The sequence below is a fragment of the Rhodococcus sp. 05-339-2 genome (genome assembly GCF_002258965.1).
GTDB lineage: Bacteria > Actinomycetota > Actinomycetes > Mycobacteriales > Mycobacteriaceae > Rhodococcoides.
This window is the reverse complement of the sequence record NZ_NOYW01000016.1, coordinates 1-54866: the sequence shown is the minus strand read 5'-3', so window position 1 is coordinate 54866 and position 54866 is coordinate 1. Positions and strand designations below refer to the sequence as shown.

The 54866-nt window shown below is 64.2% G+C and carries 65 protein-coding genes and 1 tRNA gene; 37 read left to right on the top strand and 29 right to left on the bottom strand.

Annotated features, from left to right (window positions below; all coding sequences use genetic code 11):
- Window positions 1–79: 79 nt before the first annotated feature.
- Window positions 80–562: a hypothetical protein gene (locus CH273_RS13845; RefSeq protein ID WP_032395398.1), complete on the bottom strand. Its 483-nt coding sequence runs from the start codon at window positions 560–562 to the stop codon at window positions 80–82.
- 261 nt (window positions 563–823) lie between these two features.
- Between CH273_RS13845 and CH273_RS13835 the strand changes: the two genes are divergently transcribed.
- Window positions 824–2077, top strand: coding sequence for an EAL domain-containing protein (locus CH273_RS13835; RefSeq protein WP_032395397.1), 1254 nt, complete (start codon window positions 824–826; stop codon window positions 2075–2077).
- A gap of 367 nt (window positions 2078–2444) precedes the next feature.
- The gene (locus tag CH273_RS13830; RefSeq protein ID WP_230596770.1) at window positions 2445–3248 is read left to right on the top strand and encodes a hypothetical protein; all 804 of its coding nucleotides are present in this window, start codon (window positions 2445–2447) and stop codon (window positions 3246–3248) included.
- Between the two features lie 12 nt (window positions 3249–3260).
- On the opposite strand, the gene CH273_RS13825 is transcribed toward CH273_RS13830, so the two are convergent.
- Complete coding sequence (locus CH273_RS13825; RefSeq protein ID WP_032395396.1) at window positions 3261–4430, bottom strand: GGDEF domain-containing protein; 1170 nt, start codon at window positions 4428–4430, stop codon at window positions 3261–3263.
- A gap of 78 nt (window positions 4431–4508) precedes the next feature.
- The gene (locus CH273_RS13820; RefSeq protein WP_082322469.1) at window positions 4509–5537 is read right to left on the bottom strand and encodes an Rv1355c family protein; all 1029 of its coding nucleotides are present in this window, start codon (window positions 5535–5537) and stop codon (window positions 4509–4511) included.
- A gap of 269 nt (window positions 5538–5806) precedes the next feature.
- On the opposite strand from CH273_RS13820, the gene CH273_RS13815 reads away from it, so the two are divergent.
- Complete coding sequence (locus CH273_RS13815; protein ID WP_052049507.1) at window positions 5807–7072, top strand: EAL domain-containing protein; 1266 nt, start codon at window positions 5807–5809, stop codon at window positions 7070–7072.
- 21 nt (window positions 7073–7093) lie between these two features.
- On the opposite strand, the gene lpdA is transcribed toward CH273_RS13815, so the two are convergent.
- The 4 genes from lpdA to CH273_RS13795 are packed head-to-tail and all read right to left on the bottom strand — an operon-like array spanning window position 7094 to window position 11851.
- Entirely contained in the window at window positions 7094–8461 is a 1368-nt protein-coding gene (gene lpdA / locus CH273_RS13810; RefSeq protein ID WP_032395395.1) for a dihydrolipoyl dehydrogenase, read from the bottom strand.
- On the bottom strand, window positions 8458–9738 hold the full coding sequence (locus CH273_RS13805; protein WP_032395394.1) for a dihydrolipoamide acetyltransferase family protein: 1281 nt from the start codon (window positions 9736–9738) through the stop codon (window positions 8458–8460). The genes lpdA and CH273_RS13805 overlap by 4 nt, the downstream gene beginning before the upstream one ends.
- Window positions 9735–10739: an alpha-ketoacid dehydrogenase subunit beta gene (locus CH273_RS13800; RefSeq protein ID WP_032395393.1), complete on the bottom strand. Its 1005-nt coding sequence runs from the start codon at window positions 10737–10739 to the stop codon at window positions 9735–9737. The genes CH273_RS13805 and CH273_RS13800 overlap by 4 nt, the downstream gene beginning before the upstream one ends.
- A complete protein-coding gene (locus CH273_RS13795) occupies window positions 10736–11851 on the bottom strand; it encodes a thiamine pyrophosphate-dependent dehydrogenase E1 component subunit alpha (protein WP_032395392.1) in 1116 nt (371 codons plus the stop codon). Before CH273_RS13795 ends, CH273_RS13800 begins: the two co-directional genes overlap by 4 nt.
- A gap of 158 nt (window positions 11852–12009) precedes the next feature.
- On the opposite strand from CH273_RS13795, the gene CH273_RS13790 reads away from it, so the two are divergent.
- Complete coding sequence (locus CH273_RS13790; RefSeq protein ID WP_045198207.1) at window positions 12010–12495, top strand: Lrp/AsnC family transcriptional regulator; 486 nt, start codon at window positions 12010–12012, stop codon at window positions 12493–12495.
- 28 nt (window positions 12496–12523) lie between these two features.
- Here the strand turns inward: CH273_RS13790 and hppD are convergent, their stop codons facing one another.
- The gene (gene hppD, locus CH273_RS13785) at window positions 12524–13729 is read right to left on the bottom strand and encodes a 4-hydroxyphenylpyruvate dioxygenase (RefSeq protein WP_032395391.1); all 1206 of its coding nucleotides are present in this window, start codon (window positions 13727–13729) and stop codon (window positions 12524–12526) included.
- A gap of 180 nt (window positions 13730–13909) precedes the next feature.
- On the opposite strand from hppD, the gene CH273_RS13780 reads away from it, so the two are divergent.
- Window positions 13910–14422: an Lrp/AsnC family transcriptional regulator gene (locus CH273_RS13780; RefSeq protein WP_032395390.1), complete on the top strand. Its 513-nt coding sequence runs from the start codon at window positions 13910–13912 to the stop codon at window positions 14420–14422.
- A gap of 33 nt (window positions 14423–14455) precedes the next feature.
- Here the strand turns inward: CH273_RS13780 and CH273_RS13775 are convergent, their stop codons facing one another.
- The 3 genes from CH273_RS13775 to CH273_RS13765 all read right to left on the bottom strand — a co-directional run bounded on the left by CH273_RS13775 (window position 14456) and on the right by CH273_RS13765 (window position 18015).
- Entirely contained in the window at window positions 14456–15835 is a 1380-nt protein-coding gene (locus CH273_RS13775) for an SLC13 family permease (protein ID WP_032395389.1), read from the bottom strand.
- Window positions 15836–15908: 73 nt separating this feature from the next.
- Window positions 15909–16790, bottom strand: a complete 882-nt coding sequence (locus tag CH273_RS13770; protein WP_032395388.1) for a hydroxymethylglutaryl-CoA lyase — start codon at window positions 16788–16790, stop codon at window positions 15909–15911.
- A 1-nt stretch (window position 16791) separates the two neighbouring features.
- On the bottom strand, window positions 16792–18015 hold the full coding sequence (locus CH273_RS13765) for a CaiB/BaiF CoA transferase family protein (protein WP_032395387.1): 1224 nt from the start codon (window positions 18013–18015) through the stop codon (window positions 16792–16794).
- A 174-nt stretch (window positions 18016–18189) separates the two neighbouring features.
- Between CH273_RS13765 and CH273_RS13760 the strand changes: the two genes are divergently transcribed.
- Window positions 18190–18729 (top strand): gamma carbonic anhydrase family protein, encoded by a 540-nt coding sequence (locus tag CH273_RS13760; protein WP_052049504.1) that lies wholly within the window; start codon window positions 18190–18192, stop codon window positions 18727–18729.
- A 94-nt stretch (window positions 18730–18823) separates the two neighbouring features.
- Window positions 18824–19483, top strand: coding sequence for an IclR family transcriptional regulator (locus CH273_RS13755; RefSeq protein ID WP_032395386.1), 660 nt, complete (start codon window positions 18824–18826; stop codon window positions 19481–19483).
- A gap of 8 nt (window positions 19484–19491) precedes the next feature.
- On the opposite strand, the gene fahA is transcribed toward CH273_RS13755, so the two are convergent.
- From fahA to CH273_RS13735, 4 genes are all read right to left on the bottom strand, one after another.
- Window positions 19492–20658 carry a fumarylacetoacetase gene (fahA, locus tag CH273_RS13750; RefSeq protein WP_032395385.1) on the bottom strand — a complete coding sequence of 389 codons (1167 nt, stop codon included), beginning with the start codon at window positions 20656–20658 and terminating at the stop codon, window positions 19492–19494.
- Between the two features lie 31 nt (window positions 20659–20689).
- Entirely contained in the window at window positions 20690–21478 is a 789-nt protein-coding gene (locus CH273_RS13745; RefSeq protein WP_179275479.1) for a hypothetical protein, read from the bottom strand.
- Window positions 21475–22668: a homogentisate 1,2-dioxygenase gene (locus CH273_RS13740; RefSeq protein WP_032395384.1), complete on the bottom strand. Its 1194-nt coding sequence runs from the start codon at window positions 22666–22668 to the stop codon at window positions 21475–21477. Before CH273_RS13740 ends, CH273_RS13745 begins: the two co-directional genes overlap by 4 nt.
- 72 nt (window positions 22669–22740) lie before the next feature.
- Window positions 22741–23313, bottom strand: a complete 573-nt coding sequence (locus tag CH273_RS13735; RefSeq protein ID WP_082322465.1) for a MarR family winged helix-turn-helix transcriptional regulator — start codon at window positions 23311–23313, stop codon at window positions 22741–22743.
- Window positions 23314–23362: 49 nt separating this feature from the next.
- Between CH273_RS13735 and CH273_RS13730 the strand changes: the two genes are divergently transcribed.
- Window positions 23363–23572, top strand: coding sequence for a hypothetical protein (locus CH273_RS13730; RefSeq protein WP_032395383.1), 210 nt, complete (start codon window positions 23363–23365; stop codon window positions 23570–23572).
- On the opposite strand, the gene CH273_RS13725 is transcribed toward CH273_RS13730, so the two are convergent.
- Window positions 23544–23945, bottom strand: a complete 402-nt coding sequence (locus CH273_RS13725) for a hypothetical protein (protein ID WP_032395382.1) — start codon at window positions 23943–23945, stop codon at window positions 23544–23546. The two genes, CH273_RS13730 and CH273_RS13725, sit on opposite strands and share 29 nt — an antisense overlap.
- An 83-nt stretch (window positions 23946–24028) precedes the next feature.
- Between CH273_RS13725 and CH273_RS13720 the strand changes: the two genes are divergently transcribed.
- The 4 genes from CH273_RS13720 (at window position 24029) to CH273_RS13705 (ending at window position 28381) form a co-directional block, all read left to right on the top strand.
- A complete protein-coding gene (locus tag CH273_RS13720; protein WP_032395381.1) occupies window positions 24029–24910 on the top strand; it encodes a dioxygenase family protein in 882 nt (293 codons plus the stop codon).
- A 212-nt stretch (window positions 24911–25122) separates the two neighbouring features.
- Window positions 25123–26544 (top strand): lipase family protein, encoded by a 1422-nt coding sequence (locus CH273_RS13715; RefSeq protein WP_371828368.1) that lies wholly within the window; start codon window positions 25123–25125, stop codon window positions 26542–26544.
- A gap of 54 nt (window positions 26545–26598) precedes the next feature.
- Window positions 26599–27240: a TetR/AcrR family transcriptional regulator gene (locus CH273_RS13710; RefSeq protein ID WP_032395380.1), complete on the top strand. Its 642-nt coding sequence runs from the start codon at window positions 26599–26601 to the stop codon at window positions 27238–27240.
- A gap of 31 nt (window positions 27241–27271) precedes the next feature.
- On the top strand, window positions 27272–28381 hold the full coding sequence (locus CH273_RS13705; protein ID WP_032395379.1) for a CaiB/BaiF CoA transferase family protein: 1110 nt from the start codon (window positions 27272–27274) through the stop codon (window positions 28379–28381).
- Here CH273_RS13705 and CH273_RS13700 read toward each other — a convergent pair.
- Entirely contained in the window at window positions 28378–29109 is a 732-nt protein-coding gene (locus CH273_RS13700) for an SIMPL domain-containing protein (protein ID WP_230596768.1), read from the bottom strand. The two genes, CH273_RS13705 and CH273_RS13700, sit on opposite strands and share 4 nt — an antisense overlap.
- Window positions 29110–29147: 38 nt before the next feature.
- Window positions 29148–29699 carry a YceI family protein gene (locus CH273_RS13695; RefSeq protein ID WP_032395377.1) on the bottom strand — a complete coding sequence of 184 codons (552 nt, stop codon included), beginning with the start codon at window positions 29697–29699 and terminating at the stop codon, window positions 29148–29150.
- A gap of 66 nt (window positions 29700–29765) precedes the next feature.
- Here CH273_RS13695 and dhaL point away from each other — a divergent pair, with 66 nt between their 5' ends.
- Complete coding sequence (gene dhaL, locus CH273_RS13690; protein ID WP_032395376.1) at window positions 29766–31418, top strand: dihydroxyacetone kinase subunit DhaL; 1653 nt, start codon at window positions 29766–29768, stop codon at window positions 31416–31418.
- Here dhaL and CH273_RS13685 read toward each other — a convergent pair.
- From CH273_RS13685 to CH273_RS13660, 6 genes are all read right to left on the bottom strand, one after another.
- The gene (locus CH273_RS13685; RefSeq protein WP_032395375.1) at window positions 31402–31887 is read right to left on the bottom strand and encodes a GAF domain-containing protein; all 486 of its coding nucleotides are present in this window, start codon (window positions 31885–31887) and stop codon (window positions 31402–31404) included. The two genes, dhaL and CH273_RS13685, sit on opposite strands and share 17 nt — an antisense overlap.
- Window positions 31863–32552, bottom strand: a complete 690-nt coding sequence (locus CH273_RS13680) for a DUF998 domain-containing protein (RefSeq protein ID WP_230596767.1) — start codon at window positions 32550–32552, stop codon at window positions 31863–31865. The genes CH273_RS13685 and CH273_RS13680 overlap by 25 nt, the downstream gene beginning before the upstream one ends.
- 9 nt (window positions 32553–32561) lie before the next feature.
- The gene (locus tag CH273_RS13675; RefSeq protein ID WP_032395373.1) at window positions 32562–33128 is read right to left on the bottom strand and encodes a hypothetical protein; all 567 of its coding nucleotides are present in this window, start codon (window positions 33126–33128) and stop codon (window positions 32562–32564) included.
- Window positions 33097–33600: a hypothetical protein gene (locus CH273_RS13670; protein WP_143546229.1), complete on the bottom strand. Its 504-nt coding sequence runs from the start codon at window positions 33598–33600 to the stop codon at window positions 33097–33099. Before CH273_RS13670 ends, CH273_RS13675 begins: the two co-directional genes overlap by 32 nt.
- Window positions 33601–33684: 84 nt before the next feature.
- A complete protein-coding gene (locus tag CH273_RS13665; RefSeq protein WP_032395371.1) occupies window positions 33685–34101 on the bottom strand; it encodes a very short patch repair endonuclease in 417 nt (138 codons plus the stop codon).
- Entirely contained in the window at window positions 34098–35246 is a 1149-nt protein-coding gene (locus tag CH273_RS13660; protein WP_052049554.1) for a DNA cytosine methyltransferase, read from the bottom strand. Before CH273_RS13660 ends, CH273_RS13665 begins: the two co-directional genes overlap by 4 nt.
- Before the next feature lie 178 nt (window positions 35247–35424).
- Between CH273_RS13660 and CH273_RS13655 the strand changes: the two genes are divergently transcribed.
- From CH273_RS13655 to CH273_RS13645, 3 genes are read left to right on the top strand one after another with little or no spacing between them, the layout of a single operon-like run.
- Complete coding sequence (locus CH273_RS13655) at window positions 35425–37218, top strand: ABC transporter ATP-binding protein (RefSeq protein WP_032395369.1); 1794 nt, start codon at window positions 35425–35427, stop codon at window positions 37216–37218.
- Entirely contained in the window at window positions 37211–39034 is a 1824-nt protein-coding gene (locus tag CH273_RS13650; RefSeq protein WP_032395368.1) for an ABC transporter ATP-binding protein, read from the top strand. The genes CH273_RS13655 and CH273_RS13650 overlap by 8 nt, the downstream gene beginning before the upstream one ends.
- A 40-nt stretch (window positions 39035–39074) precedes the next feature.
- Window positions 39075–39452: a hypothetical protein gene (locus CH273_RS13645; protein WP_230596766.1), complete on the top strand. Its 378-nt coding sequence runs from the start codon at window positions 39075–39077 to the stop codon at window positions 39450–39452.
- A gap of 22 nt (window positions 39453–39474) precedes the next feature.
- Here the strand turns inward: CH273_RS13645 and CH273_RS13640 are convergent, their stop codons facing one another.
- Window positions 39475–39816: a hypothetical protein gene (locus CH273_RS13640; RefSeq protein WP_032395595.1), complete on the bottom strand. Its 342-nt coding sequence runs from the start codon at window positions 39814–39816 to the stop codon at window positions 39475–39477.
- A 188-nt stretch (window positions 39817–40004) separates the two neighbouring features.
- On the opposite strand from CH273_RS13640, the gene CH273_RS13635 reads away from it, so the two are divergent.
- Window positions 40005–40520, top strand: a complete 516-nt coding sequence (locus CH273_RS13635; protein WP_032395594.1) for a putative glycolipid-binding domain-containing protein — start codon at window positions 40005–40007, stop codon at window positions 40518–40520.
- On the opposite strand, the gene CH273_RS13630 is transcribed toward CH273_RS13635, so the two are convergent.
- Window positions 40493–41464 (bottom strand): prephenate dehydrogenase, encoded by a 972-nt coding sequence (locus CH273_RS13630; protein ID WP_032395593.1) that lies wholly within the window; start codon window positions 41462–41464, stop codon window positions 40493–40495. The two genes, CH273_RS13635 and CH273_RS13630, sit on opposite strands and share 28 nt — an antisense overlap.
- A 63-nt stretch (window positions 41465–41527) precedes the next feature.
- Between CH273_RS13630 and CH273_RS13625 the strand changes: the two genes are divergently transcribed.
- The 4 genes from CH273_RS13625 (at window position 41528) to CH273_RS13610 (ending at window position 43013) form a co-directional block, all read left to right on the top strand.
- Entirely contained in the window at window positions 41528–42067 is a 540-nt protein-coding gene (locus CH273_RS13625; protein ID WP_032395592.1) for a tRNA adenosine deaminase-associated protein, read from the top strand.
- Window positions 42068–42070: 3 nt separating this feature from the next.
- On the top strand, window positions 42071–42526 hold the full coding sequence (locus CH273_RS13620; protein WP_032395367.1) for a nucleoside deaminase: 456 nt from the start codon (window positions 42071–42073) through the stop codon (window positions 42524–42526).
- Between the two features lie 107 nt (window positions 42527–42633).
- Window positions 42634–42831 (top strand): CsbD family protein, encoded by a 198-nt coding sequence (locus CH273_RS13615; RefSeq protein WP_032395366.1) that lies wholly within the window; start codon window positions 42634–42636, stop codon window positions 42829–42831.
- Between the two features lie 91 nt (window positions 42832–42922).
- Window positions 42923–43013: transfer RNA gene (locus CH273_RS13610), tRNA-Ser, on the top strand.
- A 16-nt stretch (window positions 43014–43029) separates the two neighbouring features.
- Here the strand turns inward: CH273_RS13610 and CH273_RS13605 are convergent.
- Together CH273_RS13605 and CH273_RS13600 are read right to left on the bottom strand one after the other, a co-directional pair.
- The gene (locus CH273_RS13605) at window positions 43030–44181 is read right to left on the bottom strand and encodes a site-specific integrase (protein WP_032395365.1); all 1152 of its coding nucleotides are present in this window, start codon (window positions 44179–44181) and stop codon (window positions 43030–43032) included.
- A complete protein-coding gene (locus tag CH273_RS13600; protein WP_032395364.1) occupies window positions 44168–44833 on the bottom strand; it encodes a helix-turn-helix domain-containing protein in 666 nt (221 codons plus the stop codon). Before CH273_RS13600 ends, CH273_RS13605 begins: the two co-directional genes overlap by 14 nt.
- A 184-nt stretch (window positions 44834–45017) precedes the next feature.
- Between CH273_RS13600 and CH273_RS27710 the strand changes: the two genes are divergently transcribed.
- From CH273_RS27710 to CH273_RS13535, 12 genes are all read left to right on the top strand, one after another.
- On the top strand, window positions 45018–45170 hold the full coding sequence (locus CH273_RS27710; protein WP_179275477.1) for a hypothetical protein: 153 nt from the start codon (window positions 45018–45020) through the stop codon (window positions 45168–45170).
- Window positions 45171–45288: 118 nt separating this feature from the next.
- Window positions 45289–45984, top strand: coding sequence for a hypothetical protein (locus CH273_RS13590; RefSeq protein ID WP_032395362.1), 696 nt, complete (start codon window positions 45289–45291; stop codon window positions 45982–45984).
- Window positions 45984–46226: a hypothetical protein gene (locus CH273_RS13585; protein ID WP_032395361.1), complete on the top strand. Its 243-nt coding sequence runs from the start codon at window positions 45984–45986 to the stop codon at window positions 46224–46226. Before CH273_RS13590 ends, CH273_RS13585 begins: the two co-directional genes overlap by 1 nt.
- Window positions 46223–46558 carry a hypothetical protein gene (locus CH273_RS13580; RefSeq protein ID WP_143546228.1) on the top strand — a complete coding sequence of 112 codons (336 nt, stop codon included), beginning with the start codon at window positions 46223–46225 and terminating at the stop codon, window positions 46556–46558. The genes CH273_RS13585 and CH273_RS13580 overlap by 4 nt, the downstream gene beginning before the upstream one ends.
- Entirely contained in the window at window positions 46555–46746 is a 192-nt protein-coding gene (locus tag CH273_RS27705) for a DUF6011 domain-containing protein (protein WP_032395360.1), read from the top strand. Before CH273_RS13580 ends, CH273_RS27705 begins: the two co-directional genes overlap by 4 nt.
- Window positions 46743–47129: a DUF2742 domain-containing protein gene (locus CH273_RS13575; protein WP_032395359.1), complete on the top strand. Its 387-nt coding sequence runs from the start codon at window positions 46743–46745 to the stop codon at window positions 47127–47129. Before CH273_RS27705 ends, CH273_RS13575 begins: the two co-directional genes overlap by 4 nt.
- Window positions 47126–48418 carry a DUF3631 domain-containing protein gene (locus CH273_RS13570; RefSeq protein WP_052049499.1) on the top strand — a complete coding sequence of 431 codons (1293 nt, stop codon included), beginning with the start codon at window positions 47126–47128 and terminating at the stop codon, window positions 48416–48418. Before CH273_RS13575 ends, CH273_RS13570 begins: the two co-directional genes overlap by 4 nt.
- The gene (locus CH273_RS13565; RefSeq protein ID WP_230596765.1) at window positions 48415–48729 is read left to right on the top strand and encodes a WhiB family transcriptional regulator; all 315 of its coding nucleotides are present in this window, start codon (window positions 48415–48417) and stop codon (window positions 48727–48729) included. Before CH273_RS13570 ends, CH273_RS13565 begins: the two co-directional genes overlap by 4 nt.
- A gap of 396 nt (window positions 48730–49125) precedes the next feature.
- Entirely contained in the window at window positions 49126–49326 is a 201-nt protein-coding gene (locus tag CH273_RS13555; protein ID WP_032395357.1) for a hypothetical protein, read from the top strand.
- A gap of 177 nt (window positions 49327–49503) precedes the next feature.
- Window positions 49504–50340, top strand: coding sequence for a hypothetical protein (locus tag CH273_RS13545; protein ID WP_032395355.1), 837 nt, complete (start codon window positions 49504–49506; stop codon window positions 50338–50340).
- A complete protein-coding gene (locus CH273_RS13540; RefSeq protein ID WP_032395354.1) occupies window positions 50340–50720 on the top strand; it encodes a capsid cement protein in 381 nt (126 codons plus the stop codon). The genes CH273_RS13545 and CH273_RS13540 overlap by 1 nt, the downstream gene beginning before the upstream one ends.
- 563 nt (window positions 50721–51283) lie before the next feature.
- Window positions 51284–51715 (top strand): bifunctional DNA primase/polymerase, encoded by a 432-nt coding sequence (locus CH273_RS13535; RefSeq protein WP_052049496.1) that lies wholly within the window; start codon window positions 51284–51286, stop codon window positions 51713–51715.
- A 175-nt stretch (window positions 51716–51890) separates the two neighbouring features.
- Here the strand turns inward: CH273_RS13535 and CH273_RS13530 are convergent, their stop codons facing one another.
- Window positions 51891–52367 carry a hypothetical protein gene (locus CH273_RS13530; RefSeq protein WP_143546226.1) on the bottom strand — a complete coding sequence of 159 codons (477 nt, stop codon included), beginning with the start codon at window positions 52365–52367 and terminating at the stop codon, window positions 51891–51893.
- A gap of 677 nt (window positions 52368–53044) precedes the next feature.
- On the opposite strand from CH273_RS13530, the gene CH273_RS27385 reads away from it, so the two are divergent.
- The 4 genes from CH273_RS27385 (at window position 53045) to CH273_RS13515 (ending at window position 54649) form a co-directional block, all read left to right on the top strand.
- Window positions 53045–53239 carry a hypothetical protein gene (locus tag CH273_RS27385; RefSeq protein WP_143546225.1) on the top strand — a complete coding sequence of 65 codons (195 nt, stop codon included), beginning with the start codon at window positions 53045–53047 and terminating at the stop codon, window positions 53237–53239.
- A gap of 192 nt (window positions 53240–53431) precedes the next feature.
- Window positions 53432–53626: a helix-turn-helix domain-containing protein gene (locus tag CH273_RS28460; protein ID WP_371828367.1), complete on the top strand. Its 195-nt coding sequence runs from the start codon at window positions 53432–53434 to the stop codon at window positions 53624–53626.
- 136 nt (window positions 53627–53762) lie between these two features.
- Window positions 53763–54281, top strand: a complete 519-nt coding sequence (locus CH273_RS13520; protein ID WP_052049492.1) for an ImmA/IrrE family metallo-endopeptidase — start codon at window positions 53763–53765, stop codon at window positions 54279–54281.
- The gene (locus tag CH273_RS13515; protein WP_032395350.1) at window positions 54278–54649 is read left to right on the top strand and encodes a hypothetical protein; all 372 of its coding nucleotides are present in this window, start codon (window positions 54278–54280) and stop codon (window positions 54647–54649) included. The genes CH273_RS13520 and CH273_RS13515 overlap by 4 nt, the downstream gene beginning before the upstream one ends.
- Window positions 54650–54866 lie beyond the last annotated feature (217 nt).

Sequence of the window (54866 nt, the reverse complement as noted above, 5' to 3'; positions counted from 1 at the left end):
GACGCGGTCGCGCGAATGCATGCTCGACCCGAACTGTGAACGGGCCGCTCGAATACTCGACACGCGTGGAGCATGCGTTTCAATCGGCTCGCTCGACGCCACTGCGTGTGAGGACCAGTCCGGTCCCCACGACGCCGATGATGGTGATCGCCAGCGCAATCGATGACCAGCCCTCGCTGTGCCAGTACACATCTTCGAGCGTGATGAGCAATGCTGCTTTGTCGACGATCAGCGCCAGGGCCACCCCGAGTACCGCTCCCATCCACGACCGTGTCCGTGGCGAACGGTCCACGAGACCGAAGACGGCGACGGCTGCCAGCAACAGAATCCCCCACAGGTAATGGTGCAGGTGCACTCCGCCGGCGCTGATGTCGCCGACATCGCTGGTGTCGATATGTATAAGCCAGGTGACCAGCCGGGCGCCGCCGAAGGTGACGGTGAATGCCAACCACGCCAGCACGATTCCGTGGCGCGCCGGGTCGATCTGTCTCCAGCGGTAGGGAAATCCGAAGCGGGCGTGCTGGGTTGTCTCGGAGTCGTCGTCAACAGGTTCGTTCGGCATCACGCTCATTGTTCCGCATCGGCGCTACCGGTCCGGTACGCGCGTTCGTGCGTCCACAGACGGTCCGCACTCAGAGTTCCACAGCGACCGGTTGAGCCGGAGGCGACCGCTCGAAGACATGTCGTGGCAGCACGATCGCCTCGCGCGGTATCGTCGGTTCGGTGTCGAGTCGCCGGCACTCGTATCGACCTATCCGTCTGACTTCGGATCGGTTTTTCGACGAAGGCCAGGGCGACCTCGCGTGGCCGGGGAGGATTCTGCATGGCAGCACATCGCGACACCGAGACCGCGCATTCACCGTCCACCTCGTTCTCGGAATCGATAGGACTGGTCGTCACCATGCAGTTCGCACCCATCCGACGACTCGACGACAACGCCCTTGCCGGAGCCGAACTCCAACTACGAGGCCCTGCCGGTTCTGCACTGGACTCCGCTGACGCGCTGCGCCGCGCCGCACACCTGATGCAACAGCGACCCCAGTTCGATCTGCACAAGACCACACTTGCCAACACCGCACCTGCACGTACCCTCGCCGAACACCTGCCCCTGATCCTCACCCTCGACGCGCAATCACGCCGCGCCCTCGACGACAGCGACCGCGAACGCACATCGACGATGCTCGAACGCGTCGTCGTCACCGTCGACGCCTCAGCCGTCCTCGCCGACCCCCACCAGGCCATGGCCGCGATAGCATCCGCGCGGACCGGCGGAAAGCTGATCGCACTCGACGGCGTCGGAGACCACCCCCACGCGACGACCCTTCTGCCGTTGATCGAGCCCGACATCGTCATCACCGCAGCGGACCTGCTCACCGAAACCGGACACGACGTCGGAACCACCACTCATGCCCTCGCCGCCTACGCCGAGCGCTCCCACGCAGTGATCGTCGCCGAAGGCGTCGACACCGAAGCCACCCGCCTGGCCGCGATCACCATCGGAGCCACATACGGAACGGGGCAGCTGTTCCCGGCAGTCGGAGACCCCGCCGAGCTCCTCGACGAGCCGGTCGTTCCTATGCCCGCCGACCCGGTCTGGACCACACCCACCACCGACTCGAGCACCCCCTACGCCATTGCCTCGGCACACGCCACCGCCCGGCGGGGAACGAAAAAGCTGTTGATTCAGATGAGCAAATCCCTCGAAGCGCACGCCGCAGCGTCCGGATCATCGATGATCGCACTCGGCACTTTTCAACGCGCACAACACTTCACACCCACCACCTCCGCTCGATGGCATCATCTCGCAGAAACCATCGGCTTCGCCGGGGTCTACGGCGTGGGCTTACCCGCCCTCGTCGACGGCAACGTTCGACATGCCCCACTCGACCCCGGCGACCCACTCGTCCAGGAATGGACCGTCATCACCCTCGGTCCACACCACGCGGCACTTCTGTCCGCACGTGACCGCCACGACAACGGCCCTGACCTCGACCGCACTTTCGACTTCGTGCAGACTTTCGACCGCGCCACCGTCACCCAAGCCGCCCGAGCGATTCTGCGGCGCTACCCGCACTGAACGACACGCATTCGCCGGCACGCGGGGCCCCATGCACGCCCGGCGGACAGAATCCTCGGTTCCAGCGAACAATGCGCACCTATGCAGATTTCAGGAACGCAGCTGCGGAGAGCGTGCAGCTGACCACCGCGGGCATCATGACCTGGAGTATGTGACTATCCACAGTGACGACAAACCTTCTGTCGGATTCGACCAGTGATATGTCACAGAGTGACGATAAAGAACAGGTCTGCAGTACGTTTTAGGCTCTTTCGCTGGTCCGTAGGGTTGTTTTCTGGACACAATAGGTTTGACGATTGTTCAGGAATCAACCATGCCCTCGATATTGCCCCAGAAGGGCGTCGAGGGATCAGCCAGGAGTGCGCCCATGACTACCCCCCTCCTCCCCGACGTGCCCTCGGCACGCACCATCGAATACGTAGACCGTCCCCGCTCGGTTTGCAGTGTGCCGACAGACAGGACGAGCCTCGTCCGGGGGCGAGGGCTGGACTCCGTCCACCGGTCGACGCCCTGCGCGGACGGAGCCCTGACATTGACAGCCGCGACGCCGTCGGGCTCCCCGGAACTGTGGTCCCGCTACGTCGAAGGAGCGTGGGAGTCGTATTCACGCCACGGTGTCACCGCGGCTCTCGACATGGAAGAAGTGGCTTCCGGCGCAACGACAGCACTGTTCTACGTGGTGTGCGATGAGGCAGGAGAGATGCTCGGCGGCGTTCGAGCCCAGGGGCCGTACGCGATGGTCGAGCAATCCCATGTCCTCACCGAGTGGAAGGACTCGCCCGGACTGGCACCGGTTACCGACCTGCTTCGGTCTCGACTTCCCCACGGAATCGTGGAAATGAAAAGCGCGTGGGTCGATGCGGGGGCCGCAGGGCGGACGGTGTCGAATGTCCTGGCTCGAACAGCGTTGCCGACGCTCGAATTGACCGGCAGCCGGTACCTGTTCGCCAGCGCGGCCGATCACGTCCTGCGATTGTGGGAGAGTTCCGGTGGGCGGATCGACCACGGCATCCCCGCTGCCGCGTATCCGAGCGAGCAGTACCGGACCGTCATGATGTGGTGGGACCGAACTACTCTCGCACAGGCCGCGCAGCCCGAGGTGTGGCGCTCGATGGTCGACGAGGTCCGCGCACTGTGTGGGGACGATCGGCACGTCCTGTTCGTGGCATAGCGGCTCGCTACATCACTGGCGTCGACCATTTTCGTGTTGCCGACCCTGTACGGTGCCCTGCCAGCTGATCGTCAAGGTCCCCGCGTGGCAGGCGCGGTCTCGGCCGTCGGTCTTGGCTCGGTAGAGCGCGGCATCAGCGGCGCGGACGACTGCATCGAGTACTTGATCGAGACCGCCCGATTCGGTCGAAGCGAAGCTCGTCGCGGGTGACGCACCGTCATCGGACGCGGCCGGTCGCACGTCTACAGTCACCGTTCCGATACTCACGGTCACCGTGCAGTCGGACCGGACTCGGTCGAGTATCCGCCGCGTGAGCTCGTGATCCTCTCGGTGTGTGGCGAGGATCAGGAACTCTTCGCCGCCGGTCCGGGCAACCACCGCATCCGATGCGCCGACCACCGCGTGCACCGCATTCGCCAGGGTAGCGGCAACCGCGGCGAGCGTTCGGTCGCCGGCTGTGTGACCGGCCGTGTCGTTGACGGCCTTGAAGTAGTCGACGTCGACTACGAGCGCAGACAACGGTTTCCCTCGCTCGCAGGCCTCGTGCACCAGGATCCCGGCGTTCGACAGCAGTCCGCGTCGATTGACCAGACCGGTCAGCGGATCCGTGTCGGCCAGTTGTTGCAGTTTCCGGTTGACCACCGACAGTGTTCGGCGCAGGCCACCGATGAGCGCGACCGGCACCAGCACCGTGGTCACGGCGGCACCGATAGCGACCGCAGTCACTGCCCACCCGGAAGACCCCACACTGATCACCGACAGTGCCGTGGCCATCACCACCGAGACCGCGGACAGGCCGGCAGTCACACGTGGTGGTGAGCTCGATGCGGCGATGGCCGGAACGATGGCCAACATCGAGGTGACCGCACGCGTTCCTGCCGGATCCGCGATCAGGTAGGCACTGATCGCGACTCCGGTCATACCCCCGAAACCCAGGACCGCGAATTGGCGTTCGCTCAACCGCCCCACCTTGGCGGCGAAAAGCACGGTGACTGCGGTGAACGTCAGCACGGCGATGAGAACCGGAAGTGCGTTCGGCCGTAGGAATGTCGGTGACAGCAGCGCAATGGCCAACAGCGGCACCGCACCGGTGGCGCTCGCGATGACTGCGGCCGTGCGGGTGTCGAGCCGTGATCGCCAGAAGTTCGTGCGCCGACGAGGCGACTGGTCGATCACGTTCATCGGATGATTCCTCGGATCAGGGTTGGGCGAACCCCACAAACAGTATCTGTCGGAGCTCCTCGCCGGTGGTGCGCCCGCTCACACGTTTGCAGGACCGGCGGCAGGGTCGAGGCCGGTGCGTACCAACCCATCCAGATCGATCCGCCGCCGACCTGAAGGGAGTGGTTCGCCGCGGCCGAATGCCCTCACGGCAGCGGTTACAGCGGCACCCCCGAGTGCGACGTCTCCGCCGAGCTGGGGCCACGTCGAGAGCGTGCGCCCGATCTCCGGCACCGACGCAATCATTCGAGGGGTCAGCTTGCTCGGTTCGAGCAACGTCGCTGCAATTGTGCTCTTCTGCTCGATGGTCATGTCGGCCAGATCCGCGGTGTCCATTTCGCCGAGCAGTCCGTGAAACACCGGTCGGTCGGGTTCGAGATCGAAGCGTTCGATATCGAGGACGCCTCCGTCGCTGGTCTCCATCACCACAGGAAGACCTCGGGCGCGGGCGTGGTGGCGGACCAGCAATTTGGTGTCGATCGAGTCGCATTCCTCGACGACGAGATCGAGTCCGTCGAGAAAGCCACCGAGCGTCTCGGCCGTCACACCGTTCGCGAAGACCTGCACATTCAGATAGGGGTCGAGCTCGGAAATTCGTCGGGCTGCCACGACCGCTTTGTTCACGCCCAGATCGAGCACCGAAGTCGGGACGCGGTTGAGATTCGACAGATCGAGCTCGTCGAAGTCGGCCAGACGCAACTCCCCGCACAATCCCTCCAGTGCGAGGGTATGCGCGACGGCATGACCGACGCTCAGCCCGACGATTCCCACCCGCAGACCTCTGAACCGAGCTTGCTCTTCGGTGGTGATCTTGTTTCTGTTGCGGTCCAGTCGCAGCCGATCGAAGCCGCGTGGACCGAGGACCCGCACCAGTGAGCGCCGCCATGGGTAGTACACCCACCGTGGCTCTTCCGCGAGGTCGCCGGCGATCGCGGGAAGCAGCCCACGAAGCGAGGCCAACTGGTCGGGTGTCGTGTCGACGACGCCGATGGCGGGATCGTCGATCAGACCACGGACGATCGAGTCGTGTTCGTGCTCGGACGGATCGAACACTCTGTGCTCTGACATTGCTGAGTCTCCGCATCTTTCGGATGATTGTCGCCGACGGGCGGCACTGATCACGTCCCACAGCCGGACGCGACACCAGGCTGGTTCACGTTACTGAACAACGGGCGGCAATCATTGCCAGGCTGCGGATCGCTTGATAAGAACTAAGCAGACGCCGTCCATCCGCTGTGGTGAAGCCCGCGTACGGACAACGCGCCCGCGTGCCGCGGCACAGGGAACGAAAGTCTCTGTGTACGTGCAGCGGTGGGACCGAGAACGTGGGGTGAGAATTGGGCGTCGACAGGGGCTTCGACGAGCGTTTCAGCTCACTGACCTCGATCTTTCAGCCGATCGTCGACTCGAGGACCGGGTTGGTCGTCGCGCACGAGGCACTCACCCGGTGGCCGGCGTTCCCGGACACCTCGCCCGAACAGATCTTCGACATCGCTCGGACCATGGGGATGGTCGACGAGCTGGACCGCAGATGCATTGAGTCGGCAGTCACCACAGCGGCACAGTCCACCCCTGCAGACCACGCGCCGCGTACGTTGTTCGTCAACATCGAAGCCGAAGCGATGTCCTCCGAGAACTCGTCGGCCTCGGTCCGCCGCCTCAGCCAGTTGCTCCGCGCAGGCGGCTCCCAGGTTCGGCCGGTTGCGGAATTCCCCGAACGCTCCCTGCTCACCGACCCTGCACGCCTGCTCAGATCGGCGGATCGACTCCGACGTGACGGAGTCACAATCGCTCTCGACGACGTCGGTGCCGACCCCGACTCTCTGGTACTGCTGCCCCTTCTGGCACCGGAAGTGATCAAACTCGACAGATCGTTGCTCGACGACGACCTCCCCGGCGACAAGCTCGCCACCTTGCTCGCCGTGCTCGCATACTCGAGCCGGTTCGAGGTGACACTCATCGCCGAAGGAATCGAAACCGAGAGACAGAAGGACAAAGCCTTGGCGTGGGGTGCCGACTACGGGCAAGGGTTTCATCTCGGCCGTCCCGGCCCCCTCGATACATCCCCGACCTCCTCCTTTCCTGTGCAGCCACGCCCTCCAGTGACGAGACCGTTGACGGACATTCTCGACGACCGCGCCACCGACACGACGTCGATCTCGCTCCTCACGTCCATCTCCGACCATTTGCTCGACTTCGCGATGACAACCACCGAGACTCTGACGATCGTCGTCGCGTTCCGCGAACCGGAATTGTGCAGCGCAGACATGGCGCGCAAACTGCAGCGTCTGGCGCGCCGACACCCGTACGTCAAAGCGCTCGACGCACCGCGCGCACTGTTCACTGCCACCGATGGGGTGCGCCACGCCGACCTGGTTCAACCCTCGGAAAGAATCGGTGCCATCGCCGTCATCGGCCAACGGTTCTACTGCGCCCTGGTCGCCGCCCCGCTCGACCCCGATGCTCCAGCGTCGCCGTCGAACGAGTGGAGGTATTTCTTCAGCACCGATCCGGCCCAGGTCTGCGACTCTGCGCGCACACTGATCGTGCACAGTTCGAGCCCCACCCGACCCGGGCCCGACCTGACATCGGGTCGACCATGACGAAACCTGTTCCGGCAGCGGTCAACTGTGCGCGTGCAGCGGACGTCCCGACAGTGTCATCATCGCCTCACCGAGTGCCTCGTTCTGCGTGGGGTGAGCATGCACGAAACTCCCGACTTCTGATGGCAGTGCTTCCCATGCCACGGCGAGTTGTGCCTCGCCGATCAGCTCGCCCACGCGGTCGCCGACGAGGTGAACACCGACAACCGGGCCGTCGTCACCGGCTCGAATCACTTTGACTCCGCCGGCGGTGGACAGGATGCGGCTCTTGCCGTTGCCGCCGAGGTCGTAAACAACGGAGGTCACTGTGCCGTATTTCTGCTCCGCGGCCTTTTCGGTGAGTCCCACCGACGCGACCTCCGGGTGCGAATAGGTCACGCGCGGAATGAGATCACCGTCGATGCGTGCCGGTGCGAGCCCGGCGATGTGTTCGGCGACGAACATGCCGTGCTGAAATCCGCGGTGTGCCAACTGATAGCCCGCCACGATGTCGCCGACGGCATAGACGCCGTCCACGGTGGTGAGCAGATTGTCGTCGACGGTGACGAAGCCTCGTTCGGTGGCGATGCCCTGTTCGGTCAGGCCGAGGCCGTCGGTGCGGGGTCCGCGTCCGACGGACACCAGGACGAGGTCGGCCGAGAGGGTGTCCCCGGACGACAGTGACACAGAGACTGCGTCGGGAAGGTCGGTGACGGACTCGACCTTGGTTCCGGTACGAATGTCGATGCCGCGCTTACGTAATGCCTTGGTCAACTGCTTCGAGGACCATTCGTCTTCGCCCGGCACGATGCGATCGAGCGCCTCGACGACGGTGACCTTCGCACCGAACGATGCCCAGATACTGGCGAACTCGATACCGATCACACCGCCGCCCAGTACGACGACCGACTCCGGAACCCGATCCAGCGACAACGCCCCGTCACTCGTGAGCACGCGCGGCCCCAGTTCGATACCGGGGATGGTGCGTGAATACGAGCCGGTGGCGAGAACCAGCGAGCCCCCGGTAATGCGTCGACCCTCCACCTCGAGGGTGCGAGGACCGACCACCTGTCCACGACCGGACACGATTTCGATACCCGGACGCTTCAGCAATCCCTGCAGACCTGCGTACAGGCCGGCGACGACGCTGCGCTGGTAGTCCAGTGCCGCAGGCATGTCCACCCCGGTCAGCGATGCGGTGACGCCGACATGCGCCGAGCCGCGCACCGCGTCGGCAACCTCGGCGGTGTGCAACAGGGCCTTGGTGGGGATGCACCCGCGATGCAGACAGGTGCCACCAAGCTTGTCTTCCTCGACCAGCGCGACCGTCAGGCCGAGTTGCTCGGCCCGTAGGGCGCACGAATAGCCGCCCGACCCTCCACCAAGAATGAGAACGTCCACGTCGCTCATCGGACGGATCCCAATGCCACGACGGGGTTCTCGACAAAATCGGCAACGGTGCGCAGGAACCCGCCTGCCACTCCGCCGTCGCACACGCGGTGATCGAACGCCAACGACAGCTGCGCTACCTTGCGCACGGCCAATTGGCCGTCGACCACCCACGGACGGTCGATGATGCGGCCGATGCCCAGGATCGCGGCCTCGGGGTGGTTGATGATCGCGGCCGAGCCGTCGACCCCGAACACTCCGTAGTTGTTGAGCGTGAACGTTCCGCCGCTCAGCCGGGCCGCGGGCAGTGAGCCGGTTCGTGCGAGTTCGGTCAGCTCGGCCAGCCGTTCGGACAGTTCCTTCAGATCGGCCTTGTCGGCCTGGGGCACAACGGGAACCATCAGTCCACGGTCGGTCTGCGCGGCGATGCCGAGTCCGACATTCTCGTAACGCAGGATCTCGCCTGCAGCGGTATCGACCGTGCTGTTGAGCTCCGGGAACTTGGCCAGCGCGATCATCGTGAGCTTCGCGAGGACCGCCAGCAGCGTCACCTTGACGCCGTCGATGGAGGCATCGAGGTCGCGCCGGGCCTGCATCAGAGCCGTCGCGTCGACGTCGACCCACACCGTGGCCTCGGGAATCTCCGCACGACTGCGAGAGAGCTTGTCTGCGATGGTCTTACGAATGCCGGTGATCGGGATTCGAGTGACTCCCTCGGCACTCGGAGTGCTCGAGGTCAGTGCCCGTTCCACATCCGCGCGGGTGATGACTCCATGACTGCCGGCGACATCGATAGACGCCAGATCCAGCCCACCCTGCAACGCCATGCTGCGAACGATTGGGGAGAGCACCTTCGGCGCATGTGAGTGGAAATTCGTAGCCTGGGTCGAGTTTCCGCTCACCTGCGGCGCAGCCGCTCTCTGCTGCGGCGGAGCCGCACTCCGCTTCCGACGACCGGTCGGGCCGTGTCCTGTGCCGTAGCCGATGAGCACATTGCCCGAGCCTGCGCGTTCTTCCTCGCGGTACCGCTCATGGGCGGCGGGCGTATCGACGATGGCGCCGCCGGTGATGCTGATCAGGGGAGCGCCGACGGCAAGTGAAGTGCCCTCGGCGGCATGCAGTTCGCCGACCACACCCTCGAAGGGGCACGGCACCTCGACGGACGCTTTTGCAGTTTCGACCTCGACGACGACCTGATCGATGGTGACGATGTCGCCCGGCTTGACCTTCCACTCGACGATCTCGGCCTCGGTCAGTCCCTCACCGAGATCGGGGAGCAGGAACACCTGCATGCTCATACCGTGACCGCCTTGCTGAGATCGGGAGCATCGTTCCACTGCAGCCGGTCCATCGCGTCGAGTACGCGGTCTGCGGACGGCAGGTGGAAGTGCTCGAGTTTCGGTGCAGGGTAGGGGATATCGAGTCCGGCAACGCGGAGTACCGGAGCGTGCAGGTGATGGAAGCAACGCTCGGATACCCGTGAGGCGATTTCCGCGGCCACACCGGCGAAGCCCTGCGCCTCCTGAATCACGATGCAGCGTCCGGTCTTACGAACCGAGGCCGCGACGGTCTCGTCGTCGAACGGATTGAGCGACCGCAGGTCGATCACCTCGACGCTCCGGCCATCCTCGGCCGCGAACTCTGCGGCTTGCATGGCCACCGACACGGTGGGTCCGTAGGCGAGAAGCGTGACGTCGGTACCGCCTCTGCGTACGACCGCCGTGCCGATCGGCTCGGTCTTTCCCAATTCGATGTCGTCCTTGGAGAAGTACAGCCGCTTCGGTTCGAGAAAGATCACCGGATCGGGATCCGCGATGGCGTCACGCATCAGTGAGTACGCGTCGGCGACGGTCGACGGGGAGACGACCTTCAGCCCCGGGGTGTGGGCGTAGTAGGCCTCGGACGAGTCGCAGTGGTGCTCGACGCCGCCGATGCCGCCCGCGAACGGGATGCGAATGACCATCGGGGCGGTGAGCGAGCCACGAGTTCTGTTGCGCAGCTTCGCGACATGGGAGACGATCTGCTCGAATGCCGGGTAGGCGAAGGCGTCGAACTGCATCTCGACGACGGGCTTGTATCCCGACATCGCCATTCCGATCGCGAATCCCACGATGCCCGACTCCGCAAGCGGGGTGTCGAAGCAGCGGTCGTCGCCGAAGTCGCGGGTCAATCCGTCGGTGACGCGAAAGACGCCGCCGAGCGTGCCGACGTCCTCGCCGAAGACGACGACCTTCTCGTCCTCGGTCAACGCATCGCGCAGGGCGGCGTTGAGGGCTCCGGCCATGGTGATCGTGGTCATGACAGTTCTCCTGCAGCGATTTCGGCGGCGACCTGATTGCGCTGGTCGGTCAATCCGGGGGTGGGGGAGGAGTAGACGAACCGGAACAGATCCTCGGGGTCGACGTCCTGCTCGACGTTCATGCCGGCACGAAGTGCTGCGGCGTCGGCGTCGGCGGATACCGTCATCTGCTCGCGGAGCTCCTCGGTGAGGATTCCTCGGCCTTCGAGGTAGGAATCCAAGCGCGAGAGCGGATCTCGAGCCAACCATCCTTCGACCTCGTCGGCCTTGCGGTAGCGAGTGGCGTCGTCGGCATTGGTGTGGGCGTCCATGCGGTAGGTGTGCGCCTCGACGACCACCGGTCCTTTGCCCGCGCGGACGTACTTCACTGCCTCGTCCATGACGGCCATCATCGCGACGGGGTCGTTGCCGTCGACCTGTTCGCTACCGATGCCGTAGCCGACTCCTTTGTGCGACAACGACGGAGCCGCGCTCTGACGCGCGAGCGGAACGCTGATCGCAAAACCATTGTTCTGGACCAGGAAGATGACCGGGGCCCGGAAGACGGCGGCGAAGTTCAGGGCCTCGTGGAAGTCGCCCTCGCTGGTTGCGCCGTCTCCGCAGAACGCCAGCGCGATGGTGTCTCGTCCCTGCTTGGCCTCGGCGTACGCGAAACCGGTCGCGTGCAGCAATTGTGTTGCCAGCGGCGTGCATTGGGGAGCGACCTTGTAGGCGGCCGGGTCGTAACCACAGTGCCAGTAACCGGCGAGCATACCGAGCAACTCCACCTGGTCGACGCCTCGCGCCGCGAGAGCCATCGAGTCCCGGTATGTCGGGAACATCCAGTCCTGCTCACCCAGACAGAGGGCTGCGGCGATCTGGCAGGCTTCCTGTCCACGCGAGGAGGGATAGACCGCGAGCCGGCCCTGCTTGGTCAATGTCGTTGCCTGCTGGTCGAATCGGCGGCCGTGCACCATCGAGCGATACATCTCCAGCAGCCGTTCGTCGGACGGGCGCGCATACCGTGCGGCGCTGTCGACGCCTGTCCCGTCGGGTGCGAGATACTGCACGGGACGGTCGGCGGGCATGAACTGTTGATAGGACGTTGCCGGAACCTTCTCGACGGTCGTCATGGCGCACTCTCCTGAAATCGGCTTGTACGGCGATTCTGGCCGATTCGGTGAGGAAGAAGTCCTATGGTCGTAGAATTGCAGACATATGGCTACCGATCCTCGCGTACACCAGCGATATGTCCGATCAGTGCATAGAACGACCAGGTAGGAGCGGACGAATGGACGACGTCTCGAGGCGTGTGGAGCTGGACGACACCGATCGGCGCATCCTCACCGAGTTGACCGCCGACGGTCGGGTCTCGATGCGGGTACTGGCCGATCGATTGAATCTCTCTCGTGCACATACGTATACGCGTGTCGATCGGTTGAAGGACTCGGGGGTCATCGAGCGGTTCACCGTGCAGGTCGACCATGCGGCGTCCGGGCTGGGGACCTCTGCGTTCATTGCGCTGTCCATCCGTCAGGATTCGTGGCGGACCGTGTCCGAGGGTTTGCGTGCAATGGAATTCGTCGACCATTTCAGTTTGCTCGGTGGCGATTTCGACGTCTTGGTGCTCATCAGGACTCCCGACAACGAGAGTTTGCGGCAGGTGGTGCTGGAGGGTTTGCAATCACTCGACGGAGTCCGCGCGACTCGCACGTGGCTGATCTTCGACGAGGACCGAGGCGGTCTGGGACGCACGACGCCGCCCACCGAACGCTGACGGTGGGCGGCGTCGAACAGATCACGAGTCAGAAGTTGCCGCGAGCGTCCTGCTCACGCTCGATGGCCTCGAACAAGGCCTTGAAATTGCCGATACCGAAGCCGAGCGAGCCATGGCGTTCGATCAGCTCGAAGAACACCGTGGGGCGATCGACCAGAGGCTTGGTGAAGATCTGCAGCAGATACCCGTCCTCGTCTCGGTCCACGAGAATTCCACGCTTCTGCAGTTCTTCGATCGGTACCCGGACGTTGCCGATGCGGGCCCGCAGTTCCGGGTCCTCGTAATACGAATCGGGGGTGGCGAGAAATTCGACGCCCGCTGCGCGCAGGGCATCGACCGAAGACAGGATGTCGTTGGTCGCGAGCGCCAGATGCTGTGCGCCCGGGCCTCGATAGAAGTCGAGGTACTCGTCGATCTGCGATCGCTTCTTGGCGACGGCCGGCTCGTTCAGCGGAAACTTCACCCGATGGTTGCCGTTGGAGACGACCTTGCTCATCAACGCCGAGTAGTCGGTTGCGATGTCGGCTCCGACGAACTCGGCCATGTTCGTGAATCCCATGACGCGGTGATAGAAGTCCACCCACTCGTCCATCTTGCCCAACTCCACGTTGCCCACCACGTGATCGAGGGCCTGAAAGATCCGCTTGGGAGCGCCTACCGGTCGCTGCAGTGTCGACGTCCGCGGCACGTAGCCGGGGAGGTATGCGCCGGTGTACCGGGATCGGTCGACCAACGTGTGCCGGGTGTCGCCGTAGGTGGCAATGGTCGCAGTCCGCACCGTGCCGTGCTCGTCGGAGATATCGGTTGGTTCCTGCAGTACTCGCGCGCCCTGCGCCCGCGCATGCTCGATGCACCGATCCACATCCGGGACGGCCAGCGAGATGTCGATGACGCCGTCGCCGTGGCGGGTGTGGTGTGCCACCAGGTCGCTGTCAGGATCGACGGCTCCCGTGATGACGAATCGCACTGCGCCCGACTTGAGTACGTACGCGTGGTGGTCACGTTGGCCTGTCGTCGGGCCGGAGTACGCCACCAACTCCATGCCGAAGGCGGACTGGAAGAAGTGCGTGGTCTGCGTCGCGTTGCCGACCACCCACACGATGGCGTCCCAGCCGCTGACCGGAAAGGGGTCGCGTTTGTCGTCGTACTCGACCAGACCGACGAGCTGACGCAATTGTTCGGCGTCGAGATCGGCCAACCGTTCGTCGTCGTTGAGGATGTTGTCGAGGCTCATTGAATCTCCCTGTTGCCGAGCTGGCGTCGTGTCGACCAGTTGTTCCGTCGAGCAAAACATCTGGCGGATAGGTCGTCAATCGACCTCGTTTCTACTGTCTCAGCTGTACGGATAGCGCAGACGATCTCTCGTTTTGCTATACGATATGTCTAGAAAATACGATGACCACCGAGGTGCACGATGGAACCGACGCTCGACAAGCTGGACCGCGCAATACTCGCTGCGCTGCAGGACAATTCGAGAATCGGGGTGCTCGAGCTGTCACGGAACCTCGGGGTGGCACGGGCGACGGTGACAGCGAGGCTGCAACGGCTGGAGGACAGCGGTGTCATCACCGGATACCGGCCGCGAATCGGCTTGGCTGCAGCAGGTTACGGGGTCCAGGCGTTCGTCACATTGGAGATCGCGCAAGGTGCGCTCGGCGACGTCGTCGCTGTGCTCGAGCAGATCCCCGGCGTCCTGGAAGCCTTTGCCACCACGGGTGCCGGTGATGTGCTGTGCCGAGTCGCGGCTGCCTCGCACGACGATCTGCAACGAACTCTGATCGTACTCAACCAGTCTCGTACGATCGCCCGGTCGACGAGTGTTGTGGTGCTTTCGGAACTGGTCGAGTTCCGAACAATGCCGCTGCTGAACACCGCGGAGACCGATCGAACGCCGAAAGCCCCTGCCTACCGACCCTCGCGTGAATGAGGGCGGTGAGCAGGGGCGTGTCGGTTCGCCGAGTCAGGTGACCGATGGTGCAACCACTGTCAGAAGCCAGACCGTCGGCGGGGCGAGCAGAACGACGAGTCCGCAGTACCCCAGCATCTTTCGCTGGAATCGGGCCTTGTCGTCCACTCGTGCTTCGGCCAGGACCATGACACCGTTGGTGGAGAACGGGCTGACGTCGACCACCGTCGCCGAGAAAGCAATGGCAGCAACGAATCCGATGGCACCCAGCTCACCGGCGGCGAGCATCGGTGCAGCGAGGGGTAGGGCGATACCGATGGTGCCGATCGACGAGCCGAATGCCGAGATGATGGCCACCGCGTAGCAGAGGATCAGTGCCGTCAGCAGTGGTGAGCCGAGGGCCGACGCGGCGTCGCCGAGGAATCCCAGTGTGCCGTTCTGGGTCATGACCGTCATGTAGGTCTGGACGCCGCAGACCAGGACCACGGCGGGCCAGGCGATGTTGTCGACCACCTTGGGGTGGGTCTTGGGTGCCAACAGCAGCAGCACCACCGACACGCAGATCGCGCTGACGCCGATGTCGACACCCAAGGTCACCGACAGCAGGACCAGGGCGGCGATGCCGAGGAGCGTGAGGATACGCACTCGATTCAGCGGAACGGGCTGATCGGGAACCGTTGTGACCGAAGCAGCTTCGATGGGATCGGCCTCGACTTGCACTGTGGTGCCGCCACCGCTGCCCTCGGGCAACCCGGTGTGGCCCGGACGCGGTCCGGACGGCGTCGGCAGCCCGCCCTCCTGGTCGCGCAGGTCCTGAACGTCGAACGCACGCGTTCGATCTGCGATCAGGTCGCGGCCGAGAACGAGGAAGAGCACGAGAGCTATGAAGGTGTTGAGCACGAACGGGATGAGGAACAGGGCCAGCGGATGTGAGCCGACTCCGGTGGAATCCATCAGGCCGTTGACGAAAGCGCCGTACAGGTTGATCGGGGAGAAGCAGCACGCAAGAGCGCCGTGGCTCACGACCATGCCCATCAGGAAGGGATTGATGTTGTTGCGCTTGGCCAGTGGCATCGCGATCGGTGCCAGCATGCCGACGGCGAGAACGGAGCCGAGGGCCATCAGCAGCCCGGACAGCAGGAACATCATCCACAGAATGGCCCAGCGTCGCCCGCCCACCAGTCGGAGGGAACGATCGATGACGACGTCGATGGTTCCGTTGGCTTTGGCGATGGCGAACAGCAAGGTGATGCCGCCGACGATGATGAACGTACTACCGGGGAATGCGTCGATGATGTCGTCGATGGGGATGCCGGATATCGCGCCACCGATGAGGAACGCGCCGGCGAAGGCGAGTAGACCCATGTTGATGGGAGTGATCGTCGCGACCGTGAAGATGGCGATGAGGGCGACGATCGAGATTGCGTAGACCATGGCTGGCCTTTCGGACGGAGGATGAGGTTGTGCCGCGGAGGAAGCGGCGATGCGCGGGCCGGAGCCCGCCTGATCACAGTGCGGAGGCGGGGGTGGGGAGAGGTAGGGCGCGATCGACCACTGCACGAGCGAGATCGGCAGCGGCGGTGAGAGCGTCAGTGTCGATACCGGTGTCGATTCCGGCGCGATGGAACGTATCCACGAGCTGTTCGGTGGCCAGGTTTCCGTGCGCGCCCGGGGCGAAGGGACAACCGCCGTACCCGGCGAGTGCGCTGTCGAAGTATTCGATCTCGAGGTCGAGTACTGCACGTACCGCTGTGTCGAGGGCCTGATCGTGAGCGTTGTGCAGATGCAGGCTGATTGTCAACTCGGGCAACGCTGTTCGTACGGCGTCGACACCGGTCAGTACCTGGTCGGTGGTGGCGATCCCCAGCGTGTCGGCCAGACCGAGGCTCGATAGACCGATGTCGGCCATGCGTTCACACACTTCGACGAGCCGCTCGGGCGTGATGACGCCGTCGAACGGGCACACGAATGCGGTACTGACCCCGCCGATGAATGTGCGGTCCGGATGCAGTGCGACAGCGGAACTCAGATCGCGCAAGGCGTCGTCGGGCGAGCGTCCGGCGTTGGCGCGGCTGTGGCTCTCGCTGGCGGACGTGACGATCTGGATCACGTCGATGTCCGTCTCGGCTGCCCGGTGGACACCGCGACTGTTCAAAGTCAGTGCACTGTAACGACTTCCGTCTCGGCGGCGTGCGCGTTTCACGACTTCCTCGGCGTCGGCCATCTGCGGCACCCGGGTGGCAGAGACGAACGACGCGATCTCGAGCGAGGTGATGCCCGACGCAAGGGTTGCATCGAGCACCGCCAGCTTGTCCGCGGTGGGGACGATGCACTTCTCGTCCTGCAGACCATCGCGGAGATAGACGTCGGTGATGTTGACGCGCGGCATTTCAGATCACCTTCCTGGCGCGGAGATCGTCGAGCTGCTCCTCGGTGAGACCGAGTGTGCGGCCGAGAACATCGTCGGTGTGCTCGCCCAGATCCGGGCCCGCCCACTTGACGGCGGTGGCGGTGTCGCCGAAGCGCGGAACCACTCCGGGAAAGCGCACTTCCTCGGTGCTGCCCTGTTCCACCGAGACTTTCAGAGGCTGCACCATGCCGCGGGCGACGAAGTGCTCGTCCTCGGCGATCTGGCCTGCGTCGAATACCTCTCCGACGGGAACGCCTGCAGCACCGAGCTCGTCGACGACGACGGAGGTGGGGCGCGCCGATGTCCACGACGAGATCGCCTCGTCGAGCTCGGCCTCGCGCTGAAATCGTCTGTCGCCGTCGGCCAAGTCGGGGTCCGCGGCCAGGTCTGCTCGGCCGACCGCGGTCATGAGCCGGCCGAACACGCTGCTCGAGTTACCGGCGATCATGACGCTGCCGTCCTGGGATGGATAGATCCCGCTGGGGACCACGCCGGGAAGATTGCCCGCTGTGCGCTGGCGGACGGTGCCGTATGCGTCGAAGTCCGGGACCAGTGATTCCATGGCCATGAACACTGCTTCGTAGAGTGCGACGTCGGCGACCTTGGGACGAGAATGATCTCCGCTGCGTTCTCGAGCGAGCAGCATCACCAGAGCGCCGACAGCTCCGTGGAGTCCGGCCAGGACGTCTCCGATGGGTGCGGCCGGGCGCACCGGGTCGCGATCTGCGTGCCCGGTGACGTGGCGAAGTCCGCCGAAAGCCTCTGCGACACCTCCGAATCCCGCGCGATCGCGATGGGGGCCGGTTTGACCGTAGCCCGAGATCCGCACCAGGACGACGTCGGGATTGACTGCCTGCAGACGATCGGGCCCGAGACCCCACCGCTCGAGTGTGCCGGGTCGAAAGTTCTCGACGACGACATCGGCGGTTTCGACCAGGCGCAGCGCCAGATCGCGGCCGTCGTCGGTTCGAAGGTCGAGGGTCACAGAATGCTTGTTGCGGGCAATGGTCCGAAACATCATGGAGGTGTCTCCGCGGCTTCGACGCCAGCCGCGGAGTTCGTCTCCGACGCCGGGGCGTTCGATCTTGATGACTTCGGCACCGAAGTCGGCGAAAAGACGACTGGCGAACGGTGCGGCGATGAAGTTGCCCAGCTCGATCACACGGATTCCGTGCAATGGGCCGTTCTCGGTAGTGGCGGACACCGGTGGTCACTCCCTGCAGTTGGGTAGTAGGTCCGAGTGAAGATGATAATTATCAATATTTGATAAACACATTATCTTCTAGTAGGAATGACCATAGTGCGCTGGGTCACTGATGACAAGCACTGTGACGTGGATTCCAGAAATAGCTGTACCGATGGAAGGAAACAGGAACTCATGACCGATACGAGCTCAGGGTCGATGCTGCTCGCGCTCGAATGCGGGTCTCCGAACGTCGACGCGTCCGCGTGGGTCGCCCCCACTGCGACGCTCGTCGGACGAGTGAATCTGGGGCCGGACAGCAGTGTCTGGTATCGGGCCGTTCTCCGCGCCGACTCCGAGGAGATCACGGTCGGCAGTGGGTCCAATATTCAGGATGGCGTTGTCGCACATGTGGATCCGGGCTATCCGCTCACGATCGGTGCGAACGTGAGTGTGGGACACAATGCCGTCCTGCATGGTTGCACCGTCGGCGACGGAACACTGGTCGGCATGGCTGCCGTCATCATGAACGGCGCAGTGGTGGGAGAGAACTGCCTCGTTGCGGCGGGCGCGCTGGTGACCGAAGGCGCTCGTATTCCGCCCAGATCGTTGGTGGCGGGTGTCCCCGCCAAGGTTCGGCGGGAATTGACCGACGAGGATGTCGAGCACTGCACGGCCAACGCGCTCACCTACCGCACCTTGGCTGGAGTCCACCGTGCTGCTCGCCGCTGCTGACGGCGTCGCGGATCGGTCCGACACCTATGCTGCGTAGTCAGTGTCGGCCAGGTCGCCGGTGCAGTGCCGGAATCGGAAACGGAGGTCGACAGCAGTGACGGACGGTAGCGCCGACACCACCACCGGGGTTCTGGCTCGGGCCGCAGCGATTCTCAACGCCGTCGAGGCGTGTCCGCGGACCACCGGCGACCTCGCCAAGATGCTGGGTCTGTCTGCATCGACGGTCTATCGGCTGGTCGGCGAGATGGTGCGGTACTCGATGCTGCGCCGGGACAACGACGGTCTTGTTCATCCCGGTGATCGCTTCGGTACGTCCACTCTCGGCGGACTCGCGGTGCCGATTCTCAGGCGTCTGCGGCAGGAGACCGGCGAATCCGCGCAGCTGTGGGTACTGCGGGGATCGCATCGGTTGTGTCTGGTGTCGGAGGATTCGGAGCACGAACTCCGGGCGTCCTTGCCCGCGGGGGCGCTACTTCCGCTCGGAGCGGGGTCGGCCGGTCATGTGTTGGCAGGCGACCTCGACGCCGACGCCGAGCGTCGGGCCCGCGGGTGGTGGGAATCGGCGTCGGAGCGAACCCCGGGCCTGACCTCGGTGAGTGCACCGGTCCGCCGAGACGAGCGCATCGTCGCCGCCGTCTGTGTCGCGGGTCCGATCGAGAGGGTGGCGACGTCGGCCGGCCTGCTGTGGGGGCAGGCCGTGCGCGACGCAGCGCTGGAGATCGAGAAATCTCTGGTCGTGCGATCCGAGTGGTAGCCAGTCCTTCAGGCCGGCGTGATCCGGCCCCGGACGTCACCGAAGCCGATGCGCGAGCCGTTCGGCCCCGAGGCGCTGGCGGCAATGACGACCTCGTCGCCGTCCTCGAGGAAGGTGCGGGTCTCCGCGCCGAGTGACACCGGTTCCTTACCACCCCAGGTGAGTTCGATGAAAGCACCGCGCTGATCCTTCTCGGGTCCGGAGATGGTGCCCGAGGCGAACAGGTCACCGGTTCGGCTGGTTGCGCCGTTGACGGTCTCGTGCGCCAGCATCTGCGCCGGTGACCAGTACATCGCACTGTAGGGCGGGTGGGACACGGCATGGCCGTTCCACGAGACCGTCAGATCGATGTCCAAAGCCCACGAACGAGATTCGCGGAGGTACTCGAGCGGCTCCGGATCCTGAACCGGCGTCGAGGTTCGCGCGTGTTCGAGCGCGAGCAGGGGAACCACCCACGGTGAGATGGACGTCGCGAAACTCTTGCCGAGATTCGGCCCCAGCGGCACGTACTCCCAGGCCTGGATGTCGCGAGCCGACCAGTCATTGACGACGACGGCACCGAACACGTGCTCGGAGAACCGATCCGGCGGTATGGGTCCGTCGGACGGAACACCGACGACGAAGCCCATCTCGGCCTCGATATCCAGTCGCCGACTCGGACCGAACGTGGGCGACGCCTCGTCGGGTGCCTTGCGCTGACCGCACGGCCTCCTGACGTCGGTACCGGAGACGAACACCGTGCCGGCCCGGCCGTGATACGCAACGGGCAGGTGCTTCCAATTCGGTAGCAGCGGTTCGGCATCGGGGCGAAAGAGTCGACCGAGGTTGGACGCGTGGTGCTCGGAGGCGTAGAAGTCCACGTAGTCGGCCACCTCGAACGGCAGGTGCATCGTGACATCGGAAACGGACACGATTGCGTCCGTGGGGGTGGTGCCATTGATGAGCATGTCGGTGACGGACGTGCGCACCTCCACCCAGCGGGTGCGTCCACGGGACATGAACGCATTGAGGCTGGGCGAGGCGAAATCACGATCGTCCACAGCGACGGATAGATCGATCACGTTGTCGCCGTAGCGAACTCCCACACGTGCGTCGGTACCGGGAGTGCTGAAGATGCCATAGGGGAGGTTGTCGATTCCGAACTCGGAATCGGCGGGGATGTCGATGTGCGTCATGGACGGCGCTCCTGATGTACGGGGGTGGGGCTCACAGGGGTGGCACGAGGCCGAGGGCGACGAGATCGTCGAGGGGTTCGCGGACGCTGCAGGTACCGAAGGAGGCGAAGGCGCGTTGGCCCTCGATCCCGGCGACGAGCCCGGCGAGGGCGTCTGCATCGCGGATCGCCAGTATCTTCTCGAGCTCGCCGACTCGCGCGCCGCTGTGGGCGGCCTGCGCCGCGAGGATCACGTTGAGGAAGCCGTGTTGCTCGAACCCGTTGTCGGGATCGGTGTTACGAGCCGCATGGTGCAAGCCCGCGGTGGCTTTGAAGTGGACCTCACGCTGCGCGGCCTCGTAGATGGACGCGGCGAGCTCCTGCTCGTCCGGGTACAGGTCGGCCGTGACGCCGCCGGTTCTGAATTTGGCGCGATACCCGAACTCGTCGACGGCGTCGAAGATGGCGTCTCGTCGGGCATCTCGGGGAATCTCGACGTAGATGTCGATGTCCTGAGTGATGGTGCGCAGGGCATCGATGTCGGTGCCGTCGGGGACTGCCACTTCGATGGCCACGACGGTCACCCCGGCCGTGCGGTCGGCGGCGCGTAGGCCGGCCTCGACACTGCCTGGTCCGGCAGGTGCGGTCAACGCCACCTCCATCCGGGTACCCAGGTCGAGTTCTGTCACCCGGTCCACGGGAACGACCAGCGGTCCCACCAGGTCGGCGAAGGCGCTGGCCCGGTACTCGAGGTGTTGTGCCACAGCAACATCGAGCGGCGCATTGCCGGGAGGGAAGACAGCGGCGTCGTCGCACAGACGATGGAAGAACTTCGGGATCATCGGTTCGGTCCCCGGCCGGCCCACGTCCAGGCATAGCCGGTGTCCTCGCACGCGAGTGCACCTTCGCCGAATTCGAGCGGGCGGAACGTATCGACCATGACGGCCAGTTCGTCGAAGAACTCGGCACCGATGCTGCGTTCGTACGCACCGGGTTGCGGTCCGTGAGCGTGACCGCCCGGATGCACCGAGATCGATCCCTGCCCGATCCCCGAGCCCTTACGGGCTTCGTAGTCGCCGCCGACGTAGAACATGATCTCGTCCGAGTCGACGTTGGAGTGGTAGTACGGCACCGGAATCGCCAGCGGGTGGTAATCGACCTTGCGCGGAACGAAATTGCAGATCACGAAGTTGGCCCCCTCGAACGCCTGGTGCGCCGGTGGTGGTTGATGCACCCGTCCGGTGATCGGCTCGTAGTCGGAGATGTTGAACGTATACGGGTACAGGCACCCGTCCCACCCCACCACGTCGAACGGATGCTGCGGGTACACGTAGCGCGTTCCGACGATGCCCGTCGAACCGCGATGTTTGACAAGCACTTCCACGTCCGTTCCCTCCGCGAGCAGGGGCTCGGATGGACCGTGCAGATCGCGCTCGCAGTAGGGCGCGTTCTCGAGCAGCTGGCCGAACTTCGACAGGAAGCGCTTCGGTGGCGCGATGTGGCTGTTGGCCTCGATGGCGTACGCGCGCAGGGTGCCGTCGGGAATCCAACGGTGCGTCGTCGAGCGCGGAATGAGTACGTAGTCACCCTGCTGTGCCTGGAGGGTTCCGAATACTGTTTCCACTGCAGCAGAACCGGATTCGATGTACATCATCTCGTCACCGATCGAATTGCGATACAGCGGTGAGGTTTTCGACGCGACGACATAGGACAGTCTGACGTCGGCGTTACCGAGGACGAGTCGCCGGCCGGTGACGACGTCGGTGTCGGCGACGACGGAGTCCGTGAACAGTTCGTGCAACGTCAGGTGTCGCGGCTTCAGCGGATGGTTCGGCGTCGTCGATTGATCGGGAAGCTCCCAGACCGTGGCATCGACGATGGCCGAGGGAATGTGGCGGTGATAGAGGAGAGACGAGTCCGAGGAGAAGCCCTCTTCGCCCATCAGTTCCTCGAAGTAGAGGTTGCCCTCTGGAGTTCGATGCTGGGTGTGCCGCTTCGGCGGCACCGATCCGAGCTGCCGGTAATAGGCCACGTCGTCGCTCCTGGGTCGAGTTCACCGGATGTAGTAAATACATTAACTATTTTGACGTGATCTACGCAACCCTCAGTTCCGTCCGCGGACGTCGAACTGGCTTCGATTGGTGATCAGCTTGGTCAACAACATCACCAGAATCCGCTGCTCGGGCTCGGTGAGCGCGCTGGCCCACGCGTTCTCCCGCTCGTTCTGCTCGGCGAACGTCTCGACCATCTCTGCGTGACCACGCTCGGTGAGGGCGAGGCGAACCGAACGCCCGTCCGACTCGTCGGGGGTGCTGACGAGCAAACCGCCCGCGATCAGGGATTTGGACAGGTTCGATACGGTCGCGCGACTCATGCCAGTCAATTCGGCGGCCCGCTTCGGCTCGATCGGACCCGCCAGCCACGTCACGAACATCAGCCGGAACGACGACCACGACCAGCCTCGCGGGCGATGAACCGTCGACTCCAGGTCGTACGTGACGATGTTCGACGCCCGGTTGAGCGTCAGTAGAACCTCTGTGGCCAGCTGATGCTCGAATCCGTACTTCCGGGCCAACGTGCTGTTGGCGGTCTCGATGAACGACCAGAAATCGGGCTCGGGTGAGTCGGTCACGGATTCACTGTAACCACGAAACCATCTGATCAACACCTTTATCATTTCGCTGGGCGCGATACGTGCCTCGTCCCGCAGGAGTCATGATGGACGCATGAGCTCGAAGAACCTGTTCGGCGGCCCCCGGACTCTGCTGATCGTGGCCGCGGTGGTCGTCGTGATCGCACTCGTCGCTGCCGCTGCAACGCTGATCGTCCGTGCCGTGCTCGGGCCGCCCGAGGGCGAGAACAAGTTCGAGATTCAGGGCTACGCCGTCGTGCAGGTCGATCCCCAGGTCAGCGACCTCGCGCTCGCCACACGTTAGCCGACTCCGCGGCGACCTCAGGGTCGTGCGTCTGCTGAAAGTTCCGCCCGCCGCGGGCGAAGGTGTGCAGCGTCGCCGCCGGTACCCGATGTTCGGGAACGGGCTCGTCGGTCCATTCGCAGTCACGTACGAAGACCATGTTCGACGCCACCGCATCGGCGCTGTGGTCCTGGCGAAGCGGACCGGATATTCGGCCGAGGAAGTACTCGCCGCGCTCGGTACGCGTCCAGACCCAGGAGCCGTCCGCGACCTGCTCGAAGCGCTCGACCCGTCGTAGTGATCGTTCGTCGTCGGCCGCCATCCCGCAGAGTCCGAAGGTGAGGGCACGTTCGACACCACCGGGCATCGGTGCGCGGTAGACGGCGTCCGGCATAGGGCCGAGCGTAGCGATGCTGGCCAGAATGCACGATCGGTGCTAACTTGAAGGTTCAACTTAAGCACTTCGAAGGACCTGTCATGCCATCTGTGATAAACCCGCCGGTCGCGGGCGCTGCGTTCGACGCATTTCTCGCCGATGCCGCGCCCGCGAGCCGGTCGCAGAAACTGTGGACCCCGAACGACGGACCGATGCCCGCCCTCTACATCAGCCACGGCGCACCCCCGGTCTTCGACGACGCCCTGTGGATGGACCAGCTGTTCACCTGGTCGCAGTCGATGCCCAAGCCGAAAGCGATCCTCATCGTCAGCGCACACTGGGAAGAGGCACCGCTGAGTCTGTCCGCCTCGGGTGCCGCAACCCCATTGGTCTACGACTTCGGTGGATTCGCTCAGCGCTACTACTCGATGGAATATCGGACGCCCGACGCCGAGGCGCTGGCCGCACGCGTTGCCGCGGCCATTCCGGCGTCGGAGAACCTGCATCAGCACAACTCCCGCGGCCTCGACCACGGTGCCTGGGTACCGCTGAAAGTCATGTACCCCTACGCCGATGTTCCCGTTCTGCAGTTGAGCCTGCCGACGCACGCTCCCGATCGGCTGATGGCGATCGGCGCCGCGTTGAAGGAACTTCGCGCCGAGGGAGTCTTGGTCATCGGGTCGGGATTCATGACGCACGGGTTGCCGTTCCTGTCCCGCGAGAACTTCACCACCAATACCGTGCCGACGTGGTCCGAGGACTTCGATCTCTGGGCGGCCGACGCGTTGTCGCGTGGTGACGTCGCGACTCTGGCGGACTTCCGTAGTGCTGCGCCGGGGATGCCGTACGCCCACCCCACCGTCGAACATTTCACGCCACTGTTCGTCACTCTGGGTGCCGCCGAGAACCCGGAAGCTCCGGTGACCACCGCCATCACCGGCTTTCAATTCGGTTTGGCGAAGAGGTCCTTCGCGGTCGCGTGATGTCCTAGGAGGGGCGGGCACGGCCGGCTGGAGTTGGAATCGGTTCACTTCTGAATTCTTTTCGAACCAGGGATTGTTATCCACGCCACTTCGCTCTACAGTTCTCAGCACCATCTCGGACATCGGTGTCCAAGATGGTCGGATGCGCTGTACGAACTGACGCCGGGCGCGCGTCCTACGGAGCCCGTCCTCCGGCGCGAAGGAGTACAGCCGTGTCTTCTGCTCGATCTTGGACGCTTCGGGTCGCAATCGGCCTGGTGACCGCCGTCGCCGCCATTGCGGCGACGACCAGTCCCGCTGCCGCTGCACCCGACGTCAGCGATCCGCCCGAGGTGGTGGTTCAGCCGCCTCTGGCACCGTTCACGTGGCCGACAATCCCGGAGTTCGACACCGGCTTCTACCGTCCTCCCGCCGACGTCTTGGCCGCGGCCGAACCAGGTCAGATCATCGCCGCTCGGCCCGTCGAGCTGGCCACTCTCAATGTCATCCCCACACAGGTGGACGCCTGGCAGCTGTCGTTTCGGTCCAATAACGGACGCGACGAGCCGATAGATGCGGTCACCACGGTCATCAAGCCCCGTGGCGTGCCCGCGGCACCGCGCCCGCTGATATCCATCCAATTGGCCGAGGATTCTCTCGCCGCCTACTGCGCGCCCTCGTATGCGATGCGAGCGGGGGCAATTCCCTGGCCGGTCACGGGCGCAGTGACGTCGGGTGCCCAATTCCTCGAGGTGCAGGCAGCGTTGGCTCAGGGCTGGGCGGTATCGGTACCCGACCATCAAGGTCCGAACAACTCGTTCGCCGCGGGGCCGGTCGCCGGTCGGATCACCCTCGACGGCATCCGAGCGGCCGAGAACTTCGCGCCGATGCAGTTGTCCGGGGAGGCCACCAAGGTGGGGATGAGCGGCTACTCCGGTGGCGCGATAGCCACCGGTCATGCAGCCGAGCTGGCCGGAAGCTACGCGCCCGAGCTCGATATCGTCGGCGTCACCGAGGGCGGAACCCCGGCTGAACTCGGGGCCCTGGTCGACAACGCGAACAACGCCCTCGGCTCCGGCATCGTCGCTGCCGGCATCATCGGTGCCAGCCGCGAAGATCCCGAGTTGGCCGACTTCATCGACCGGCACATCGATCCGCTCGGCCGAACTTTGTTCGCGGCCAAGGACAATCTCTGTGTCGGCTACTCGTCGGCGCTGCTCCCGTTCGTCAACCTGAAGGGTTTCCTGCATACCGACGGCGACCCGATTCAACAACCCGTGGTGAAGAAGGCCCTGTCCGCGATGCGACTCGGTGGCACCACCCCGAACATGCCGCTCTACGTCTACCACTCGAACCCGGATTGGCTGGTGCCGATCGGGCCGGTCAACGCAATGGTCGATTCGTACTGCAGCCGTCCCGGTGCCGATGTCACCTACACCCGTGACCATTTCAGCGAGCACATCACTCTGGAGCTGATTGCCTTTCCGAGCGCGGTGTTGTGGATGCGCGACCGGTTTGCCGGTGTTCCTGTGGAACCGGGTTGCCGAACGAACGATGTCGGCTCGATGGCGCTCGACACACGTGCACACCCGCTCTTCGTCGATGCCGTCGGCGAGATAATCGCCGGACTGTTCGGCAAGCCGATCGGGGCGTGACGGGCCCGATCGGCGTCAGGGCCGCGAGACAGTCACCGGCGGTAGACTCCGCCGGTGACTGTCGCCGACGATCAGGGCCGCATCTACGCCGGACAATCGTCCGCCGCGCGCAAAGCCGATCGACGCGCACGGTTTCTGCAGGCCGGGATCGAGGTCATCGGGGTGCGCGGATACGCAGCCACTTCGGTCGCCCATATCTGCACCGCGGCCGGTTTGGCGCGCAGTCAGTTCTACAGTGAGTTCGCCAATCGTGAGGCGCTGCTCGTGGATGTCTACGACCTGATCCAAGACGACGCGCTGGCTGCAGTCGTCGCCGCACTCGACGGGCAAGTCGACCGAGACCGACGCGCGCTGGTCGTCGCCGCGATGACCGCCTTGGTCGGATCGATCGGAGGTGACCCACGGCGAGCGCGGATTTCGTATCTGGAGATGCTGGGTGTCAGCGATGCCGTCGAACAGCACCGGACGCGCCGCCGTGCACAGTGGGTGGAATTCTTCGAGAACACCCTGCGCTCGGAAGTCGGTTCCGATTTCGTTCCCCCGGGTGGATATCGTTTGGCTGCAACAGCATTCCTCGGAGCGCTCACCGAGATCGTCTCCGACTGGTCCCGTACCGCCCCGCCCCGGCCACCCATCGAGCTCATCGTCGAGACGATGGTTGCCGTGCTGGGAGCCTTCGTTCCCGACCTGAACTGAACTGCAGGGTGCCGCGCAATACAGTGGACCGATGACAGCTGCCACCGGACCACTCGCAGGACTCGTGGTTGCGGACTTCTCTCGTGTACTCGCCGGACCGTACGCGACGATGATGCTCGGCGACATGGGTGCCGAGGTGATCAAGATCGAGCGACCCGGAATCGGAGACGACACCCGATCGTGGGGTCCCCCGTACGACTCTGCCGGTACCGCAACCTATTTCAACTCGGTCAATCGAAACAAGACGTCGAGGTTCGTCGACCTGCAGTCCGAGACCGGCGTAGCCGAGGCACGCGAGATCGTCGCCGGCGCGGACATCGTGATCGAGAACTTTCGCGCCGGTGCGATGGACCGACTCGGACTGGGCTATTCGACGCTCTCGCAGCGCAATCCCGGTTTGATCTACTGCTCGATCACCGGTTTCGGCACCGGCGGGGGAGCAGCGCTGCCGGGCTACGATCTGGTGGTTCAGGCGGTCGGCGGGCTGATGAGCGTCACCGGCCCGGACGCCGAGGCACCGACCAAGGTGGGTGTGGCGATGGTCGACATAGTCACGGGACTCCATGCGCTCAGCGGAATCCTTGCGGCGCTGCATCATCGATCGAACACCGGTGCCGGCCAGCAGGTGCACACCTCACTGATGGCGTCGGTGCTGTCCGCATTGAGCAACCAGTCGTCGGCCTATCTGGGGGCCGGTGTCGTGCCCGTGCCGATGGGCAACAAGCACCCCTCACTGGTGCCGTACGAGGTGTTCGAGACCGCCGATCGACCCCTCGCACTTGCCGTGGGCAACGACCGGCAATTCGCTGCCCTGGTCGAGGTTCTCGGATCGCCTGCACTGGCCGCGGACGAGCGCTTCTCGTCCAATTCCGCTCGCGTGAAACATCGAGACGAGCTGGTCGACGTTCTGACCTCGGCGTTGAGCGCCCGCACCGCGGACGACTGGTATCGAGAACTGATGGCCCGCAACGTTCCCGCGGGACCGGTCAATTCTCTCGAGGAGGCGTTCGCGTTCGCGGAATCACTCGGTCTCGAACCGCGCGTGCAAGTTCCGGGTTCAGTGGCCGACGGCGTCCGCAACCCACTGGACTTCTCGGCAACACCGGTGAACTATCGCCTGCCACCGCCCGCCGAGATCTAGTTCAACGCCCACTTCACCGACACGGACACACTGACCGTCTGCTGGCCAGGTTCGATGGGCACCGCCGTGTCGAACGAACTGGCGGAGTCGCCGAACGTCCTCGGCTGCTCCTGGCCGGTGATCGACTCGGTGATCGACAGGACGTCACCGAGTTCGCCGCCTGCGAGCGTCGCGTACTGCTCGGCGCGATCGCGGGCATCGGCGAACGCCCTGGACCGGGCATCGGTGATCAGCTCGGAATCGTCGTCGATCTTGAACGAGACCCCGGAGATTCGGGTCGCGTTGCCACCGGCCGATGTGGCGTCGCCCAACACTTCGGACGCCTTCGACAGGTCGCGAACCGTCACCTGCAAGGTGTTGGTGGCCTGATATCCGGAGATGGCCGAGGTACCGCCCGGCAGGGCACCGGAATACTGCGGATCGATCGAGACCTGCTGAGTCTGGATGTCCTCGCGAGCGACGCCGGCCGCGATGACCGCGTCCGTCACTTCGGTCACCGCAGCGTTCGCCTGTTCGATCGCAGCGGTGACGTCCTCGGCCGTGGCCTGGACGCCGATCTGGGTTGTCAACGTATCCGGTGCGCCCTGGACTTCTCCGACGCCGTTGACGTTCACCCCGGGAGGTCCATCGGGGGACGTGGTCGCTGGACTGCTGCAGCCCGCAGTCAGGGCTACGGCCAGCACCAGGGCCGATGCGCAGGATCCGACCAACCATCTGTTTCGACTCACCGCCGTAGTGTCCACCATTGCAGGTGAATTGGAAAGGCTCAGGGCTTGCGATACTCGGCGTCGAACGTCACGGTGACCTCGTCGACCACCTTCATGGCTCCGAACATCTGCGAATACGGAGTGATCCTGTAATCCGACTGACGCACAGTGGTTTCGGACCCGACACGCCACCGATCGCCGAGGTCCGTGACGTCCACATCCACGGTGATCTCCCTCGACACACCGTGGATCTCGGCCGTGCCCGCCAGCCTGAATCCGGAGTCGACGGCCGTGATCTCGGTGGAGTGAAAACGAATCGACGGATATCGGTCGGCGTCGAAACTGTTGAGCGCGTTGGCTTTCGCGACGATCTTCTCCGGTCCGATCAACGGTGTCAGTCCACCCTCGCCGTGGACCACGTCGAGTGAACTCACCTCGGCGGTCAAGGTGACAGCGGTAGGTGCGTCCCCGGCCCACTCGACTGTCGCAGCCCAGGAGGTCATCGCGATCGTGAGGCGATGCCCCATCTTGGATGCCCTTCCTGTGACATCCGTGCGAACAGCCAACTGCCCGCCGTCGGATGCGTCGAGCGTCCAGGTCTCGGTACTCATCCCCCGACTGTATCCGTCCCGCAGAACCGACGACGGGACTCGGGCGCAGGTGGTTAGGGTGGAGGTATGTTCTCCAATTCCCCTCGAACATTCGTCGCCGACGCCCTCCGCGGCTTCGTCGCCGCCACCGACGACGTCGCCTGGCATGCCGACCCCGGCTACCTGACGCGTCGCTATCGCATCTCCGACGGCCAGGTCGCGCTGCTGTCCGGTGGGGGATCGGGCCATGAGCCGCTGCATGCAGGCTTCATCGGCCGCGGCATGCTCACCGGCGCGTGCCCGGGCCTGGTGTTCACCTCACCCAACGCCCTCCAGGTGCACGAGGCATCCAAGGCCGTGGACTCGGGCGGCGGCGTGGTCCACATCGTGAAGAACTACACCGGCGACGTGATGAACTTCAAGATCGCCCGAGAGTTGTTGCAGGAGGACGGCATTGTCGCCGACGTCGTTCTCGTCGACGACGATGTGGCCAGTGAGAGCGAGGACGGCCCTGGCCGCCGCGGCACCGCAGCGACCATCGTCGTCGAAAAGGTATGCGGCGCAGCGGCCGAACGCGGAGACAGCCTGCAGGCGGTGGTCGCGCTTGGGCGTCGAACCGCGGAGAACGCACGCAGCATGGCCGTCGCGATGAATCCGCCCACATTGCCGGGAGCGGACGAACCGTCGTTCGACCTCCCGTCGGAGGAAATCGAACTCGGCATCGGCATCCACGGAGAACGCGGCACCGACCGGGTGCCGCGCCTGCCGGCCCAGGAGATCGTCGCGAAACTGACAGATCCCATCGTGGACTCGCTCGGGGTGAACTCGGGCGAATCGGTGATCGCGGTGGTCAACGGGCTCGGAGCAACGCATCCGCTGGAGCTGCATCTGCTGTTCGGTGAACTCTCGGAGTACCTGCACGGCAAAGGGATCGAGATCTCCCGCTCGCTCGTCGGCAGCTTCGTCACCGCGCTCAACATGGGTGGAGCCTCGATCACCCTCGTGCGCGCCGATGACGAGATGCTCGAGCTCTGGGACGCCCCCACCGACGCACCCGGTTGGCCCAACGCCCACAGCCGCGGCGTGAAGTCGGTGGGCGAACGTGGAGGCTTCGGGCCCTCGTTCGAGCCCTCCGATACCGGAGAGGTTTCGGCGTTCGCCTCGACGTGGATCGGGACTTGGGCGCAGCGGGTGCTCGACGAAGAACCGGCCCTGACCGAGCTGGACCGTAAAGCAGGCGACGGCGACTTCGGAACCAACATGGTGGCCGCCCTCGAACAGCTCGATCTGGATGCCGTCAAGGACACCTATTCGGCAGCAACGGTATTCGAAGCCGTCAGTGAGGCCTACCTGGGCCACGCGGGCGGTACCTCGGGCGCGCTGTTCGGGATCTGGTTCCGCCAGTTCTACCGGACGATGCTCGAATCCGAGCCAGGTACTGCTGCCATCGCGGCCGCGGCCCGGGCAGGCCTGGACAGCATCACCGAACTCGGTGGCGCACGGGTAGGCGACAAGACGATGGTCGACGCCATCGCCCCTGCCGTCGATGCACTCGAGAAGGACGGCGGCACCCTGCAGCAGGCCGCGGACGCCGCGAAAACCGGAGCCGAATCGACCGAGGACATGACCGCCAACCGCGGCCGCGCCAGCTACGTCGGCGAGGCCGCGCGAGGCGTCGTCGACCCCGGTGCGCTGGTCATGGCCTGGTTCTTCGAGGCAGCTGCTAGCTCAGCGAACTGAGAAAGACCTCCGCGATCGCTTCGAGGCCGGCCTGATCGTCGGCGTCGAAGCGGTCGGGAACCGGGCTGTCCAGATCGAACACACCGATCAGGGTCTCGCCCTGGTACAGCGGTACGACGACCTCGGAGCGTGTATTGGCATCGCACGCGATGTGACCGGGGAAAGCGTGGACGTCGGCGACGCGCTGCGTCTCGCGGGTGGTCGCTGCTGCTCCGCAGACACCCTTGTCCAGGGCGATGCGCACGCAGGCGGGCTGGCCCTGAAACGGCCCGACCACCAGTTCGGTGCCGTCGAACAGGTAGAAGCCGACCCAATTGACCTCGGGCAGACCGTGATACACCAGCGCAGACAGGTTGGCGGCGTTGGCGACGAGGTTCGATTCCTCGAACACCAGGCCACGGGCCTGCTCGGTGAGCTGCTGATACTGCTCGACCTTGGATCCGTTCAGTTCGGTCGCGGTGAAAGACATGCGCCGAGTTTAAGCGCACACCCCAGCACCACCAGATACGCCGACATGCCGCCTACCTGTATCCGTTGCGCGATGCCGAGACCGTACTCACCGGGCAGATTGTCGGCGATCAGCAGCCACGCGGTAGCCAGTGTCGTCACGATCAGGACGGCCAGGCCCAGCGTGCGCAGCAGCGGGTAGAGCCGGTAGCGAAATGCGGCCACCGTGAACGCGATCATGACGGTGAAGATCGCGAACACCGCGATGGTGCTGGTCAGCGCATGCAGGTGATGGAGTTGCGGGAACAATCCGCTCGGCTCGATCGGACAGCTCGGATCGTCGGCCGCCACACACTCGAGGGGGAGTTTCGCGTCGGCGATGGTCGCAATGCCGAAGATGCCCGACGCCACCCAGCCGGTGACGACGAGCCGTCGTCGCGGGGTTGCCAGGAAGCCCAGAATCGCCGCGAGAATCATCAACGAACCCGTGACGACGTCTGCGGTGGAGAAGAATTCGCGGTACGGCTGATCGCGGGCGTCGAGTTCGCTGAGGAACGATGTGGTCGGGTCGAGACCGGTATCGAGGAAGAATTCGGCCACCCAGGCCGAGTACAGCAGGCCGGCGAGGATCAAGCAGATCGCCACTACGACGCGGCGGATATCCACGCCTTCGGTTCTCGAACGCACCGACCAAGGCTAGCCAGTGAGTACCTCGGCGGTTGCCACCGCCAGTGCGACGGCGGACTCGCAGCCGTCGGTCAGGACGGACAGTGTGGGAACCGTGCGGGCATAGCGCGCGGCAGCGTCGTCTTTCTCGGGCATGCCGAGCACGGGGTTGCCCAGCACGATGTCCGCGAAGCACGACGAATCCGAGGCGCGTGTCTCGACGGTGTAGCCGCCCTGCTGGACGGGCTCGCTGTCGGTCGAACGCAGATCCGAGTCGACGTACGTGAGCGTGACGTCGAGCATCGCCAGTGTGTCCTCGAACGTCGACGACGACGCCGTGAAGTGGCAACGGTACGGATCGGACGCGGGGTTCCAGCGGGCCACCGTCCAGGTTGCGGGCAGGTGTTCGAGGACGGCGCACGGGTCCTTCGTGGCCAGCGGAAGGTTGTACCTCGAGTCGGCCCGCAGTGGTGGATCGTCCAACAGGCTCAGTGCGGTCTCGGCGAAGGTTGTCGCCGCTGCACACGCGTCGGCGACGGCCCGATCGACGTCGATCGTGGCAAAGCTACGACCGGATTCGGTGAGGAAGCCGTCCATGGCCCCGGTGGCGGCTCCGTCGAACTCGTCGCGCAGGAAAGCTGACGCGGCACTGCCCTTGCGACAGGTCGTGGAGATACGCCTGTTCGCCGCCGATCGTGATTTGCTCGGTGTCCGGGTCGTCCGGCGTCGGCTGATATCCGTTCAGATCGATCGAGACGGAGTCGGTGGCGCTCGAGTTCGCCGGGTTCAGACTGGCCGAGCACGTGCTCAATTCGCCGTCGGGGCGCAGTTGCACCACCGTGCCGAGCTCAGCGAGGTCGTCCTCGGTGAGAAAACCGCAGGGGTCGAGGCTGCGCACGAACGCCGCCGAGTCCGCGAGGTACCGGTTCGCCTCGGACAGTACGAATCCGTACCGGTTCTGCGGCGCACTGCTGACGGGGGAGGCGCTGCCGAGCAAGACCACCGCGCACCCGCTCGTCGATACGGCCATCGCCAGCGCTGTTGCCGCAAGCCACCAATTTCTACGCACCGTTTCCCCCGAAACTCGAATCAACCGATCATGGGGTTGGACGCGCGGGGGCTGGAGATGGTTTCAGTCTCCGGACAGGTTGTTTCAGTCTCCGGAAAGTTCGTCGACCACTCGATCGGCGGCCTCGGCGGGGTCCTCGTGTTCCCAGATTCGTACGACGCGCCAGCCCTCCGCGAGGAGCTTGTCGTCGGTGTCGCGATCGCGCGTGACGTTGGCCGCCAGTTTGTCGGCCCACCACTGCGCGTTGTTGCGGGGCTTGGTGGCGTGAATCGGGCAGCTGTGCCAGAAGCAGCCGTCGACGTAGACCGCGACCTTGCGCCTGGGAAAGACCAGATCTGCTCGACGCCTCATGCCCTTCAACGGAGCTCGATCGACGAAGTAGCGCAGACCTCGACGGTGCAGTGCCTGCCGTAGCGCCACCTCGGGCTTGGTGTCGCGTCGTTTCTGCTTGCTCAGTCGCGCGCTGGTCTTGGCGTCGGTGGCGGGCCGGTCTGCGCTCACGCCGACACCCTCTCGGCGTACCCGCCCATGCGTTCGAGATGGGCGTCGAGGTCGTCGAGAAAGCCGTCGACGAAACGGAGATTGCCGGCTCTGGCGCGCTTGAGGAACCCGGCGGTCGCTCGCGCCGAGAGCAGCTTCGCGTCGTCCAGGAAATCGATCAGGTCCTCGTACGGCTCGTGCACCGGCATGGTCGTCACCGCGACCCGATAGCTGGTGCGGTCGCGTCCCCAGGCTGCGGTCGGCCAGGCCTGACCAGGCAGCAGAGCCGTATCGTTCGAGGCGTCGTACGGCTGGGGATCGTCGAGTGCGCTCGCCGCCCAGGACGCCATGCGCACACTGACGGCGTTGCCGACGAGCTTCCAGCGATGTCCGCTGCGGACGCCGGGCTGCTGGACGGCGGGCAGCGTCCACTCCGGATCGAATCCCTGCAGACGTTCGGCACCGATGATTCCGGGAGTGACGATCTCCCCGGACGGCAACCGAACGGCCGGCGGACTGGCTATGCCGAGCGAGGATCCGCCCTTGAGCGTCGGGACCGCATTGACGGCCCAGCCCAGCCCGCGAATGCCTTCGGTCCAGTAGAAGCCGCACGGCTGCGTGGCCGGGTCGCCGTCGGGCAGCGGTCCTGCATCCTGCGAGAACAGCACCTCGCGTGGATCGTCGGTACGCGAGGCCAGCATCACCACCCGCTGCCGACGCTGCGGCAACCCGAACGCGCGGGCGTCGACGACGCGGTATGCCCACATGTAACCGAGGTCCTCCAGCGCGTCGGTGATGTGTCGCATGGCCGCCCCACGGCCGAGCTGGAGCATGAACGGCACGTTCTCCATCAGCAGCCATCGCGGGCCGCGTCGACGCGAGACCAGCCGAAACACCTCGTCGACCAGGCCCGATCTGGCACCGGTGATGCCTGCGGTGCGTCCGGCCTGCGAGAGGTCCTGACACGGGAAGCCGGCCGCGACGAGTTCGGTGTCGGCGGGCAGGCTTCGAAGAGTGGTGACGTCGGTGTGCAGGGGCACCTCGGGCATGCGCGCTTTCAGGACGGCCCCGGCTCCGGGATCGATCTCGCACAGCAACTGCGTCGTCCACCCTGCGTCGGCCAACCCCAGCTCGAGCCCGCCGATCCCCGCGAACAACCCGACCATCGACCGTGCGCTCACGTATGCCCTTCCCTTGCCCGACGGCCCTACGTTACTCGAGAGTCGGTTCGCTTGACCTCGACCGAGCTCGAGGTTTCACACTGGAATGCGAGGGCCGAAAAATCGGTTGGAAACTGAGCCTGTGCAATGAAAGCATTCGAGCACAGCAATAAGGAGAAGAACTGTGTCTACGGGTGTGCTCGATCCCGAAACCCGAACCCTCGATCAGCCATACCCGGACACCGCGAAGCCGCCCAGCTCGCTGCGCCGTTTCGCGCCGTTTCTGCTGCCGTACAAGTGGTTCTACATCGCCTCGATCGTGGTCTCGCTGATCGCCACCATGACCGGTCTGGTGATCCCGCTGGTGATGCAACGCGTCATCGACGGGCCCATCACCGATCGCAATTTCTCGGCCGTCTGGTGGCCCGCGGCATTCGTCCTGTTGCTCGGCACCATCGATGCACTCGGCATCTGGGTTCGCCGCTACCTGGTCTCCCGCCCGTCGAGTCAGTTCGAGATCTCAGCGCGCGCAACAGTATTCGACAAACTCCAGCGACTGTCGGTCGCGGCTCACGAGAGCTGGGAATCGGGTCAGCTGCTTTCTCGTGCCATCGCAGACCTCGGTTCGCTGCGGCGGTTCATGGCCTTCATCGGCCCGTTCATCATCATCAACGCCGTTACACTGGTCGCAGGCATCGGCGTACTGCTGGTGCAGTCCTGGCAATTGGGGCTGATCATGCTGGCGACGTCGGTACCGCTGGTGATCGCCTGCACCAAGTTCGAGACGCTCTATCGCGTCGTGGCCCGCGACGCTCAGGATCAGGCCGGCGACGTCACGACGACGGTCGAAGAGTCCATCCAGGGTATTCGTGTCCTCAAGGCGTTCGGTCGAAGTGCGCACTTGGGCAAGCAGTTTCTGCGTCAGGCCCGCACATTGCGGGGCACCGAGCTGAAGAAGGTGCGCTACCTGGCGATCATCTGGGCGGTGATCGTCGGGCTGCAGCCGATCACCATCGGCGCGATCCTCGCCGTAGGCACGTACTCCATCGTCCAGGGCACCATGACGGTCGGCACCCTCGTCGCGGCCATCGCCATCGTCACCTTCCTGCTGTGGCCCATCGAATCCTTCGGGTATCTCCTGGCCGAGCTGAACAACGCCCGCACGGCAGCCGATCGGTATTGGGAGATCATGGATACTCCCGAAACCGTGACCGATCCGGACAATCCCGTCGAACTGCCCGAAAACATCCGTGGCCGAGTGCAATTCGATCGCGTCGGATTCACCTTCCCCGACGCGTCGGCACCGCTTCTCGAGGACGTCAGCTTCGTCGTCGAGCCGGGGGAGACCGTCGCGCTGGTCGGCAACACCGGTAGCGGAAAGACCGCGCTGACGAACCTCGTACCCCGGCTGTTCGACGCCACCGAGGGCTCCATCACCATCGACGGAATCGACGTGGCCTCGATGCGGTTGGCCGATCTGCGGTCGATCGTCACGGTGGCGTTCGAGGATCCGGTGCTGTTCTCGGCCAGTGCGCGCGAGAACATCGCGCTCGGTTCGCCCGGAGCCTCCGATGCCGAGGTCGCCGAGGCGTTGGAGATCGCGCACGCAACGGATTTCGTCGAGCAGTTGCCGTGGGGCCTGGCCACTCGTATCGGTGAGCAGGGAATGAGCCTGTCCGGTGGGCAGCGGCAGCGGCTCGCACTGGCGCGGGCGGTGCTGGGCAAGCCCCGGGTACTGGTGCTCGACGACCCGCTGTCCGCGCTCGACGTGGACACCGAAGCCAAAGTGCAGAAGGAATTACGACGCGTGTTGGCGCACTCGACGACACTGCTGGTGGCGCACCGGCCGTCGACCGCTGCCTTGGCCGACCGCGTGCTGTATCTCGAGAACGGACGAATTGTGGAGCAGGGAACACACGAGGGACTGCTGGCGTCGTCGCCGCGGTACCGCGAAGTGATGGGGTCGATTCATGGCTGAGCAAACCGCAGCCGCGGATTGGCGCGGCGTCGGCGGCGAGGAATCGGAGGTCGACGCAACCGGAAATCTGGTGTTGGCCGGGCGTTCTCGCCGGTTGCTCGCCTCGTTGGTGCGGCCGTACAAGAAGCAGGCCCTGCTGTCGTTCCTGATCATTCTGGTCGACAACATCACTTACGTTGCCGGTCCGCTGTTCATCGCCTATGCGCTGGACAACGGTGTCGGCGCTGCAGCACAGGGTGATTGGGCTCCGTTGCTGTGGGCGATCGGCGGCTACACCGGCTTCGGTCTGCTCGGGATGCTCACCACCTACGCCTTCCTCACCGTCTCCGGTCGACTGAGTCAGAACATCCTGTACGACCTGCGCGGTCGGGTGTTCGACCATGCCCAGAAGCTGAGCCTGTCGTTCCACGAGAAATACACCTCGGGACGGTTGATCTCGCGTCTGACCAGCGATGTCGAATCTCTGCAGACGCTGCTCGAAAGTGCGCTCAACGATGCTCTGACGGCCATCCTGTCGATGGTGTCGATCGCGATCATCCTGGTGTACCTCGACGTTCCGATGGCGATGATCGTGCTGGCCGGATTCGTTCCGCTGGTCCTCGTCACCCGGTGGTCGCAGCGTCGACAACGCCAGGGATACCGTCGAACACGGGTGGCGATCGCCCGCGTCGTGGTCCACTTCGTGGAGTCGATGGGCGGTATCCGCGCGGTACAGGTGTTCCGACGCGAGGGCCGCAACGACGCGATTCTGAGCACCGAGGATTCGGAGTACCGCGACGCCACCACCGCAGCGCTGCGCGGGATGGCGAGCTACACCGGCATCGTGCGTTGGATCGGCAACGTCACGCTCGCGATCATCCTGGTGTTCGGTAGCTGGCGAGTGATCAACGGCCACATGGACATCGGTGTGCTCGCCGCCTACGTGTTGTATCTGCGCCGGTTCTACGGACCTCTCGACGAGCTGGCGATGGTCTTCAACGCCTACCAGTCCGCTGCGGCTGCACTGGAGAAGATCTCCGGGGTACTCGAAGAAGAACCGTCGGTGACAGCGCCGAAGAACCCGGTGGAGATCGGAACAGCCAAGGGCGACATCACGTTCGACGACGTGCACTTCGCCTACGGCCCCGAACGCGTCGTGCTGCCGGAATTCTCGCTGCACGTGCCCGCCGGGCAGGTGGTCGCGATGGTCGGGGCGACCGGAGCGGGCAAGTCGACACTGGCGAAGCTGTTGGCGCGCTTCTACGACCCGACGGCCGGAGCCGTCCGACTCGACGGCGTCGACATGCGGGACATCAGCGACGACGACCTGCGTCGCAACGTCGTGATGGTGACCCAGGAGTCGTTCCTGTTCTCCGGTTCGGTAGCGGACAACATCCGACTCGGACGTCCCACCGCCACCGATGCCGAGGTGCGGGCCGCGGCCGACGCCGTCGGGCTGACGGAGTTCATCGCGTCGTTGCCGGATGGAATCGACACCGACGTGCGTAAGCGCGGAGGACGATTGTCCTCGGGTCAAAGGCAATTGGTTGCTTTCGCGCGGGTGTTCCTGGCCGCGCCGTCGGTGATCGTGCTGGACGAGGCGACATCGAGTCTGGACATCCCCAGCGAGCGGCTGGTGCAGCGTGCGCTCGAGACCATCCTGCAGGGGCGAACGGCGTTGATCATCGCGCACCGCCTGTCGACGGTGGCCATCGCCGATCGCGTTCTGGTCATGTCCGATGGAGACATCGTCGAGGACGGAACTCCCGAGGATCTCATCGCGGGAGAGGGACGCTTCGCGCACCTGCACGAGGCGTGGGAGGACTCGCTGGTCTGATTTTCGTAACGCGTCGTCGGTCCTGGGCGAAATGACCTGTATGAGAAGAACATTTGTAGCGGCAACACGAGTTGCCACCGTCGTCGTCTCAGGTCTGGCCTTTTCAGCAATCATCGGCGCAGGCGTTTCCCATGCTGACACTCAGGATTGCTCCATCGCCCACGATGCCTTCGGCGCGTCTGCAACGTGCCACGACACCGGTGCTCCTCCGGGGAGGGAGTACGTACTGATCACCGAATGTTGGGGCTTCCATGTCACTGCCGCCGTTCCGTTCCTGGCGGTCGGCCCCTACACCTCGTCGAGCCGATCCTTCGTGCCGACAGGTCAGGCGTCGGGTAACTGCGGTTCGAGCTGGGGCCAGCCGACGTCGACCCTCGGTGTGGTCACCGGTGCCCACGTGGAGATCTATCGCCAGTGAGATCGGCCTGGTGACCGGCTGATCAGGTCCAGGGCGTGATGGGCGGCTTGACCCACATGATCTTCTCGTCGGCGTGCTGGGGCGTCGCACCGTCGTGGCCCGGGTGTTCGGCCGCCCACACGGATTTACGGTCGAGCAACTCGGCCACGATGGTCCACGTCTCCATCGTGCTCGGTGGATGCAGGTCGGCAGCGCGGGCCAGCTTCCGGCGGACCGCGTCGGTGAGGTCGAGTAGCTCGGCACCGGTGATGCCGCGATCCCACACGTAGCGCGCCAGAGCCTTCGCCTTGTCCTGCCGACTCTTCGCAGCCTGTTCGGAGTGCGCGAAATCGAACTGCTCGCCGCCCGCGTTCTCTGTCGTCACGGGCACAACATTAATGAACTGCGAGAAAAGGCACGTCCGCTTGATCTTCTGGGGGCCTCGTCGCCTACCGTAGGTGGGTGATCACTCAAGCATCGGGTGCAGAGCAAGTCTCCATCCCCGCGACCGATTCCACAGACGCGAAAACCTGGCCGTCGATCCTGACGTGGCGAGCGCACGACGTTCCTCGCATGGAGTCCGTGCGGGTCCAGCTCTCGGGCAACCGCATCAAGGCAGCCGGACGCATCATCGGTGGCGCGTGCAGCGATCACCCCGCCTTCAGCGCGTCCTACGACCTGGTGACCGACGAATACGGCGTCACCAAGAGGCTCTCGGTGCGCACATCTCTCGCGTCCGGTGACCGCCAGGCCTCCGTCAGCCGTGACGACGAGGGCTACTGGATGGTGGAGAACAGCACCAGTCATCAGCGCTCGACCTACAGTGGTGCGCTCGACGTCGACATGGTGCTCAGCCCGTTCTTCAACACCCTGCCGATCCGGCGATTCGGTCTGCACACCCAGGTCCAGGACCTCGAGGTGCCCACGGTGTACGTGAACCTGCTCGACCTCAGCATCCAGGAAGCCACGCTGACCTACAGCAGTGGTTCCGAGGGAATTCACGTCATCTCACCGGTCTCGACGTCGTCCGTCACGGTCGACGCCGACGGTTTCGTTCTCGACTACCCGGGACTGGCCGAGCGGATCTGACGAACGACGCCACCGCGTCGACCCGCGTCCTGCAGTTTTTCCCGCCACCCCGGTTCGCCCGGGGTGATGTCGGTGATCTCGAAGCGTTGATGCTGCTCGTACTGCAGGCGCGCCGTGTTTCCGGCCTCGACCAGTGATTTCGTCGAACCTTCGTCGAGTTCTTCGCGCGCTGCCGTGAGTGCGTCCAGTGCCTCGTCCAGCGCGGTCCGCAGAGCGGCGGCGTTGCCCTCGGTCATCGCCCGAACGAGATTCGGCGACGAGGACGCCACCCGCGTCCCGTCGCGAAACGAGCCCGCAGCCAGGCCCAACGCCAGCGGTCCGCCTGCCGCGCCCACGATCGCGAGTGTCTCGGCCAGCACGTGCGGCAGATGAGAGATTCTGGCGACGGCGCAATCGTGCTCGCCGCTCTCTGCTGGCACCACCACCGAACCGCAGTCGAGAGCGAGCCGGGCCACCCGAACCCACACGTCCGCGTCGACTCCCGGGTCGGTGGACACCACCCACACCGCGTCGGTGAACAGCGTCGGATCGGTGGCCGACCACCCCGAGTGGTTGGTGCCGGCCATGGGATGTCCCCCGACGTAGCGTGCCTGCAAACCCTGCGCCTCGACGGCGGCCGCCATCTCGGCCTTGACGCTGACGACATCGGTCAGCGGAGCTGTGGGGGCATGCTCGGCGACAGCAGTCAGAATCGACTCGACGGCAGGCATCGGAACGGCGACGACGATCAACGCGTCCTGTGCTGCGGCCCTGCTCAGTGCAGCTACCAGGTCGGTGCCGACGTCGTATCCATCGGCCGCAGCACCTGCAATCGCGTCGGCCGATCGGTTCCATCCCCATGCAGGACGGCCCGCATCGTGTGCCGCGCGCAGGATCGACCCACCGATCAGTCCGAGACCCAGAACGCACACCGAAGAAGAAGTCACCCGATCAGATTGGCACAGGTGGGTGACGTCGATCGGACGTGGACTTCGAATACAGGCCCCTACCGGACTACCGTTGCGCGCATGGCCGCACAGCGCGCGAACAACAACCGCGCATCCGCACCGGAATACGACGACCTCGAGGGATTCGGCGTTGCAGTTGTCCGAGAGGAAGGCAAGTGGACCGTCACGCCGCTGTCCGACGACGCACTGACCAGTCTGTCGGCGGCAGAGACCGAATTGCGTGAGCTGCGCAGTTCTGGAGCGGTGTTCGGAATGCTCGACGTGGACGAGGAATTCTTCGTCATCCTGCGTCCCGCACCGAACGGCACCCGACTGTTGCTGTCCGACGCGGTCGCCGCCGTCGACTACGAAATCGCCGCGGACGTCCTCGATGCGTTGAACATCGAGATCCCCGACGTCGACCCCGACGAACTCGACGACATCGAGCCCTACGAAGAGGGTGACCTCGCGTTGCTGGCCGATCTCGGACTCCCCGAAGCTGTGCTCGGCATCATCGTCGCCGAGACCGACGACTACCCCGACGAGCAGCTGCAGTCCATCGCCGAACGCCTGGGCTTCGAGGACGAGTTCACCGCAGCGTTGAACAAGCTGCGGCGGTAGTCCATGTCGGTATCCGACGCGGACATGATCCGCGCAGCGCTGGCGGCTGCCGCCGAGGCGTCGGACGCCGACGTCCCCGTCGGAGCCGTCGTGTTCGACCCCTCCGGACGTGAGATCGCCCGAGCCTGCAATGCGCGGGAGGCGTCGGGCGACCCCACCGGACACGCTGAAGTGATCGCCCTGCGTCGAGCAGCGGCCGTACACGGGGACGGCTGGCGACTCGAAGGCTGCACCCTGGCCGTGACCTTGGAACCCTGCACGATGTGCGCCGGGGCGCTGGTGCTCGCTCGCGTCGGAGCAGTGGTGTTCGGAGCATGGGAACCCAAGACCGGAGCAGTCGGCTCGCTGTGGGACGTGGTGCGAGACCGTCGACTCACCCACAGGCCGCAGGTGCGCGGCGGGGTATTGGAAGCCCAATGCGCCGAAGTGTTGACCAGGTTCTTCGCTCGCCAGAGATAACGATCCCGTCTCGAGGTGAGGGGCGAGGTGGCCGGGTCCGTCGGTTTTCAGGAGTGTGGAGAGCAGGGGTGCGACGACGCGCTCCAACCTCTGCGAAGGAGAGCACTATGGGAATCGGCGACAAGATCTCGAACAAGACCGAAGACCTCGGCGGCAAGGCAAAGGAAGCCGCTGGTTCGGCCACCGGAGACAAGGACCTCGAAGCAGAGGGCAAGGGCGACCAGACCTCGGCAGCAGTCAAAGACGGCGTCGAGAAGGTCAAGGACGCAGCCTCGAACATCAAGGACAAGCTCACCGGCAACTAGTCGCCGGAGTGGAGCCTGCGGAATGACCGATGGATTCGCGTGCTGAGCAGGCGATTTAGCCTCAGGCCGTCATTCCGGTACAGTCTTCTGCGGTGGCGTGTCCGAGCGGCCTAAGGAGCACGCCTCGAAAGCGTGTGACGGGTAATCCCCGTCCGAGGGTTCAAATCCCTCCGCCACCGCCACAAGCTCCCCACCTGTTCACGCAGGTGGGGAGCTTTTTTGTGCGCGATTCTCGCCCGTAGCGTGCTCACGTGACCACATCTTGGCCACACTTGTCGGTGAGTAGCTGTCATTCATGGTCACGGCGACGGCATCCAAGTCCGTGTCGAAGAGGTCTGCGTACGTGTCCAGAGTGACCTTCGCGGACGTGTGCCCGAGCATCCTGGCGAGCGCGAGAACGTTCACCCCGGCGCTGACGGCGAGGCTGGCTGTCGTGTGCCGCAGATCGTGCGGCGTAATGGTCTGCACCTTGGCCCGCTTCACTGCGCCGGCGAACCATCCGCCGTCCGACTTTGGCCGCGGGAGGTACCGGCCGTCGGGCCCCGGGAACACCAGATCGGACATGGTCTTGTTCTGGCACTGCTGAGCGAGCTCGTCGAGGATGAACTGGGGAACCGGCACCGATCGACCACGCCGACTCTTCGTCAGGCCTTCGGCATGATCGACGCCGAGCTGCACTGCATTGTCGTGCACGCTCAGCCGTCGCCTCAGGAACTCGATGTCTTTCACGCGTAATGCGATCAGCTCTCCCCATCGCAGACCGGTGTAGGCCTTCGTGAGCACCAGTCGACGGTGCTGCCCCGATTCCTCGGCCAGGCGAGCGACGTCCTCGGCGGACAGATACACGTGACGCTTCGCGGTCTTGCGCGGCAGGTTCTCGACACCTCGAGCGGGGTTCTTCGCAAGGCGGCGCGACTTGACCGCGTCGTCGAGGATCCCAGCGAGCACGCCGTAGGCTCGAATCACGGTCGTCGGGCTACATCCCTTGCGTGTCATCTCGGCGATCCACCGCTCGACCCCGGCAGGTTCGATCTCCGCTATCCGGGCCGTTCCCCACTTCGGGCCAACGTGGGTTCGCCATGCTGAGTCGAGTGTCCGGTAGTTCGACGGTGCCACATCGGACTGTTTGCGCGACAACCAATCTGGTGCCAACTCGGCCAACGCAGCTCGGCCGAGAATCGGGGCTACGTACTCGCCGCTGAGCTTCTGTACTTCGACGGTGTTAGCAAACGCCTCAGCGTCGCGCTTGGTCTTGAATCCGCGTTTCGTGGTCTGCCTGTGGTCGGGCGTCCGATAGCGAACGCGGTATCGCTTGCCTGTCTTGGTCGAGTACGGCTCAATGGTCGCCATCGGATCCCATTCCATCTTTCAGCTCAGACTTGAGGTCGCGGGATACTTGTCCCCGCCTCTGAGCGTTCGACTCGACGCCGGCGCGTATATCTCGCTCTTGGCTCAGAGGGCGTCCCCACAGCTTCCGCGACCAGTAGACGACGTCCTCCAGCTCGACGTTGAGGTCCGATGCCGCTCGCCGCTCAGCGAGGCCAGCTTGTTGGTAGTCCGTCACCATCGCTTCCGCAAACTCGTCGAAGTTTTGGTCGGCGGTCAAGTAGCGCTTGAATCTTCCTAGGACGATTGATCTTTCGTAGTTCGCATCTTGTCGATCCTTGAGGCCTGGTGCGATGTCGATCGGCGCACCGGCCAACGCTTTGGCAACCATCTCCGCCGGTAGGTGAAGTTTCGGGCTGATCTCGACGAGTTCGCGGCCCGCTAGCAGATCTGCCAGTCGAACCGGCTCGGCTGAGACCGTCGATAGCGCGGCGGCAACGGCGTACATAGTCGGCAAGGTTGGGCTGACCCGGCCGGCCTCGAAGTCTCCAACGCGGCTAGACGACCACTTGAGGCCGAAACCTTTTGCCACTCTTGCGAACTCGTCCATGCTGATCTGTGCCCTAAGGCGAATCGTTTTCGCGTTGCCGCCGATGACGTCGGAGAGCTGTCTCATGCATGTCAGCGTACTTCATTCTCGGTTACTTGACATGACTCGGTTTCTGGTCTTGACTATTGAAGTGACTAGAAAAACAGTTACTCGAGAAACGGGGACCTCAGTGAAACTCAGCGACCGCAGAAGCGTTGCGTCGTCAGACGCCCGCCAGAGTCCGTGGCCCAACAGCCAGTACTGCGAATTCATGAAGATGACACCGGCTGCTGCTGCTCAACAGCGCTACAAGGGGACCGGCCCGAGGTTCATCCGCGCGGGGTCACGGATCTACTACGACCCCGAGGATGTCTACGCCTGGCTCGACGGCAACAAGGTCGTCCGGACGGATGGCGCGGCCTGATGCCTTGGACGTCGGACCCCTACGAAATCGAAGACGCCCTCGACCGCGGAGTTGGCGCTCCAGATGCGGCCGAGGGCGAGACAACCAATCCCAACATCGCGGAAGGAACTGATCGATCATGACCATCGTAAACCAGCAGGGCCCGGCACACCTCCCGCCGGTCAAGTACACGCACGCCAAGCTCGACGACTTCATGTACGAGAAGTTCGGGAGAACCGTTGAGGGCCCGGCTAAGACGCGACTGATGAAGGTCGCCAGAGCGAAGTTCGCGGACGAGATCGAGCGGTCCCACGCGATCGCACGAGCCGCACAGGAGGAACTCGCGACGGCCATCGAGCCGTCGACGGCGATGTCCAACCTGGACGCTTTCCAGCGTGACATGAATCCGCAGTTGGTGGTCAAGCCGGGTGCTCCCATTCCGTACCTGGAGAACAGGCGACCACGCTGGTCGGAGCGAGAGTCCGACCAGCGCGTCCTCAATGTCGGCGACGAGATCGCTGCGGTCAACGAGATGTCCTGGCGAAGTCGTCCGATCGTAATGCCGCTGACCAACCAGTTTTACGGCCGCTGGCAGCCAAACGGCTCATTCAAGACGGCCTCGATATGGGCGGATGTCAGACAGGACACGGGTGACCCCGAGCCGCAGATCGCATTCGAGCGACATGGGTTCAAGGTGGTGAACGGCAAGGTCGATACCGTCGACGGCCACGACCGGTACACCCTCACCTTGGCCGAAGCCGCGAATCTCGCCCGCGGCCTCTTGCTGCTCGTGGACCTCGCAACCGAAACCGCCGACGGGACCGGTGGTGCCTGATGTTCGCCCAACTCGACGAGATGACCGACGAACCTGTCCGCGCTGAGCTCACCAACGTCGGCCGCGTGCGAATTGCCTACGGCCGAAGTGTCGTCGTAACGCTGGACATCGGAGAGGCAGTCGACCTAGTCGCCGCCGTAGTCGATGTCCTGGCCGAAGCCGACCACCAGTCACAAGCGCAACTGCGGCGCAACGAGGACGAAATCCGCAGTGCTGCAACCATTCGAGAGGCCATGCAATGAACACACCCCCTTCGCACGCCATGATCGTCAACGAAGACGGAACACCCCGCGGCATGGCCGACATCGATCGGATTCAATCAGACGCCACGCTGCTGATGTACGACATGGCCGCTGCGGCCGGTGACGACGCCGCGGTCGATGCGGTCTCGATCGAATGGATCGACAAGCTGGACCCGGATTCGATGGGTTACGTCAGCGCTACGGCTCTGGCCCTGATCACCCGGAACATCATCGTGCCGTTGATCGAGACGCTCGAATCTGCTGCGCCGCAGTTCGATTTCCGAGCCAAGCTGATCGAGTCGCGAGATCACGCACGGGAGACACTGCGGTGAGCGACGACCAGGACGTGTACGACGAGACCGTGATCGACGCCGCCGATCGACTGCTACGAGCGGCACTGCGCGGCTACACCTTTCGGCTCGCGGTCCAGTGCGATGTCTGCGGCATCTGGCTGACCGATCCGAAGTCGGTTCGCCGGCATCGAGGCCCGGTCTGCGCGAAGAAGGATCCCGCCGCGTGACCGACGCTCAACGCCCGATCGAGGGCACGGCCGCACTTCCCGCTGCCGTGCTCGTCGGCGGCGTTGACTCAAACGAGATCGACTTCCTGCCGGTCCACCAACGCCTGGCCCCGATACTCGACCGAGCGGTCCTGCTCGGTGATATCCCCGTCCTCGGGTCGCCGACCTGGGTGGAAATCCCCGAAGACGATCGTCGGTGGCGAGACAGCGTTGTCGTCGCCGGGTACCGGTGGGCAATGACCGAGTGGTTACGGCAGGACGCAGAAAACCAAGCAAGCAAGGAACTTTCGGGATCCGCAGATTGGTCGGCGGTGGCTACGAGAACGCGTCGCCGCGCCGAGTACCTCGCGGCGAATCCCTGGGCCAGGAGGCACACCGCATGATCGATGGATCGGAGCTCCTCGACGACGTCGAGAACTGGTTCGGACGGTTCATAGCCGTACCCGACGATCGTGACCTATCGCTGCTCACGCTGTGGACTATCTCGACGCACCTTGCGCTCGAGACGTACACGACCGCGCGACTGTTGATCGACTCGACAATGCCGGGATCGGGCAAAACCACCGTCCTCGACCACCTGTCGCGGCTGTGCTTCAAACCAGTGCAGGCCGCGTCACTGTCGTCGCCTGCACTACTGGTGCGGATGCTCGAGCACGGTATCCGGACCGTTCTCATCGACGAGGTCGACCGGTCCCTGTCACCGAACAAACCCGGTGTCGAGGATCTGATCGGAATCATCAACTCCGGCTACCGCCGCGGTGCCACTCGCCCGGTGCTGGTACCCGTCAAGGGCGGGGGGTGGCAGGTCCAGGAAATGCCCACCTTCGCCCCCGTCGCAATGGCCGGAAACTCACCGCGCCTCCCTGACGACACGCGCTCGAGGTCGATCCGCGTCCTGCTGATGCCGGACCTGAACGGGTCGATCGAGGACTCGGATTGGGAGTTCATCGAAGAGGCGGCGGCAACGCTGTCGGCGCGCATCACCGAGTTCACGGACAGCCTTCGAGACCAACTGACGGGAGTCCCGGTGACGCTTCCGGATGGGTGCACCGGCCGTGCAAAGGAGAAGTGGCGACCGCTCAAACGAGTCGCCGTGGCGGCCGGTGGGCACTGGCCCGCCATCGCCGACGAACTGATCACTCGCAACCTCGCCGAGGATGCCGACGAGAGGGAGGCCGGATTGCTGTCGCTACCGCCGGGCATGGTTCTACTCACGGACTTGTGCACCATTTGGCCCGAAGGAGAGGCCTTCGTCCCGTCGGAAGACCTCATCGCCAAGTTGGTGCACCACAATCCGGAGTACTGGGGTGAACGGAGTGGCTACGGGAAGGTGCTCACGCCGCACCGGATGGCCAAGATGGTCGCTCAGGCGTCGAAGGTGACCACTGTTCGCCCTGGTGGTAGGGGTAAAAGGGGATACTCGCGCGCGGTGCTTGCACCGATTTGGAAGCGTCTGGGGATAGGTCTCATTCAAAGCGGTGCAAGTGGTCCTACCGGTGACAGTGGCGCATCGGTGCGCCGCTCGCGCCAGAAAGACCACTTGCACCGGATTGATTCCGACCCCCATGGGAGTGGTGCAGAGGTACGCACTCCTGGCCGCACCGCGGGCCAATGGTTAGGCAGCGGAGAACAGATCGACGCGGCGTCACCATCGCCCCGGGAGGCATCGTGAGGACTCCCAAGCGCGAGGCGAACGAGTCGCCCGCCGAGCGTCTGCTCGCTGCGATCCTCGCCGGCACCGGTGGCCTCGAGGGTGCAGCGTGCCGCGGAGATCACGCATTGTTCGACCCTCGCGATCACGACCACGACGAGACACCGGGACGGGCGTACGAACGGCACACCGATGCGGCACGCATCTGTCAGAGGTGCCCGGTGATAGATCGATGTCGGGTCTGGGCCGAAGGCGAGTCGACTCACGGTGGAGCCCGTGGTGTGCTCGCTGGACAGATCCCCCGGACAGATGGCTGCGAGGATGCCGCGTGAACCGGCCAGCCGTCGACCGCCTCGGGGACTGTCTCCTGTTGTCCGGTCCCGCCATCGCAGACTTGTACTGGCTAGTCAGCGCCGGAATCCGGGCCGTCGAACGCAACGGTCACCCGATCCGCCCCGACGTATATCGGCTCCAACAGGTGCTCCGATCCTGCCGTGACGATGCGTCCGCAGCGCGCCGCGACGACGTCGCCGAGTCTGCTGGCGCTGCACTCTCAGTAGAGAACTTCATCGGTACCGCCGAGGCAGCCCTGATTCTTGGCCGCAGTCGCCGGCAGGTGCAACGAATGGCAGCCGACCTCGGCGGACGAATCATCAACGGCGGCTGGCGATTCGACGCCAACGAAGTCGAAGCGTACCGAACCTCCGCAGACGAACAAAGGAATCAGAATGGCAGATCCAGCACAGGCAGACGCGCCGGCTGACGACAGCTACCCCGAATCGTGGAGCACACCTGCGATGCGCAAGGCGCGCAATAGTCCCACAGCAGAGCTGCAGCGCGGTGCCGAGGACTGGCTCGCCGCGTTGCCGCAGAAAGAGTTCGACGACCTCATCGCCCGGACCCGCCAGCCGAAGCAGCAGGGAGTCTGACGTGAGTGACGACAACTCCACACCCGAGGAACTCGCGGCTGAGCAACGACGCGCCGACTTCGCAATCGGAACGATGCGCGCTCGAGAGCGAATGCGGCTCGGTCGACCGGCCGATAACAGCTACCCCAGCGACTGGAAACTCCCAACCCCGCGACACCGACCCACGGAGACGAACCGATGACCACCATCTCGACAACGCACGTCGACATCTCGACCTGCCTGCGGCTGACGAAAAACGTCACGCGCCTCGGCGGAACAGTGCCGGCCGAATTGAAGCAGATCCTCGACACCCTCGATGCGATCCTCAAGTGGGTTCCTCGGTCTGCCTCCGAGATCCTGTCGTCGGCGCTACGGGACGGCAATCTCACACCCGACAACGCCGGTCAGGTGCTCACCAAGGCTCTACTCGAATCAGGGTCGACCGAGGAAGCGCGCGAGATGCGCGGCCTCGCCACAGGCAGGTTGACGAAGACGTTCGTGGAAAACCTCTACGGCCCAGCGGGAGACGAGCTGATCGGCTCACTGACACCGGTGTTCGACGAGGCAGTGCACGGCATCGTCACCGCGGCCGAGCACTTCGGACCAGACACCGACGCAGAGCACGTCCTCGAGCTCGGCGACGACGCGGCCGCTGCCTGGCGCATGCTCGGCAAGCACCAACAGGTCCTCGACGACATCCAGCAGAACGTCATCCATCCGCTCGTCGACGTGTCCGGGTTCAACGTGCTCGGCGGCCGCAACTTCCTGCAGTACCAGATCGGCAAGGATGCAGCGTTCTATGTCGCCGAGCCTCGGGACAGCTTCGATGCACTCGCCAAGGTCATCGGCGGCCCGGTCGTGAAAGCCCGCGGCGGCCGATGGTTCGCCCTCGCCACCAGGACCGGTCTGACGCTCAACACCATCTCGCGCGCCAACGAGATCCTCGACGTCTACGAGTCCGCCGACACCGAACAGACCCAACGCAACTACCTCGCTTCCCATCCCGATACAGCACCGACCGGAGAGGCCGCCTGATGAGTAACGAATGCACACCCCTGTACCGCCCGGGTGACGAGATCACCTGCCTAGCAACAACTCCCATCACCGGCAAGCGGTTCGTCAACATCACCGCCAACCGCGACCTGTCGAACGGACTGATCAAGGTCGGCACGCCCGCAGCCGCCGGCAAGGTCTTCGGCGTCGCCGCACGTGACGCCGCATCCGGCACGCGCGTGGTGGTCCTGCGTGTCGGTGTCCTACCGATCACCGCAGCAGGATCGATCACCGCAGGCTCCGACGTCGAGGTCACCGCGACCGGAGCAGTCGTCACCCTCGCCTCCGGTGCCGCGGTGGGCAAGGCTGTCGAGAACGGAACCAACGGCTCCGACGTCCTGGTCGCCATCAACCCGCGCTGACAACGCGCCCATGAACGCTCGGCTGCGCGTGCTCCCGGCACTGCTGCGCCGAGTCCGTCGAGCAGAGCTGCGCCACACTCCTCCTGGGTCCGAAGCTCTGCTCGACCAAAACCCAGAGGTGCCGCACGCATGCAGGGAGCTGCTATGTTCCCCGGCTCCACCCTCGGATCGGGTCTCAAGGGCGTCCCCTACCCACCCCATGGCCCCAGCTCCACCCTCAGGCCCCAGCCGGGCAGCATTGATGCCCAGCTTGCGTACGGGATACAGAGTCGCGCACCGGCACGCTCAGCCATGGTCCTGAGCCACGCAGCACGGCCTGACTGGCGCTGAAAGCCGATCAGCCATGGTCGTTTTCACCACGGTTGCCGGCACGCGGATCATATTGTCGACGCCAACAAAAAGGCAGCTCAGAGGTATCGATTCGTAACAACGGCAGGTAGACTGGACCTGTGCAGCGAACGTGCCGACAGTGCTCAGCTCCCCTCGACCTCCTCAAGCCCGGCCGAGTTCCGACGTACTGCTCGACGCGATGCCGTGTCGCCGGCAACCGAGCATCGATCCCAATGGACCTGCGATCCCGCGACCGTTGGGTCTCGTGGTTACCCTCCAAGCGCCCCATCCGGCTCGACGGATCATCGGCCACCTCGACCGACCCGCAGACATGGACGAGCTACTCACGGATACGTTCAGCCGAACGTAAGGGGTTCGTTCTCGGCGATGGGATCGGGTGTATCGACCTCGATCACTGCCTCGAGGGCTCGAAACTCACCCCCGCGGCGTCCGCCTTCGTTGCCCGGATGCCGGCCACCTACACCGAGATCTCTCCGAGCGGGACGGGTCTGCACCTCTGGTTCCGGATGCCCGAGGCTCCCGGCTCGCGTCGTCGCATCGACGGGCTGTCGATCGAGACCTACTCGAGGGCCCGCTACATCACTGTCACCGGGAAGCGGTTCACCGGATCGGCGTCCACCCTCGCCGAGCTGCCAGGTTGCTGACGCCGACAAGCTGGGTAGCGGCTTGGTCCGAGACTGAGGGTTTAGATCAGCTGGAATCGATCTGGCGGGGAGTCAGCGCGCACACTCTGGACGGCCGTTCTGCGTAGGAAGAGCCAAAGAATCCCCCGGACAAGACGCGTCCCGGGGGATTCTGTTTTTGGCTGCGGGGCAGGGGTCAAGAAGTGACTAGGTCCGCCCTTTGCACAGTTGAGCGGGGCTCGGGATCAATACCTTCGCTCTCGTCCCAATCCGGCGTCCAGCCGCCGGTTGCGTGAACGGCAGTCCGGGTGGCGGCCTGAGCAATCTCCAACGCCTCGGGCTGCGATTTTGCTGGCACGTAGAGGAAAACCGTCAGTTCTGATCGCTCGTTATCGGTCGCAACATCGACGTCGTTGACTCCGGAGAGCTCCTCAAACGCATCCATAAGTGGGTCCACAACGTCTCCGAGGTCACCCTCGTGTCGAACGCCGCAGACAAGTTCTACGTAGTAGACCGTAGTGCTGTCCTCTACTTGAACCATCCTGACCTCCTCAACCATGCTTCTAAATTTCTTTGGTAGTTCGGATCCGAGGGCGACAGATGAACTGTTCTTTGAATCACGCCGTCCGGACAGAAAATCCTGAAGTACTTCTTCCCCCTTGTAACTCGCCATTCCTGGTTCTCGAGCGACTTGAGGAGGCTCTCAAGATCCTTGTCCGGGTGCCGTGGTCTCTCTGTCACACCTTGGATTGTTACACCACCTGACTCCGAGTCTGCACGACAGCGGATGAAATGGCACGGGTGATCTTCAACTCGTCTGAACCGGCTGACCTGGTGATATGCCGTCTGATCGTGCCTGTAGTGTCCGCGTTTAGAACAATTCGTAACCCTGTCCCCGAGACCCTCGCTGGAGTAGTTCGGCCCGCCTTGAGGCACGCAGGGGTCAGCAACACGCAACTCAGCGTCGCGGCTGGTGCAAAAACCCCCGATGGCCGGCTGACGCAAGCTTAGACAGGGTCAGTTATCAGATTGTTATGTTCCGTGACCTAGAAATGCCACATGTGGACCGTGGCAACGTCGATCGGTAGTCGCACGTCTCGACCATCCGCCGAGTTTTTGACACCCTGAGGACAGGTAGCAGCTCAGTGTTGCCGTCTTCGGCTGGGGGGCGGTCTTGTCGCTGGAATGGCGACGAATTTGGTGAGCAGCTAAACCGGTGGCGCAGTTGTGTGCTGGTGGCGGTGTAGGCGTTCTGTCGTTGCCCCGATCCGTCGGCACCGTACCGCCTAGGGCCGCAGACGATTAGCCCAGGAGTGCTCGCGTCGGGATTATCGCTGGCACACTGCCATCATGATCAATGTGCGGCTACCCGATGGTGGCGTTAAGAAGTTTGCAGGAAACCTCACCCTTGAGAAGGATGTCGACACTGGTGTCTACATCAGAATCTTGGATGGCACTACACCCGTCTTCGACATCCCGGCCGGTAGCAAAGTCACTGTTGCCCAGGCGGAGGAAAGTCCTCACCCTCGACTGGACCCGAAGTAGTGACGCCCGGGCCATGTCTGAGAAGTTGCGCCATACACACCGGTGGCCGGTCGCAACACAACGAAAGCGGCGGCAGGAGACGTCGCGGGTTGACCGTGACGATCTCGATGCGTGGATGCGGGTGAGTAACCCCGGATGGTTGCCGATAACGCTGAAGCCTGATACATCCGAGCCGCGTCGGTTGGGGTACCGGTGATTGAGAAGCCGCTCACGGTCCAGGACGTGGCGGAGCTAGTGCCGCACACCGCCGATTGGGTTCGGGATGCCGCGAACAGTGGTGCGCTTGACTCTCTTCCGCGTGGTGGTCGTCGGCACATGTTCACCGAGGCGCAGGTCGCTGCGTGGATCAGTAGGGGAGCGCCACGCCGTCGGACACGGATTCGATAGCCAACGTCAGCGAATCCAGGTCAGCCTGTCGGCATCGCAGGATACAGTGCTGCGAGATACAGTTGGAGAGGGAACAGTCGGCTCTTTACCGCCGTTGTAATTACAGCGATGCATGAGATGAGCGAGGGGAGGGAACATGCTGATTAAGGATGCAGCGCGTCTGCACGCCATGGAAGCACTCGATACCTACTGGCGGGGTAAGCCGTTCCCGGTCGATCCCTTCGCAATTGCAGAGTCCATGGGCATCCGAGCTTCCGCGCGCTTTCTTGAAGAGGGCACGTCCGGCATGGTCATCGCCCAGCTTCGGACGCAGCCGGAAATTTACGTAGAGGCCAGTGACACCCTGCCACGCCAACGGTTTACTTGTGCGCACGAACTCGGCCACTTTGTAGAGCGAACTAAGTCTACGAAGAACCTCAAGGAGGGCTTTGCGTTCATCGACAAGCGCACGTCGAAGACGGACGCGCATGAGTTCTACGCCAACGAGTTCGCAGCAAACCTGCTGATGCCCGAGGCTGAGGTTCGTCGGATGGAGAGTCGCGGGTCGACCCTGATTCGCATGGCGGGTCATTTCGCCGTGTCGGTGCCTGCAATGGAGGTACGACTTCGGCGCTTGGGAATCGACATCGTTACATCAAACACCGTTGCGTCGTGAGTTCGTTTGGCGAAAGTGACAGCGGCGACAATTTTGATGACGTAGGCGTCGATGTTTTGTCTCAGTCGGCCGCGCCCACCAATGAGATACCCCCTGCGCAGGCCGAAGAGATCGCGGCCGCCGCTGCAGTTCGCGCGCACCAAGACAACACCCATAGAAGCCAGCTACTGACTTGGACGATGTGGCTCGTTCCATGGGTGCTGATGATCAACTTCGGTGTATTCGTTCTGTACATGGGTTCGCAGTGGGGGAACATCTCCGCCAGCGTGATGATTGCCTGGATCAGTGCGACCGTTGTAGAGGTGCTGGGCATTGCCTACATCATCGCGTCTGACCTATTTCGAGATGGCTCACCCCGGCGGAAGTAAGTTCGGAGTACTTGACCACAATCTGACCACACTTAACCGTGAAATCTGGTCATCTGAGGTCATGCACGGTTATCTCAACATGCAGGTCAGCTCTGCATTCGGCCTCTTACCTGGGCGCTGTGCAGGGTTCAAATCCCTCCGCCACCGCCAAAACTCCCCACCCGATCCGTCGGGTGGGGAGTTTTTTTGTGTGCGCAGTCTGGGGTGGGGTCTGGGC

Coding starts and splice junctions, on each gene's coding strand:
- CH273_RS13540 (WP_032395354.1), top strand. CDS start 50,340: ATGAGTAACGAATGCACACCCCTGTACCGCCCGGGTGACGAGATCACC.
- CH273_RS13590 (WP_032395362.1), top strand. CDS start 45,289: ATGACCATCGTAAACCAGCAGGGCCCGGCACACCTCCCGCCGGTCAAG.
- lpdA (WP_032395395.1), bottom strand. CDS start 8,461: ATGAGCGACGTGGACGTTCTCATTCTTGGTGGAGGGTCGGGCGGCTAT.
- CH273_RS13830 (WP_230596770.1), top strand. CDS start 2,445: ATGACTACCCCCCTCCTCCCCGACGTGCCCTCGGCACGCACCATCGAA.
- CH273_RS13625 (WP_032395592.1), top strand. CDS start 41,528: ATGGCCGCACAGCGCGCGAACAACAACCGCGCATCCGCACCGGAATAC.
- CH273_RS13535 (WP_052049496.1), top strand. CDS start 51,284: ATGGACCTGCGATCCCGCGACCGTTGGGTCTCGTGGTTACCCTCCAAG.
- CH273_RS13545 (WP_032395355.1), top strand. CDS start 49,504: ATGACCACCATCTCGACAACGCACGTCGACATCTCGACCTGCCTGCGG.
- CH273_RS13735 (WP_082322465.1), bottom strand. CDS start 23,313: ATGATAAAGGTGTTGATCAGATGGTTTCGTGGTTACAGTGAATCCGTG.
- CH273_RS13635 (WP_032395594.1), top strand. CDS start 40,005: ATGGAGTCCGTGCGGGTCCAGCTCTCGGGCAACCGCATCAAGGCAGCC.
- CH273_RS13790 (WP_045198207.1), top strand. CDS start 12,010: ATGGACGACGTCTCGAGGCGTGTGGAGCTGGACGACACCGATCGGCGC.
- CH273_RS13555 (WP_032395357.1), top strand. CDS start 49,126: ATGGCAGATCCAGCACAGGCAGACGCGCCGGCTGACGACAGCTACCCC.
- CH273_RS13615 (WP_032395366.1), top strand. CDS start 42,634: ATGGGAATCGGCGACAAGATCTCGAACAAGACCGAAGACCTCGGCGGC.
- hppD (WP_032395391.1), bottom strand. CDS start 13,729: ATGAGCCTCGACAACATCCTCAACGACGACGAACGGTTGGCCGATCTC.
- CH273_RS13775 (WP_032395389.1), bottom strand. CDS start 15,835: ATGGTCTACGCAATCTCGATCGTCGCCCTCATCGCCATCTTCACGGTC.
- CH273_RS13605 (WP_032395365.1), bottom strand. CDS start 44,181: ATGGCGACCATTGAGCCGTACTCGACCAAGACAGGCAAGCGATACCGC.
- CH273_RS13745 (WP_179275479.1), bottom strand. CDS start 21,478: ATGATCCCGAAGTTCTTCCATCGTCTGTGCGACGACGCCGCTGTCTTC.
- CH273_RS13660 (WP_052049554.1), bottom strand. CDS start 35,246: ATGGTCGGGTTGTTCGCGGGGATCGGCGGGCTCGAGCTGGGGTTGGCC.
- CH273_RS13770 (WP_032395388.1), bottom strand. CDS start 16,790: ATGCCGCGCGTCAACATCACCGACGTCTATCTCCGCGATGGTCTGCAG.
- CH273_RS13600 (WP_032395364.1), bottom strand. CDS start 44,833: ATGAGACAGCTCTCCGACGTCATCGGCGGCAACGCGAAAACGATTCGC.
- CH273_RS13820 (WP_082322469.1), bottom strand. CDS start 5,537: ATGTCAGAGCACAGAGTGTTCGATCCGTCCGAGCACGAACACGACTCG.
- CH273_RS13705 (WP_032395379.1), top strand. CDS start 27,272: ATGACAGCTGCCACCGGACCACTCGCAGGACTCGTGGTTGCGGACTTC.
- CH273_RS13760 (WP_052049504.1), top strand. CDS start 18,190: ATGACCGATACGAGCTCAGGGTCGATGCTGCTCGCGCTCGAATGCGGG.
- CH273_RS13780 (WP_032395390.1), top strand. CDS start 13,910: ATGGAACCGACGCTCGACAAGCTGGACCGCGCAATACTCGCTGCGCTG.
- CH273_RS13695 (WP_032395377.1), bottom strand. CDS start 29,699: ATGAGTACCGAGACCTGGACGCTCGACGCATCCGACGGCGGGCAGTTG.
- CH273_RS13730 (WP_032395383.1), top strand. CDS start 23,363: ATGAGCTCGAAGAACCTGTTCGGCGGCCCCCGGACTCTGCTGATCGTG.
- CH273_RS13845 (WP_032395398.1), bottom strand. CDS start 562: ATGCCGAACGAACCTGTTGACGACGACTCCGAGACAACCCAGCACGCC.
- CH273_RS13835 (WP_032395397.1), top strand. CDS start 824: ATGGCAGCACATCGCGACACCGAGACCGCGCATTCACCGTCCACCTCG.
- CH273_RS13585 (WP_032395361.1), top strand. CDS start 45,984: ATGTTCGCCCAACTCGACGAGATGACCGACGAACCTGTCCGCGCTGAG.
- CH273_RS13725 (WP_032395382.1), bottom strand. CDS start 23,945: ATGCCGGACGCCGTCTACCGCGCACCGATGCCCGGTGGTGTCGAACGT.
- CH273_RS13570 (WP_052049499.1), top strand. CDS start 47,126: ATGATCGATGGATCGGAGCTCCTCGACGACGTCGAGAACTGGTTCGGA.
- CH273_RS13620 (WP_032395367.1), top strand. CDS start 42,071: ATGTCGGTATCCGACGCGGACATGATCCGCGCAGCGCTGGCGGCTGCC.
- fahA (WP_032395385.1), bottom strand. CDS start 20,658: ATGACGCACATCGACATCCCCGCCGATTCCGAGTTCGGAATCGACAAC.
- CH273_RS13520 (WP_052049492.1), top strand. CDS start 53,763: ATGCTGATTAAGGATGCAGCGCGTCTGCACGCCATGGAAGCACTCGAT.
- CH273_RS13675 (WP_032395373.1), bottom strand. CDS start 33,128: ATGGACGGCTTCCTCACCGAATCCGGTCGTAGCTTTGCCACGATCGAC.
- CH273_RS13720 (WP_032395381.1), top strand. CDS start 24,029: ATGCCATCTGTGATAAACCCGCCGGTCGCGGGCGCTGCGTTCGACGCA.
- dhaL (WP_032395376.1), top strand. CDS start 29,766: ATGTTCTCCAATTCCCCTCGAACATTCGTCGCCGACGCCCTCCGCGGC.
- CH273_RS13825 (WP_032395396.1), bottom strand. CDS start 4,430: ATGAACGTGATCGACCAGTCGCCTCGTCGGCGCACGAACTTCTGGCGA.
- CH273_RS13800 (WP_032395393.1), bottom strand. CDS start 10,739: ATGACCACGATCACCATGGCCGGAGCCCTCAACGCCGCCCTGCGCGAT.
- CH273_RS13805 (WP_032395394.1), bottom strand. CDS start 9,738: ATGAGCATGCAGGTGTTCCTGCTCCCCGATCTCGGTGAGGGACTGACC.
- CH273_RS13645 (WP_230596766.1), top strand. CDS start 39,075: ATGAGAAGAACATTTGTAGCGGCAACACGAGTTGCCACCGTCGTCGTC.
- CH273_RS13650 (WP_032395368.1), top strand. CDS start 37,211: ATGGCTGAGCAAACCGCAGCCGCGGATTGGCGCGGCGTCGGCGGCGAG.
- CH273_RS13795 (WP_032395392.1), bottom strand. CDS start 11,851: ATGACGACCGTCGAGAAGGTTCCGGCAACGTCCTATCAACAGTTCATG.
- CH273_RS13530 (WP_143546226.1), bottom strand. CDS start 52,367: ATGGCGAGTTACAAGGGGGAAGAAGTACTTCAGGATTTTCTGTCCGGA.
- CH273_RS13580 (WP_143546228.1), top strand. CDS start 46,223: ATGAACACACCCCCTTCGCACGCCATGATCGTCAACGAAGACGGAACA.
- CH273_RS27710 (WP_179275477.1), top strand. CDS start 45,018: ATGAAGATGACACCGGCTGCTGCTGCTCAACAGCGCTACAAGGGGACC.
- CH273_RS13685 (WP_032395375.1), bottom strand. CDS start 31,887: ATGTCTTTCACCGCGACCGAACTGAACGGATCCAAGGTCGAGCAGTAT.
- CH273_RS27385 (WP_143546225.1), top strand. CDS start 53,045: ATGATCAATGTGCGGCTACCCGATGGTGGCGTTAAGAAGTTTGCAGGA.